The following is a 57,045-nucleotide window of genomic DNA, read 5'->3' as shown; positions in this document are numbered from 1 at the left end:
GCCCGAGCGCGACGGCGAGGTGATGCCGACGTGGCCGAACCAGTGCGGCGCCAGCAGGTCTTTCCATTCGACCGGCGCAGGGATCTTGTGCGCCGCGATGTAGCGCGTGTTGTAGACGATGCCGTAGCCGGCCAGCGCCTGGCCCAGGTACATGCCGCCCGGGTCGTTGATGGGGTAGTTGCCGATCTTGTCCGGCACGTCCTTGTTGGCGACGTCCGCCGACTTGGCCAGCAGCTTGTCGCGGCCCAGCACCTCGAAGGCGTCCGGCGCGCTGGCCCAGAACACTTCCGGACGCTGCCCGGCCGGCGTCTCGCGCACGTAGGCGATGCCGGACACGGTGTTCTTGTTGAGGATTTCCAGCGTGATGCCGGGGTTGGCCTTCTCGAACGCGGTCTTGTAGGCCTGGGTCAAATCTTTCGGGAACGACGTGATCACCGTGACGGTGCCCGCCAGGGCGGGGGCGGCGCAGGCGGCCAGCAGCGCCCCTGCAAGGGCTGTGCGCATTGCATGCATGGTTTGTCTCCGTGGTTTTTTGATTTGTCCGGAGACCTTAGCGGCTGCATGCGCCGCCAGTCCAATCACAAATTTTGATGCGCGCCATCAGTGTGGCGGGCATTCGGGAGAACCCGCGGGAAGAAAGCTAGGCCGTGGCCGAGACGCCGCCGGTGGCCTTGGCCATCGCCTTGATCTTCTCGGTCATCACCTTCTGGATCTGGCCCATGATCTGCTGCGCCTGTCCGTTCAACGCCTGCATCTGGGTGGCTTTCTGTTCCGCCGACGCATTGCTGTCGCGCACGCGTGCGATCTGCTCCATGACGCGCTTGAGCTGGCGTTGCAGTTCCTTGATCACCTGGGTGTAATAGTCGTCGTTTTCGGACGATTCGGTTTCCTGGGTCTGGCCCACCTTCGCGGCGCCGGCGCTGTTGACGCGGATCTTGCCGTCGGGCGTGACGCTGACGCCCGGATCGCCGGCCTTGGCGTCCTTGGCTTCCTTGTTGGCCTGGATCTTCTGGGCCCACAGGTCCGCCATGCTGCCGATGCGCGAGGTGCCGCTGATGGAATCGATGGCCATGGAAGTCTCCGGGGCAGAAGGATTGACTGGGGTTTCCACTAATACGGCATCTGGCCGGGGAACTTAAGTTGCCGCCCGTTCCCGGCCCCCTTTACACTGGCGCCCGCTCACACCAATCACTCCCGGGGAATCCATGTCCAAGACCTATTTTCCGCGCTGGCGCCTGGCGGACGACGCCCAGCCCGGCGTCATCATCGCCCCCGATGAACGGCTGTCCTGGCCCAAGAACGTGGCCATGGGCGCCCAGCACGTGGTGGCGATGTTCGGCTCCACCGTGCTGGCGCCGCTGCTGATGGGCTTCGATCCCAACGTCGCCATCCTGATGTCGGGCATCGGCACCCTGATCTTCTTCCTGTTCGTCGGCGGCCGCGTGCCCAGCTACCTGGGGTCCAGCTTCGCCTTCATCGGCGGCGTCATCGCCGTCACCGGCTATGCCGGCGGCGGCGCCAACGCCAATATCGGCGTGGCGCTGGGCGCCATCATCGCCTGCGGCCTGGCCTACACGCTGATCGGCGTCCTGGTCTGGATCGCCAACGGCCGCGCCGGCGGCGGCGCCAACTGGATCGACACCCTGATGCCGCCGGTCGTGACCGGCGCGGTGGTCGCGGTGATCGGCCTGAACCTGGCCCCGATCGCCGCCAAGGGCGCCATGGGCGCCTCGGGCTTCGACAGCGCCATGGCGATCGTCACCATCCTGTGCGTGGGCGGCATCGCCGTCTACACCAAGGGCATGGTGCAGCGCCTCCTGATCCTGGTCGGCCTGATCCTGGCCTGCGTGGTCTACGCGATCTTCGCCAACGGCCTGAACCTGGGCAAGCCGATCGATTTCTCGGCCGTGTCGGCCGCCGCCTGGTTCGGCCTGCCGCACTTCGCCGCGCCGGTCTTCAAGGCCGAGGCCATGGGCCTGATCGTGCCGGTGGCCATCATCCTGGTCGCCGAGAACCTGGGCCACGTCAAGGCGGTCAGCGCCATGACCGGCCAGGACCTGGACCGCTATCTGGGCCGCGCCTTCGTCGGCGACGGCGTGGCGACCATGGTCTCGGGCGCCGTCGGCGGCACCGGCGTCACCACCTACGCCGAGAACATCGGCGTGATGGCGGTGACCCGCATCTATTCGACGCTGGTGTTCGTGATCGCCGCGCTGATCGCCATCGTGCTGGGCTTCTCGCCCAAGTTCGGCGCCCTGATCCAGACCATTCCCGGGCCCGTGCTCGGCGGCATGTCGGTGGTGGTGTTCGGCCTGATCGCCATTGCCGGGGCCCGCATCTGGGTGGTGAACCAGGTCGATTTCAGCGACAACCGCAACCTGATCGTGGCCGCGGTCACGCTGGTGCTGGGCGCGGGCGACTTCACCGTCAAGCTGGGCAATTTCACGCTGGGCGGCATCGGTACCGCGACCTTCGGCGCGATCATCCTGTACGCGTTGCTGCGCCGCAAGAAGTAGGGCGGGGCGGAGCCGCGACCGGCTGTGATCGGCCGCGGCCGCGCCACCTCGCTCAGGAGCGCGACAGGCGCGACGCTTGCGTCCTGCCGCCGACCTGCACCGGCGCCACCTCGATCACCTGGCCCGACTGGGTCTTGAAAACCGCGGTCGCTTCCGCCAGGCGCCGCGCCTGGTCTTCCATCGCCGAGGCGGCGGCCGAGGCCTCTTCCACCAGCGCGGCGTTCTGCTGCGTCACCTCATCCATCTGCGAGACCGCCAGGCTGACCTGGTCAATGCCGCCGGCCTGCTGGGCCGAGGCCGCCGAGATCTCGCCCATGATGTCGGCCACCCGCTGCACCGAGACCACGATTTCCTCCATGGTCTGGCCGGCCGCCGACACCTGGGACGAGCCGGCCGCCACGGTTTCGACCGAGGTCTCGATCAGCGCCTTGATCTCCTTGGCCGCCTGCGCCGCGCGTTGCGCCAGGGTGCGCACCTCGCCCGCCACCACGGCGAAGCCCTTGCCCTGTTCGCCGGCGCGGGCCGCCTCCACGGCGGCGTTCAGCGCCAGGATATTGGTCTGGAAGGCGATGCCGTCGATCACCGAGACGATGTCGGCGATGCGCCGCGAACTGTCGGAGATGCCTTGCATGGTGGCCACTACCTGGCCGACGGTATGGCCGCCGCGCTGCGCCACCTCCATGCTCACCGCCGCCAGCTGGTTGGCCTGGGCGGCATTCTCGGCGTTCTGCTTGACCGTGGCGGCCAGTTCTTCCATGGTCGAGGCGGTCTCTTCGAGCGCGGCCGCCTGCTCCTCGGTGCGGGTCGACAGGTTGGCGTTGCCGGCGGCGATCTCGGCCGCGCCGACGTTGATCTCCTCGACCCCCTGGCGCACCGTCGTCACCGTGCGGGTCAGGCCGTCCTGCATGCGCCGCACCGCGGAAAACAGCGTGCCGATCTCGTTGCTGGAGCGGGCGTCGACCCGCTGGGTCAGGTCGCCGGCGGCGATGCGGTCGAAATGCCGGCCCGCGTCCTGCAGCGGCAGCAGCACGCCGCGGCGGATGAAGGCCCAGCACAGCACCGCCAGCAGCAACGCCACCGACAGCAGCACGATGGCCGAGATGCGGGCGGTCGAATAGGTGGTCTGAGAGCGGTCCAGCACGCTGTCGCTGCGCTCCTGGACCCGCGCCAGGAACACCTGCATGTCCTTGGCGAAATCGGCGTCGGCCTGGCGCACGCGCGCTTCGTTTTGCTGGTAGCGCGCGACCGAGCGCTCCTTGAGCGCGGCGTCCAGTTCGTCCAGCCCGGCGGCGTAGGCGTTGAAGCGGCCCTGCAGGACCAGCGCCAGCTCCTGGCCGCGCTCGCTCTTGGGCACCGCCATATAGCGGTCGAAGCGCTCGCGCGCCAGTTTCAGCTGCTCGGCGGCGGCGGCTTCCGCGCTGGCCGCCTGGTCGTTGGCGCCGGCCTGCAGATCGGCGATGCTCGCGGCCAGCGACAGCCGGGTGCGCAGCAACGCGGCGTTCGATTCATAAAGCGGATCGACCTGGTGCACGGCCACATTATTCAGGTCCTCGATTTCCCGCACGCTGTTTTCGGCATTCATCCAGCTCAAGCCGCAAGCCAGCGCCAGGGTAATCACAAAGCAGGCCAGCACCAGCATCATGCCCGTACGGACTTTCAGTTTTTCCAGCATGGGAGCTCCCGTTCTTGAACGCGCTCCACCGCAGGCGCGGATCCTTTGCACGCCAGCGCTGCGATAGAGGGACGAACGTCGCGCCCGGATGACTGCGATGCGTCCGCCCAACCTGCAACACGCACAATCAATCGCTTTACGCGTGGCCGAAACGGCAGACCCGCGTATCCCTTCGCTTAAAACAGGAAAATGCCGGCGAATACCGGCATGTATTTAATTGTTATTAATGGGCCAGTTTGTCGGTTATACCTTTTTTATTGAATACAACATGGCGTTTTTACATAAACCCCGCGGCGGCCGGGTTTGTCCCTACTGTTGAGTATCTTTTACGCAACGCCGGCGCCGATCCGGGAAACGACGGGTTTTAGCGGGTTACAGCGCCGAAATACGCCGAAAACGCCGTTTTCTCCGGTGGCTTGCAATTCCCGTGGACTTTGACCACAATATGACCTTGATTGCCCCGGTTCCGACCCGAGCCGGGGTTTTGTTTTGGTCGCAGCTTGCCGCATTCGTCCGGCGGGCCGGCCCGAGCGGGCAGCGGGGGATCCATCGGGTTCAGCCTTGCCCGCCCCTGGCCGTTCCGCTCAAGACGTTGCCCGTCCGATTCCGCTTCCGACGGCGCCCATGCGTCAGGTCCAGGACCTTCACACCGAGAACGCTCCGTCGGGGGCGTTTTCTACTTTTGTTTGGGAAACGACATGTCTGCCATTCCTTTGACCGTGCGCGGGGCCGAGCGCTTGCAAGAAGAGCTCCAGCGGCTGAAAACCGTGGAACGTCCCGCCGTCATCAACGCTATCGCCGAAGCGCGCGCGCAGGGCGATCTGTCGGAGAACGCCGAGTATGACGCGGCTCGCGAGCGCCAGGGTTTCATCGAGGGCCGGATCGCCGAGCTCGAGGGCACGCTTTCCAATGCCCACCTGATCGATCCGAGCTCGCTCGAGGCCGAAGGTCGTGCCGTGTTCGGCGCCACCGTCGACATCGAGGACCTGGATTCGGGTGATCGCGTGACGTACCAGATCGTCGGCGACGTCGAAGCCGATATCAAGGCAAACCTGATCTCCGTGTCGAGCCCGGTGGCCCGCGCGCTGATCGGCAAGAGCGAAGGCGACGTGGTCGAGGTCAAGGCCCCGGCTGGCGTTCGCGAGTATGAAGTCCTGGGCGTGCGTTACATCTAACGCTTGCCCTAAGCGGTAAAATCAGCAAAACACCATAGACCGAACCGGGCATCCGGAAGGATTCCCGCGGCAAGATTGCGGAACACTATGGTGGACCGGGCGCGTAAAGCGCCCGTTTTTGTGCCTGGCGGTACTATCGCTTGGGCGACGACTTGCGGCTGGTGCCGCTGCGTGCCCCGGCCCGCAGGCTCAGTGCGCTGCCGGCGCGGCGCGGGATGCCGTGGCTGCCGGAAGTGGTTTTCTTGGTGCCGGGACGCATCGGCTTGCCGTTCTTGTTGAGCTGGTCCTGCGGCACGAAGCGCGTCTTCGGCTTGGGCTCTTCCGTCTCGGAACGGCGCGGACGCTTGGCCAGGGTCTTGCCTTCGGCGGCCAGCTTCTTGGGCGTATGCGGCTCGGAGGCGCGGCGCTTGGCGGGGCGTTCCGGCTCAAGGGCGGCCAGCACCGGCGGCTTGATGTTGCCGGCCAGCGGGCGGAACAGGATCAGGGTCTTGCCCAGGTGGTGCACCGGGGCGCAGGACAGGGTGTCGCAGATCGTCGACAGCATGGCCTCGCGGGCCTCGCGATCGTCGCCGCCGGCCCGGACCTTGATCAGGCCGTGGGAAGTGAGTGCCAGGTCGATTTCCTTGAGCACGGCTTCGGTCAGGCCATTGTCGCCGATCAGGACGACGGGGCGCAGAGGGTGAGCGGCGGACCGAAGGTCGCTGCGCTCACGAGAGGTAAGTTCTAATATAGGCATGCGTGGAATTGTACGGTAATGGCCAAGAATAAATTCTCCAAAGACTGGATTCACCAGCACATCAACGATCCCTATGTGAAGATGGCGCAACAGAAGGGCTACCGGGCCCGCGCCGCCTTCAAGCTGATCGAGATTCTCGACACCGAGAAACTGCTGCGCCGCGGCGACCTGGTCGTCGACCTCGGCTCGGCCCCCGGCAGCTGGTCGCAGGTGGCGCGTGAGCGCCTGGCGGGGCCGGGCGGGGTGGTGGACGGGCGCATCATCGCCCTGGACATGCTGCCCATGGAGCCCGTGGCGGGCGTCGAATTCATCCAGGGCGACTTCCGCGAAGATGACATTTTGAAACAGTTGGAAGACATGGTCGGATCGCGCGCGGTGGACCTTGTAATTTCCGACATGGCCCCCAACCTATCTGGCGTGGGTATCGCCGACGCCGCGCGCATCCAGCACGTGTGCGAGCTGGCGATGGAGTTTTCCCTCGCTCACCTCAAGCCCAACGGGGCGCTGATCGTCAAGGCATTCCACGGAACCGGCTTTTCGCAGATCGTGGAAACCTTCAAGCAGCACTTCAAGCGGGTGGTCGAGCGTAAGCCGAAGGCGTCGCGGGACAAGTCCTCCGAAACCTTTCTGGTTGCCCGCGATCTGAAATAGCCCGCGCCGGGGCCCGTGCCCCGGTCACAAGAACCTACCGGCCCGATGGCGGCCGGCCTGCCGAGACAACGACCAGCAAAATCACGAATCAGACGTAACTTAGCGGCCCCGCCCCTTCCCAGGACGCAACCCGGTCCGACAGGGTAGAATGGGCTATTGACATACTTGTGACTGTGCCATATGCGGGTGCGCGGTCGCCGGTCGGAATCGAAAGCAGGAGATCGACCTTGAATAATTCATTTTCGAAAGTCGCCGTCTGGATGGTGATAGCCCTCGTGCTATTCACGGTCTTCAAGCAGTTCGACGGACGCGCGCAGACCCAGGACGGCGTGACCTACACGCAGTTCATGGATGACGCCAAAGCGGGCCGTATCCGCAAGGTGGACGTGCAAGGTGGCCCTGGCGGCGACGTGCTCTACGTCACGCCGGACGCGGGCCGCGCCTACACGCTGACCTCGCCGGGCGACCTCTGGATGGTCTCCGACCTGCTCAAGTACGGCGTGCAGGTGTCGGGCAAGCCGCGCGAAGAGCAGTCGCTGCTGATGAGCATCTTCGTGTCCTGGTTCCCCATGCTGCTGTTGATCGGCGTGTGGGTGTTCTTCATGCGCCAGATGCAGGGCGGCGGCAGGGGCGGCGCGTTCAGCTTCGGCAAGTCGCGCGCCCGCATGCTCGACGAGAACACCAACCAGATCACCTTCGCCGACGTGGCCGGCTGCGATGAAGCCAAGGAAGACGTCCAGGAACTGGTCGACTTCCTGCGCGACCCCAGCAAGTTCCAGAAGCTGGGCGGCCGCATTCCGCGCGGTGTGCTGATGGTCGGCTCGCCCGGTACCGGCAAGACGCTGCTGGCCAAGGCCATCGCCGGCGAAGCCAAGGTGCCGTTCTTCAGCATCTCCGGTTCGGACTTCGTTGAAATGTTCGTCGGCGTGGGCGCGGCCCGCGTGCGCGACATGTTCGAGAACGCCAAGAAGCACGCGCCCTGCATCATCTTCATCGACGAAATCGACGCCGTCGGTCGCCAGCGTGGCGCCGGCCTGGGCGGCGGCAACGACGAACGCGAGCAGACGCTGAACCAGATGCTGGTGGAAATGGACGGCTTCGAGTCGGGCCAGGGCGTCATCGTGATCGCCGCCACCAACCGTCCCGACGTGCTGGATCCGGCGCTGCTGCGTCCGGGCCGCTTCGACCGCCAGGTCGTGGTGCCGCTGCCCGACATCCGCGGCCGCGAGCAGATCCTGAAGGTCCACATGCGCAAGGTGCCGCTGTCGCCCAACGTCGACGCGACCATCCTGGCGCGCGGCTGCCCGGGCTTCTCGGGCGCCGACCTGGCCAACCTGGTCAACGAAGCCGCCCTGTTCGCCGCGCGCCGCAATGGCCGCACGGTGGATATGTCCGACTTTGAAAAGGCCAAGGACAAGATCATCATGGGCGCCGAGCGCCGCTCGATCGTCATGCCCGAAGAGGAACGCAAGAACACCGCGTACCACGAATCCGGCCATGCCATCGTTGCCCGCCTGCTGCCCAAGACCGACCCGGTCCACAAGGTCACCATCATCCCGCGCGGCCGCGCGCTGGGCGTGACGATGCAGCTGCCCGAGACCGATCGCTACAGCATGGACAAGAGCCGCCTGCTGTCGACCATCGCGGTGCTGTTCGGCGGCCGTATCGCCGAAGAGATCTTCATGGACCAGATGACCACCGGCGCCTCGAACGACTTCGAACGCGCCACGGCCATCGCCCGCGACATCGTCACGCGCTACGGCATGACCGACGAGCTGGGCCCGATGGTCTACGCCGAGAACGAAGGCGAGGTCTTCCTGGGCCGCAGCGTGACCAAGACCACGCACATGTCCGAAGCCACCATGCAGAAGGTGGATTCCGAGATCCGCCGCATCATCGACGAGCAGTACGGCGTCGCGCGCAAGATCCTGGAAGACAACCGCGACAAGGTCGAAGTCATGACCGCCGCGCTGCTCGAATGGGAAACCATCGACGCCGACCAGATCAACGACATCATCGAGGGCCGCCCCCCGCGTCCCCCGAAGACGCCGCAAGGCCCGTCGGATACGTCTGATACGCCTCCGACCGGCCTGGCCGCCGGCGGTAACACGGCAGCCGCGGTCTGAGGTCTTTCGTCCTGAGTTATGGCGAATAACTTCCTTTGCGGGCGCTTCGAGTTTGATCTCGAGCGCCCGCTTGTCATGGGTATCGTCAATGTCACGCCGGATTCGTTTTCCGACGGCGGCCAGCACGACGATACCGACGCCGCGGTGGCGCATGCGCGCCGCCTGATCGACGAAGGCGCGCAGATCCTCGATCTGGGCGGCGAGTCGACGCGGCCCGGCGCTGATCCGGTGTCGGTCGCCGACGAACTGGACCGGCTGCTGCCGGTGATCGAGGCGCTGCGCGACTGCGGCGTGCCGCTGTCGATCGACACCTTCAAGCCCGAGGTCATGCGCGCCACGCTGGATGCCGGCGCCGACATGATCAACGACATCTACGGCTTCCGGCAGCCCGGCGCCATCGAGGCGGTGGCGCAGTCGCGCTGCGGGCTGTGCGTCATGCACATGAAAGGCGAGCCGCGCACGATGCAGGCGACGCCGCCCGAATATTCCGACCTGATCGGCGAAATCGGACTCTTCCTGGGGGCGCGCGCACAGAAGCTGCGCGCCGCCTGGATCGACCCCCGACGCATCGTGCTGGACCCCGGTTTCGGGTTCGGCAAGACCGCCGACCAGAACTTCCAATTGCTGCGTCGGCTGTCCAGCCTGCGCAGCGGCGGTTATCCATTGCTGATCGGCCTGTCGCGCAAGAACATGATCGGCCAGGCCACCGGCCGGCCGGTCGGCGACCGGCTGGCTGGCAGCATTGCCGCCGCCCTGGCCTGTGTGGCCCGTGGCGCCTCGATCGTGCGGGTGCACGACGTGGCGGCCACGGTCGACGCGCTCAAGGTCTGGCAGGCGGCCGAACAAGGAGCAATCACTTCATGACTCAACGCAAGTATTTTGGTACCGACGGGGTGCGCGGCGAAGTCGGCGGCCCGGTGATCAACGCGGAATTCGCCCTGCGCCTGGGCTACGCCGCCGGCCGCGTGCTGGCCCGTGAACACGCGGTGCGCGGCGGCAGCCGCCCGCAGGTCGTGATCGGCAAGGACACCCGCATCTCCGGCTACATGCTGGAGTCGGCGCTGGAAGCCGGCCTGTCGGCCGCAGGCATCGACGTGCTGCTGGCCGGCCCGATCCCCACCCCCGCCGTGGCCTACCTGACCCGCGCGCTGCGCCTGGTCGCCGGCATCGTGATCAGCGCTTCGCACAATCCCTACCAGGACAACGGCATCAAGTTCTTCTCGGCCCAGGGCATGAAGCTGCCCGACGAGATCGAGGCCGCCATCGAGGCCGCCCTGGACGAGCCGCTGGGCTGTGTCAGTTCCGAAGGACTGGGCCGCGCGCGCCGCATGTCGGACTCCCAGGGCCGCTACATCGAATTTTGCAAGAGCACCTTCCCCAACGATCTGGACCTGAACGGCATGACGATCGTGGTGGACGCCGCCCATGGCGCCGCCTACAACATCGCGCCGCACGTGTTCCGCGAGCTGGGCGCCGAAGTGCATGCCATCGGCGTGCACCCGGACGGCTTCAACATCAACAAGGGCGTGGGCGCGCTGCACCCGGAGCAACTGGCCAAGGAAGTGAAGGCGCGCGGCGCCCAGCTCGGCATCGCGCTGGACGGCGATGCCGACCGCCTGCAGATGGTGGACGGCGACGGCCGCATCTACAACGGCGACGAGCTGCTGTACGCCATCCTGCGCGAGCGCATGCAGCGCGGCAAGGTGGACGGCGTGGTCGGCACGCTGATGACCAACTTCGGCTTCGAGCGCGCGCTGCAACGCCTGAACGTGGGCTTCGAGCGCGCCAACGTGGGCGACCGCTACGTGCTGGAACAGATGCAGGCGCGCGGCTGGCTCTACGGCGGCGAAAGCTCCGGCCACCTGCTGTGCCTGGACTGCCACTCCACCGGCGACGGCATCGTTGCGGCGCTGCAGGTGCTGACCGCGCTGCGCCGCAATCATGTCTCGATGGCCGAGTGGATCAAGGACCTGCGCATGTACCCGCAGAAGATGATCAACGTGCCGCTGACGCCGGGCCAGGACTGGAAGACCCATCCGGGCCTGACCGCCGCGCGCCAGGCGGTCGAGGCCGAACTGGGTGACCGCGGCCGCGTCCTGATCCGCGCCTCGGGCACCGAGCCCAAGCTGCGTCTCATGGTCGAGGCCGAGGATGAAACCCTGGCCGTGACCTCCGCCGAGAAGCTGGCGGCCAGCCTGGGATAACGCCAAATCCACCGGGACCAGACATGGCCATTCATTGCTTTGCGATGAATGGCCATTGTTTGTGAGAAATAAGTATTGTTTTGTAAAGTTTTGTCGAACTTTGCGGGATTAAGGCCGCACCGCTCCGAACTAAACTTCATAGTCACGTAACATATTGGTCAAGTCTTTGACATACAGGGCGTCCAAACTGACCGGACTCTCTAGGAGCTTCGCGCAATGCTGGAACTAGCACGCATCAACCCAAGCCGTAATGCTACAGAACCGTGGACGGGCCCCGCCGCACGGGTGCTGGTGGTCGGCCTGGCGCGCACGGCCGAGGAAATTGAACAGATCCAGCGCCTGCGCTATGACGTCTTCACCGAAGACATGGGCGCGGTCTTTCCCGATGCCCAGGACGGAATCGAGCACGACCGCTTCGATCCCTTCTGCGAGCATCTGATGGTGCGCGAGCTCGACACCGGCCGTGTCGTGGGCACCTACCGCATCCTCACGCCCGAAAAGGCGCGCGAGGCCGGCGGCTACTACTCGCAATCCGAATTCGACCTGGCGGGCCTCGGCCCGATCCGCGACGAACTGGTGGAAGTGGGGCGCTCGTGCACCCACGCCGACTACCGCAACGGCGCGGTCATCATGCTGCTGTGGTCCGGCCTGGCGGAATACCTGCGCCGCGGCGGCTACCAGTACGTGCTGGGCTGCGCCAGCGTCAGCCTGCGCGACGACGGCGTCACCGCCGCCGAAGTGTGGCGCACCATTTCCAAGCAGCTGCCGAAAGAAGGCCAGCCGCACGTGACGCCGCTGCACCGCTACCCGGTGGAAAAGCTCAACAGCACGCTGCCGGCCCGTGTGCCGCCGCTGATCAAGGGTTACCTGAAGCTGGGCGCAACGGTCTGCGGCGAACCTGCCTGGGACCCGGATTTCAATGCCGCCGACTTCCCGGTGCTGCTGAAGATGGACGGCATGGACGAGCGTTACCGCCGCCATTTCGGCCTGGATCAACCCACGGCCAACGGTCAGCGCTGATCATGCGCCGCTTGTTCCGCCGTATGAAGATCAAACTGATTCGGCGGGCAACGCGGCCATTCCGCCTGGAGCTCAAACAGCTCGAACGCGAGACGGATCTCTCGCCGTTCTAGCGCCTGAAGCCTGCTTCGCCGCACGGCCCCGGACTTGTCCGGGGCCGTGCTGTTTTCAGGACGCGATTCAGAACTCGAGCAGTTCGAACGAGAATCCCACCTTCGACCATTCGGCTTCTTCCGCGCGCAGCGTGAAGTCGCTGAGCGGGTGTTGCGCGAGCCAGTCGCGGTTCACGCGCACCACGATGGAGTCGTTGCGCATGGACGCGGTCAGGGGCAGGGGGTCGATCTCGCCGCGGCGGCGGAACAGCAGCACGGCCAGCCGCAGGCTGAGAATGGCGATCCACTGGGCGCGGTTGCGCACCAGCGGCTCGAGCTTGCTCAGCTTGCCCTGGTGGCCCAGCGCCAGCAGCGCCAGCAGTTGCTGGTCGGCGCGCGAAAAGCCCGGCATGTCGGCGTTCTCGAGCACGTAGGCGGTGTGCTTGTGGTACGCGTTGTGGGCGATCGACAGGCCCACTTCGTGCAGGTCGGCGGCCCAGCCCAGGGCGGCGCGCAGTTCGGCGCGTTCGGCGCCTTCGGGCATCATCGTGTCGAACAGGCTGAGCGCGGCGCGGTGCACACGGCGCGCCTGATTGACGTCGACGTGATAGCGCTTCATGAACTGTCGCACCGACTCGTCGCGCTTGTCGTGCTCGTCGTCGCGGCCCAGCAGGTCATACAGCACGCCCAGGCGCAGCGCGCCGTCGCCGGTGTGCATGACGTCGATGCCCAGTTCGTCGAACAGCGCGCTCATGATGGCCAGCCCGCCGGGCAGCACGTCGGCGCGCTCGACCTTGATGCCGGGCAGCTCGGACGGGATGACGCGGCCGGCGCGCACGATGCGGTCTTTCAGCTTGCTCAGGCCGGCGCGGGTGATGCCGCGCTCGGACATGCCGCCTTCGGTGAGGATGGCGTACAGCGCCTTGGCGGTGCCGGAGGAGCCGTAGGCTTCCTTCCAGCCGGTCTTGCGGTACTGCTTGGCGATGACTTCGATCTCGCGCCGCGCGGCCAGTTCGGCCTGTTTCATCTGGTGGGCGTCGACGATGCCGTCCGAGAAGAACTGGCGGCTGTAGCTGACGCAGCCCATGTAGAGCGACGACATCAGGCCGGGTTCGTGGCCCTTGCCGATGATGACTTCGGTGGAACCGCCGCCGATGTCGATCACCAGGCGCTTGTTGGGCGAGGGCGGCAGGGTGTGGACCACGCCCGAGAAGATCAGGCGGGCCTCTTCGCGGCCGGCGATGACTTCGATCGGGAAGCCCAGGGCGGCTTCGGCCCGGGGCAGGAAATCGCGGGTATTGCGCGCCACCCGGAAGGTGTTGGTGGCGACCGCGCGCACGCGGTTGGGATGGAAACTGCGCAGGCGTTCGCCGAAACGTTCCAGGACGGCGATGGCGCGCTCGATGGCGTCGTCGCCGAGGCGTTTTTCGGCGTCCAGCCCGGCGGCGAGCCGGACGGTTTCCTTGAGGCGATCGATCTGGTAGATCTGGGGCGTACCGTCCTGCTGAACGATGCGTCCGATGGAGAGGCGGAAGCTGTTGGACCCGAGGTCCACGGCGGCCAGAAGTTGATCCATGCGGCTCGTAATATTGGCTGTGAGGTGGCCTGATTATAGAGACCCCATATGACAGCGCCTTCCGCTGCGGGTTTTCGCTTATGGAACAGGCAGTTGGCGGCGGGAGACCATGCTCCATGCGTCCCGGTTTTGTCGTACGCTACGCATTTGGCGTTGTGTCATAGAACCGTCACTATTTTGCAGTAAAACTCCACGCTCTCCCTACGTATGGAATCCGGTATGACCACACGCCCGCCCGCCGAGCCCTTGCTCCTGAATCGCGAGTTGTCGCTGCTCAAATTCAACGAACGCGTGCTGGCGATGGCTGAGAATCCCAGTACGCCCCTGCTCGAACGGCTGCGCTATGTCTGTATCGTCAGTTCCAACCTGGACGAATTCTTCGAGATCCGGATCTCGAGCCTGAAAGAGCAGCAACGCCAGTCGCCCAACTCGGTCGGCCCGGACGGCATGACGCCGGACCAGGCGTTCGAGAACGTGCAGCAGGCGGTGCACGAACTGGTGGGGCGGCAGTACGCGCTGCTCAACGACGCCATCCTGCCGGCGCTGCAGGCCGAGGGTATCGCGCTGCACCATGCGTCGGAATGGAACGCAGAGCAGCAGGAATGGGCGCGCGAGGTCTTCAACCGCGACGTGATGCCGCTGCTGACCCCGATCGGGCTGGACCCGGCGCACCCGTTCCCGCGGGTCTACAACAAGAGCCTGAACTTCATCGTCTCGCTGTCCGGCGCCGACGCCTTCGGCCGCCAGGCCTCGATCGCCGTGGTGCAGGCGCCGCGCGCGCTGCCGCGCCTGATCAAGATGCCGCCGGAGCTGTCCGGCCATCCGGAAGGCTACATCCTGCTGACCTCGCTGCTGCGCGCCTTCGTTGGCGAGCTGTTCCCGGGGCTGGAGATGCTGGGCTGCTACCAGTGGCGGGTGACGCGCAACAGCGACCTGTTCGTGGACGAGGAAGAAGTCACCAACCTGCGCCACGCCCTGCAGGGCGAGCTGTCGCAGCGCAACTTCGGCGCCGCCGTGCGCCTGGAGATCGACAAGCTGACGCCGGTCGAGCTGGAGACCTTCCTGCAGCGCGAGTTCTCGCTCAAGGCCGAGGACACCTACCGCGTGCCGGGTCCGGTGAACCTGTCGCGCCTGATGCAGCTGTGCAACTCGCCCAACCGGCCCGACCTGCTGTTCCCCGACTACCGCGCGCCGGTGCCGGCGCCGTTTGACCGCGTCGGCGACAAGCCGGCCGAGCTGTTCGAGGCCGTGGCCGAGCAGGACCGCCTGCTGCATCATCCCTATCAGTCGTTCCAGCCCGTCATCGACTTCCTGACCGCCGCCGCGCTGGATCCGGACGTGATGGCCATCAAGCAGACCATCTACCGCACCGGCGAGGATTCCGAGCTGATGAAGATCCTGCTGGCCGCGGCGCGCGCCGGCAAGGAAGTGACGGTGGTGGTGGAGCTGATGGCGCGCTTTGACGAGCAGACCAACATCAACTGGGCCTCCAAGCTGGAAGAGGTGGGGGCGCACGTGGTCTACGGCGTGGTGGCGCACAAGACCCATGCCAAGATGGCGGTGGTGCTGCGGCGCGAAAAGGGCCGCCTGCGCCGCTACGCCCACCTGGGCACCGGCAACTACCACCCGCGCACCGCGCGCCTGTACACCGACTTCGGCCTGCTGACCGCCGATCCCAAGCTGTGCGAGGACATGGACAAGGTGTTCGCGCAGCTGACCGGCCTGGGCGCGCGCCGCTCGCTCAAGTCGCTGATGCAGTCGCCGTTCACCATGCACGACGGCATGGTGGCGCTGATCCGCGCCGAGGCCCGCGCCGCCAAGGCGGGCAAGCGTTCGCGCATCATGGCCAAGATGAACTCGCTGCTGGAAGAGCAGATCATCGAGGAGCTCTACAAGGCCAGCCAGGCGGGCGTGAAGATCGACCTGATCGTGCGCGGCGTCTGCGCGCTGCGCGCCGGCGTGCCGGGGCTGTCCGAGAACATCCGGGTGCGTTCCATCGTCGGGCGCTTCCTGGAGCACTCGCGCGTGTTCTATTTCTACGCCGAGGGCGCCGAGACGGTGTACCTGTCGTCGGCCGACTGGATGGACCGCAATTTCTTCCGCCGCGTGGAAATCGCCTTCCCGATCTACGACAAGACGCTCAAGAAGCGCGTCATCGACGAAGCCTTCACCTTCGCGCTGCGCGACAACCAGCTGGCCTGGCAGCAACAGGCCGACGGCGACTACGTCCGCGTGCGCAGCCGCCGCGAACCCTTCAACCTGCACCAGTACCTGATGCAGAAGCTGGGCGTATAGCCCCGCCCGTCCTTACCCCTTCCGCGCAGGCCATGCGGAAACGGAACCAGGCCCCGCCCAGCGGGGCCTTTTCTATCCGTCCCCCAGATCCGCCAGACAAAGCCAAGCCGCTCGACGCAGGCTCCCCCCCGAGCCAAACCATCCGTCCCCAACCCTCATCACCGTCAGACCCCCCCCCTCAGGCCACCACCCTCCCAAGCCAGGCCGCGCGGATCCGGCTCCGCCGGTCCGCCACCGGCGCCCCCCTGGGGGGGAAGCGCGCAGCGCTCCGGGGGGGGGTTTATGACTGTCACTATCTTGTCACGTTGGGCTTCTAAGATGCGAGGGTCGCTGAAAGACAGGCAGTAGAAAGCCTGCCAAAGACTCCTCTAACGAGCACAGAAGGAACCAAGATGTTCAAACGTGTCTTCAAACAAGTTTCCCTGGGTGTCGCGCTGAGCGCCGCCGTTTTCGCCGTCCAGGCCGCCGATGTGACCGGCGCCGGCGCTTCGTTCCCGTACCCGATCTACGCCAAGTGGGCGTCGGACTACAAGGCCGCGACCAACAACGCCGTGAACTACCAGTCGATCGGTTCGGGCGGCGGCCAGCAACAGATCATCGCCAAGACCGTCGATTTCGGCGCTTCGGACGATCCCATGAAGGCGGCTGACCTGGAAAAGAACGGCCTGCTGCAATTCCCGGCCGTCATCGGCGGCACGGTTGCCGTGGTGAACATCGACGGCGTCGAGCCGGGCAAGCTGAAGCTGTCGGGCAAGGTCCTGGGCGACATCTTCCTGGGCAAGATCAAGAAGTGGGACGACGCCGCCATCAAGGCGCTGAACCCCGACGTGAAGCTGCCCTCGGCCGACATCATCGTCGTGCACCGTTCGGACGGCTCGGGCACCACCTTCGGCTGGACCAACTACCTGTCCAAGGTGTCGCCGGAGTGGAAGGAACAAGTCGGCGAAGGCAAGGCCGTCAAGTGGCCCGTGGGTCAGGGTGGCAAGGGTAACGAAGGCGTCGCCGCCTACGTCGGCCAGCTGAAGAACTCGATCGGCTACGTCGAATACGCCTACGCCAAGCAGAACAAGCTGGCCTGGACGCAACTGCAGAACAAGGCCGGCAAGTTCGTCCAGCCGGAACAGAAGGCCTTCGCCGCCGCTGCCGCGAACGCCGACTGGAAGAGCGCGCCTGGCATGGGCGTGGTCCTGACCGACGAGCCGGGCGCCGATTCGTGGCCCGTCACCGCCGCCACCTTCATCCTGATCCACAAGTCGCAAGACAAGCCGGTTCAGGGCAAGGCTGTCCTGGAATTCTTCGACTGGGCCTTCAAGAACGGCGCCAAGTCGGCTGAAGCCATGGACTACGTGCCGCTGCCCGACGCCGTGACCAAGGAAATCCGCGCCGCCTGGGGCGAGGTCAAGGCTGCCGACGGCAAGGCCGTCTGGAAGTAAGGCAGGTGCCTGGCGCGGCGGCTCCGCCCCGCGCCGGCATCGGCCAACTGCCCTGGTATCCGGTCCGCCGGCTACCAGGGCGGGTCTCCCGGACCCACCTGTAGTTTCCCCCAAGGTTTCCTAAGGAAAGTCCATCCATGAGCGCGGTAATGGATAATAGTGTGCCGCTCCCGCCCAGCGTGGCGGATTCCGTGACTACCGGCACGCCTTCGCCTATGAAGCAAAATAAAAACGCGCTGATGGATGCGCTGTTCAAGAACCTGACCCGCCTGTTCGCCTTCCTGGTGTTCATTCTGCTGGCGGCGATCCTGGTATCCCTGATCTACGGCAGCCGCGAATCGCTGGCCAAGTACGGCCTGTCGTTCCTGTGGTTGAACGACTGGGATCCGGTCAAACAGAATTACGGCGCGGTGGTGCCCATCATCGGCACGCTGCTGACCTCGGCCATCGCCCTGATCATCGCGGTGCCGGTGTCGTTCGGCATCGCCATCTTCCTGACCGAACTGTCGCCGACCTGGCTGCGCCGCCCGCTGGGCACCGCGGTCGAGATGCTGGCGGCGATTCCGTCGATCATCTACGGCATGTGGGGCCTGTTCGTCTTCGTGCCGGTGTTCCAGCAGTACGTGCAGCCGTTCCTGATCGCCACGCTGGGCAGCGTGCCCATCATTGGCGGCATGTTCGCCGGGCCGCCGTTCGGCATCGGTATCTTCACCGCCGGCCTGATCCTGTCGATCATGATCATCCCGTTCATCGCCGCGGTGATGCGCGACGTGTTCGAACTGGTGCCGGCGATGCTGAAGGAATCGGCCTACGGCCTGGGCAGCACGACCTGGGAAGTGATGTGGCGCGTGGTGCTGCCCTTCACCAAGTCGGGCGTCATCGGCGGCATCATGCTGGGCCTGGGACGCGCGCTGGGCGAGACCATGGCGGTGACCTTCGTGATCGGCAACGCCTTCAAGTGGTCCGGTTCGCTGTTCTCGCCGGGCAACTCGATCGCCTCGGCGCTGGCCAACGAATTCAACGAAGCGGGTGGCATCCAGAAGTCGGCGCTGCTGGAACTGGGCCTGATCCTGTTCCTGATCACCACGATCGTGCTGGCCCTGGCGAAGATGCTGCTGGTCCGCCTGTCGGCCGGTGAAGGCAAGAAATCCTGATCCCGCCGCACAAGGAAAAGATCATGGCTGTATCCGTACTCAATATGCAGAACGGCGTGTATCGCCGGCGCCGGGTGGTCAACCGCATCATGCTGACCATCTCGCTGGCCACGCTGGTGTTCGGGCTGTTCTGGCTGTTCTGGATCATCCAGACCCTGCTGTTCAAGGGCGCGCCGGCGCTGTCGTACACGCTCTTCACCGAAATCACGCCGCCGCCGGGGCAGTCCGGCGGCCTGGTCAACGCCATTTTCGGCAGCGTGATGATGGCGGGCGTGGGCACGCTGATCGGCACGCCGGTCGGCATCCTGGCCGGCACCTACCTGGCCGAATACGGCCAGCGTGGCTGGCTGGCGCCGGCCACGCGCTTCCTGAACGACGTGCTGCTGTCGGCGCCGTCCATCATCATCGGTCTGTTCATCTACGCCGTGTACGTGGCGCAGGTCGGGCACTACTCGGGCTGGGCCGGCGCCATCGCGCTGTCGATCCTGGTGATCCCGGTGGTGGTGCGCACCACCGACAACATGCTGCTGCTGGTGCCCAACAGCCTGCGCGAAGCCGCGGCCGCGCTGGGCTGCCCCAAGTGGCGCATGATCACCCTGGTGTGCTATCGCGCCGCCAAGACCGGCATCATCACCGGCGTGCTGCTGGCCATCGCCCGCATCTCGGGCGAAACCGCGCCGCTGCTGTTCACGGCGTTGTCGAACCAGTTCATGTCGACCAACATGAACGGCCCGATGGCCAACCTGCCGGTCGTGATCTACCAATACGCCGCCAGCCCCTTCAAGGACTGGAACGACCTGGCGTGGGCCGGCGCCACCCTGATTACGCTGCTGGTGCTGGGCATCAACATCATTGCCCGCAACATGTTCCGCAAGTAAAGATCGCTTTGCCGGCGCGCCCGCCGCGCCGGACCTAGGGAAACCAAATGGAAAACACCGCTACCGCCGTCAAGAACAAGATCGAGGTCAAGAACCTGAACTTCTACTACGGCAAGTTCCATGCGATCCGCAATGTGAACATGTCGATCCAGGAGAAGAAGGTCACCGCCTTCATCGGCCCGTCGGGCTGCGGCAAGTCGACGCTGCTGCGCACCTTCAACCGCATGTTCGAGCTGTACCCGGGCCAGCGCGCCGAGGGCGAAATCATCCTGGACGGCGAAAACCTGCTGACGGCCAAGACCGATATCTCGCTGATCCGCGCCAAGGTCGGCATGGTGTTCCAGAAGCCGACGCCGTTCCCCATGAGCATCTACGACAACATCGCCTTCGGCGTGCGCCTGTTCGAGCGCCTGTCCAAGGGCGAGATGGACGAGCGCGTGGAATGGGCGCTGAGCAAGGCCGCGCTGTGGAATGAAGTGAAGGACAAGCTGCACCAGAGCGGCAACAGCCTGTCGGGCGGCCAGCAACAGCGTCTGTGCATCGCGCGCGGCGTGGCCATCAAGCCGGAAGTGCTGCTGCTGGACGAGCCGTGTTCGGCGCTGGATCCGATCTCGACCGCCAAGATCGAGGAACTGATCGCCGAACTGAAGAACGACTACACCGTCGTCATCGTGACCCACAACATGCAGCAGGCCGCCCGTTGCTCGGACTTCACGGCCTACATGTACCTGGGCGAGCTGATGGAATTCGGCCAGACCGACCAGATCTTCGTGAAGCCGTCGCGCAAGGAAACCGAAGACTACATCACCGGCCGTTTCGGCTGATCGTCCGCCGGAACGGACGCCTGGCGGGCAACCGGCAGGCGGCGCGGTCCGGTACGGATCCCATGCGAAACAACGGCGCACCCTTTGGTGCGCCGTTGTCGTTTCCGTCAGTCCGATTCCGCGGCGAGCGCCGCGGCGCCGGACAATCGGCGTGTCAGGACTGTTGTTGCTCCACGGGCCGCGTGCCGGCCGTCGGCCGCGCCGGCGCGCCGCCCGCGTAGCGGCCCGGGATCAGGATCACGAACACCGCCGCCAGCACCGCCGCGCACGAGAAGGCGATGAAGTTCCAGGCCAGCGGCAATTTCAATCCCGCCAGATAGCCGCCGACGATGGGGCCGCTCATGGCGCCGATGCGGGCGAACGACAGCGCCCAGCCGGTGGCCGCGCCGCGCGCGTGCGCCGGGTAGTAGCTGGCCAGGTAGCCGGTCAGGATCAGCGACGACGAAATGCTGCCGATGCCGGCCAGCGCCACCCACAGGTAATTGACCGCCAGCGGATTGTTGTAGGTCAGGCAGTAGATGCCGATCGCGCCCACCAGGTAGAACAGCGCCACGATCTTGCGCGGCTCGCTCTTGTCGGCGAACTGGCCCAGCACCAGGCCGCCGATGGCCGACGCCAGGCTGAAGACCAGCAGGAACGAGATGCTCGAGCCCAGGTCGTAGCCGTTCTTGCGCATGATCTGCGGCAGCCAGGTGTTCAGGCCATACACCAGCATCATGCCCAGGAACAGGGCGCCCCAGAAGCACAGCGTGGCCCGCAGGTGGCGCGGCGCGAACACCGCGGCCATCACATCGCGCCAGGTGGTCTTTTCACCCGTCACTTCGCGCGGACGGAACGGTTCCAGCGAGGTGATGCCCAGGCGCTGCGCCACGGCGCGGGCGCCGGCCTCGTCGCCCTTGGCCAGCAGGTATTCCAGCGATTCGGGCAGCAGGCGCGCCAGCACCGGCACCAGCAGCAGCGGCGCCGCGCCCACCAGGATCACCGCGCGCCAGCCCCAGTGCTGCAGCACGGCCATGGCCACCGCGGCGGAGCACAGGATGCCGAGCGAATAGCCGGAATACATCACGCCGTAGTTGAAGCCCCGTTTGGCGGGCGGGGAATACTCGATCGTCAGCGCCGCCGCCACCGGGATCACGCCGCCCAGCCCCAGGCCGCCGATGAAGCGGAAGGTGGCGAACCACGTCGGCGTCGGCGCCCAGGCCGCGCCGATCATGGTCAGCGAGAACAGCGTCACGCAGGCCAGCAGCATGCGCCGGCGGCCCAGCAGGTCGGACAGCGTGCCGACGGCGAACGAGCCGACGAACATGCCCGCCAGTGCGTAGCTGCCGAGCATGCCGAGTTCGATCGGCGTCAGGTTCCAGCTCTTGTCGTCGGCCAGGGCGGGCAGCACCGCGCCCATGACGCCGACGTCGTAGCCCTCGAACAGGATCGCCAGCCAGCAGACGAACAATACGGTGTCGGTGGTCCGCGTGGGCGTGGCCCAGGCGGATGGAGAGGAGGCGTTGGCCATGTGGTTCCCGATGGATGTCGTTATTAGGTATGTCGAATTAATTTATGCTTCAACTATATAGGTGTCAATCAGGGGATCGCCGGGCTGGGCGTTGCGCGGGCGTGGCCTGCCGGGATTTGCCGGGGGCGCGCCGGTATCTGGTATAGTTGCGACCCTCGGGGCGTAGCGCAGCCTGGTAGCGCATCTGCTTTGGGAGCAGAGGGTCGCGAGTTCGAATCCCGCCGCCCCGACCAATAAAATCAAAGGGTTAGCTCAATGTCGGTGAGCTAACCCTTTTTCTTTGCTGGGCATATGGGACAACATATGGGACAACGAACTTGCAGTTGGCGGTGAGCAAGTTCACGCGGCATCAAGGCAAGGATGTGCATTCGGTGGCAATAGCGCATTTCGGCACTTGCCGGGTCTCTGCTTGATTGTGGGGGGCGGGCAGCTCGCTGCACTTTGGGCTCATCAGGCCAATTGGGTGGGCTCTGGGGACTGTTGCGCTTGGTGCAGGCCAAACCCCTTCATCTGAGGCTGTGTGTGCTGGGGCAGCAAAGCGAGAGTTCCGAGCCCTGGTCGCAGAGCATCGGCGGCATCACGCGACAGTTGAATCGTTACGACCCTTCGGCCCTTCCATCCTCGCGGCGTTATTCGTTAGCGGAGCAAATGCCGAGCTGTGCTGTGGACCGGTCTTCCGCGGTTGCACTTTTAAAGCGTCGCGGCCTGTACTCTGCATGTGCTGTGTGCATTGCACTGAGACCATACTGCACACCTCAGTGTCAAATGCGCTCTGAGTTGCGCTGAGGGAAATCAAAGTCGACGGTCTATCCGACCCGAACTGCGGAGACTTGGCCTAGTACGGGAATGAGGGGATAGGGCATCCTTTAACCTAGTACTGATACGAGGGGTGTCCTTTCGACAATGGAAGTAGGAGTTGCCAGCGCAATGTCTGAATGGCTGCGACAGGGACACGGAGTCTTTCAGGCGGCTAACAGATTATTTCGCTGAGTCGACCCCGGGCTGGTCGCGATCCCGCGTATGAGGCGCTGAAACTTGTCCGCAGGTCCGTAGATTTCACCCCGCCGCAACCGTCCGCACTTGTGAATCGTGGGGGGAGGGGCGGCCTTGGTGGATCATGCTGCACCGAAGGAGCGTGGGGCGCGATTAATGCTCAGAAACACGGAACGTGGGTCGCAGCAAAAAGGTCGGCAATGGCTGGACCAAGCGCGGTTCATGTCGCGGAGAAGTTAGTGGCTTGAATTGCCGACAGGGTATTTGAGTATCTCGGCCTGGCAAACAGTTCCCAGTCAAAAAAGTCCGGCTCGTGGCGTTGCAAAAATAACTCCCACCTTGAGACGCCGGCGCCGGACAGTTGCCACCCTAGTCACGCACGTCTGGAACATCATCGACCGTTGATCGTTCCAGCTTCACTGACGGTGGGCGAGGGGCGGGGCGGCTGTCCGGTTGTGGACCATCGAACAGATCCGGAGTGCTTGGCTGGCGTAGAGATCAAGTGTTGACGCCATCAGTCAAAGCCCTTTTCAAACACCCTATCAAAATCCCCTATCAAATATTCCGAATGTGCGGGGAAGCTTGGCGCCCCGGTGGGCGTCGATTCTTGCCATGGACAAAAGGGAAGGCTGGCTCGGCGGTCTCACGTTCTAGCGAGCGAAGTCGTTGGATTGTGCAATACAGGACTCTGGCCACACCCTCCGACTTGCCCACTTTCTTTTGCACGGCGCCAACCGTCTTCTAGACCCTGCAAGGCAAAAACTCGGAGATTCGACTCGCGTTTCAGAAACAGAGCGCGAGATCGCGCAGAACGCGCTCTGGGCTGCAATGACTCTAAAGTGGCTGCTACCCCGTAACCCTAGGTGTTTCGACCGCTCATGCGGGCTGTGGACGCGTCTAAGGACCATCACTGCATCTACGAGGGCGTCCCATCTGGAATTGATCCGGCCTGTTGTGGCTTATCAGGTCAGACAGCGGCGCGGACGCTGTTGACACTGGCGTAGCCAGTAAAAGATTTGGGATTGGGAATGGGATTGGGATTGGTAGCTTTGCATCCGGTTTGCACTGGGTTCGAAAGTAAAACCTGGCCATAACCTGCTGGGTTTCCGCTACAGGCCGCCAGGTTCCCTCGCTCCGTGGGTATTTCTCCTATGAGGATGGCCATGGATCCTGTGTCAGCGGCGCTCATGGACCCCAAGATCTGAGCAACTGTGCTGGGGCACAGCGCGCTCCTTTACGCCGTGTTTCAGAACCAAATTGGTCGAGTGCCGCTCTAGGTTTTGATGTGGGAACCGGCGGTTAACCAAGTAGGAACCCAGCAGGATCCCAGCGGGTTTCCTGTTACGAACGATGTTGCGTTGCGCTGCGGATTCTCAGTTCATATCCGGCGGTGATTGCTATCATCAGGCGTACCGACAGAGCTGTGTTTGTGGAGAAAAGCGTATGGACCTGGGTACTACAGTGATGCTCGGAGTACTTGTAGCTGTTATCGCATTCGGCCTTTGGGTCGCGAATAACATCGCTCGTTCCGAAGGACGCAACAAAGAAGACCATCAGACCTGAAGCGGCAATAATTCGGAGTAGGTCTCAAAAATTAGGCTGGCTTGTTATGTTCTTTGAAGTAACAATTGGTCATCCAGTTCATTCCGGGAGGGGGACGTGGCCGATTTCTTCATTGAACATAGCCACATGCTGGCTTTGAAACCCATTAGCAGTCCGAACTCGGGTTTTAGGCCAGGCCAGTTGGGCGCTCTTCATTCTGTGGCGGCCCACTTTTCGGTCTACGACGAGCCGGCCATAGTGTCTTTGCCGACTGGATATGGGAAGACTGCCGTGATCATGGCGCTTCCTTTTTTGTTGTGCTCAAACCGTGTGCTGGTGGTGGAACCCACGGATGTGCTGAGACGACAGACCTCGGCCCACTTCGGTGAACTGTCGACGCTACGCAAGCTCAAGGTCTTACCGGCGGAGGCAGGAAATCCTCATGTACATCCACAGAAGGGCAGGCCATTGAGCGCCGATGAATGGCTTGCCTTTAAAACTTTCGATGTGGTCGTGTCCACGCCAGCGAGCACCTCGCCGGTCCTGGAGCCCGTAAGTCCCGCAGATCTATTCGATTTGATTATCTTTGACGAGGCGCACCATGCTCCAGCAGACACTTTCGGCTTTATGGTCGGCAGGACTTTTCACGGGGGCGCTCGCATGAGATATAGGGGCGCGACGAGGTTAGCGCGCAGTAGAGGGGAGGAGCAATCTCGGCTTTGGCAGGGACTACCTTATCTCTTGCCAGGCGGAATTCACCAGCCCGAACTTTCACCTGATGTCGGTGGCCTCGGCTCCGAGCGAGGTACGGTCGTACCTGGGAAAGTTGCGTACCGTACATTCCTTCATGTAGGTACGGTACGGAGGGATCACAGCTTGCGATGGCAACAGTCCGCGTATGTAGGTGATTTTCTGGGAGAATTTCGGAACCTCAGGCGGGTGAGCGCACGTAAAACCGGCCTCGATCCGCTGTCTGGTGACTTGCGTCATTCCCCGCGTGGCCTATCGCAGGCGTTCTGCCTGTGGAGGATTGATTTTGTGTCTCAACTTCAAACGGGGCCGCTAGTTGTTCGGCATGGAGCCCTTGCTCGTGGCGACCTGAGCTTGTCCGGCACACTGCGGGCGTGGTCTGGTATCGGCCATGCGGCCACGCCCAATACGCTGGGCTGCATGGCCTCCGCGGGCTTGGACTGGGTTGGTGACAGGCCGATTTCGACCCATTACGGCCACTCAAGCGCGGCTTGCCAAGATCGGCAGGTTTGATGGAAAATTGATAGTAATTCTCATTACTAAATTTTCAATCCGGAGCGCCTGGTGTCCACCATTCCTCCCGCTGCCGTATCAGCGATGCATACGCTTTACAGCGACAACCATGGGTGGCTGCTGGGGTGGTTGCGCCGTCGTGTGGGCGATCCTTTCGACGCGGCTGATTTAATGCAGGACACCTTCGTCAGGGTGTTGAAGACGCATACAGGGCGATGCGGCGCGGCCAACGCCGACCCGGCCGCTGAGATTCGGGAACCGCGCGCCTATCTGGCGACCATTGCCAAAAGCCTGATGATCGATTTCTTCCGGCGCCAAACGCTGGAGCGGACCTATCTCGAGGTTTTGGCCGCACTCCCACCGCAGGAGGTGCCTTCGCTCGAAACGCAGGCCGTGTTGCGTAGCGCCTTGATCGAGATTGACGCCATGCTCGACGGACTCGGCTTAAAGGTCAAGCAGGCCTTCTTGATGGCGCAGTGCGAAGACCTTCCCTATGCTGAGATTGCCCGCCGTCTGGGGATATCGCGTCGCAGCGTGGACAATTATCTGGCGCGCGCCATGGCGCATTGCTGCCTGCTCTTGCCGTGAGCGGCACGCCGATGTCTACGGAGACACCGCTCAGCGCGCGGGATCTGCGCGCCATCAAGGAGGCCGCCACCTGGTACGCGCGCCTTAGTTCGGAAGCCACTACCGCCAACGATCGCCACGCCTGGAGCCTCTGGCTCGCCAGCGACGCCGCCCACCGCGCCGCGTGGGGCAAGGTCGAGCAGGTCTGCCGCCAGATGGGCCGCCTGCCAGGCAGCATCGCCCGCCCCACGCTGGCGCCGGCCAAGGCGTCGCGCCGCGCAGTGTTGCGTACCATCGGCCTCGTGGCAGGCGCCGGCGCCGCCTCCTGGCTGGGATGGCGCACCCTGCCGTGGGAAGGCTGGGCTGCCGACTACCACAGCGCCGTCGGCGAACGGCGCAACATCAAGCTTGCGGACGGCTCGTCCATGCTGATGGACACCGATACCGCCGTCGACGTCACGTTCGACGCCCAGGCGCGCATCCTGGACCTGCGATCGGGCGCCATTCTGGTATCCACGCATCCCGACCCCGCCGCCACGCCGCGCCCCTTCCTCGTACGAACGCGCCAGGGCACGGCCACCGCGCTAGGCACGCGTTACACGGTCAAGACCGAAGATGGCTGGACGCGCGTGGCCGTCCTGGAAAAGTCGGTCCGCATTGAGCCCGTACAAGGGCAGGGGGCCGTCGTCCTGCATGCTGGCCAGCAGGCGCGGTTCAGCCGAGACACCGTCGCCCCCCCCAAGCCAAACGACATCACTACCGCGGCATGGACTAGTGGCAACCTCGTCGCGTTGGACATGCCGCTGGGCCAACTGGCGGCCGAGCTGGGCAGATATCGGCGCGGCGGTCTGGCGTGCGACGCCGATGTTGCCCACCTGCTGGTGTCGGGCTCTTTTCCGCTGGACAACACCGATCAGGCCCTGGCCGCGTTGACGCAGGGCTTTCCGGTCAAGACCGCGCGGGTGCTGGGCTATTGGACCCGGCTTGTCGCGCGTTGAAGCGTGCGGACGCCGAGCTCAGGAACCGTCCGAATTTATTTTTGAAGAATTTGCGTCTTTGGGCCGTTTCGTTCGTCCTCTCAGGCAGAACCTTTATTTCACGTCTTCCTGAGAGACTTCATGTCGTACAACCCCTCTGTTCACTCTATTTCCGTCCGCGGCATGCGCCTGCGCGCCTTGCCGTCCCATTTGGCGCTATTGTTCATGGCGTCGGCCCTGCTTGCCTCGCCGATGCTGCATGCGCAAGGCGCCGTCATGGCCTCCGAGTCCACCGCCCGCCGCTTCGACATCCCTGGCGGGCCGCTGGCCCAAGTGATCAGCCAGTATGCAAGCGCAGCCGGCGTGGCCATCTCGTTCGATGCCGCGCAAACGCGCGGCTTGACCTCTGCCGGCGTGCATGGCGCGTATGGGGTGGATGCGGGCTTCGCGGTCGCACTGGCGGGTAGTGGACTGGAGGCCGTCCGCGGCGCGCAGGGCGCTTACACGCTGCAGGCTCTGCCCGTAGCGGGATCCGTGGTCACCCTCCCCAGCATCGCCGTGACCGGCTCCACCGAACGGCTGGCCGACGACGGCTTTGTGGCGGTGCGTTCGTCGGGCGGCACCAAGACCAATACGCCCCTGATCGAGATTCCCCAAGCTATCAGCGTCGTCAGTCGCGAAGAAATGGATCAGCGGGGCGTGCAGAACTTCAATTCCGCAGTGGCGTACACACCCGGCATTCGCGCCATCGACTATCCGGGCGGGCAGGGCGCGCCCGACATCTACCTTCGAGGTTTCCGCGCCTTCAACCTGTTCTCGACGTTCCGGGACGGCCTGCGCGCGGGGTTTAACCAGTACGACATCGATATCGAGACCTACGGGCTGGAACGGATCGACGTCATCAAGGGGCCGTCGTCCGTGCTGTACGGGCAAATCGCCCCGGGCGGGCTGGTCGACATGACGACGAAGCGCCCGACCGAAACGCCGCTGCATGAAATCGAATTGCAGGGCGGGAATTTCGACCGCCGCCAGGCCGCGTTCGACTTTGCAGGTCCGATGGATCAGGAGGGCAAGTGGCTTTACCGCATCACCGGCGTGGCGCGCAACAGTGGCACCCAGGTCGACCATTCGCCCGACGACCGGCTCTATCTGGCGCCGTCGCTGACATGGCGTCCCACCGACCGGACCAACGTCACCGTCTACGCCAGCTACCAGAAATCCAAGCGCGGCGGTTCGGAACAAAGCCTCCCGCTGACCGGCACCGTCTATGACAACCCGGCTGGCCGCTTCCCGTCGGACGTCTTCCTGGGGCAACCCGACCTGACGCACTACACGGTCGAAAACACCTCGGTCGGCTATGAAATCGAACATGCCGCCACGGAAAACTGGACCGTGCGTCAGAAGGCGCGCTACACGCACGCCGACGTGGATTACGTGTCCAGCGGCGCACGCAACAGCGCGCAACTGACCGCCGGACGCTACTACACGTTCGGCATGCAGGACCGCCCGAAAAGCACCGACACCTTCCTGGTCGACACCAATGTCGAAGGCCGCATTTCGACGGGCGCCGTGCAGCACACCGTTCTGGCGGGCCTGGACTATGGGTACTATTCCGGCCGCGAATCCCGCACCGGGGGCACCAATGGCACGGTGGACATCTTCAATCCCGTCTACACCAATACCACCACGTGGAACAGCTTCAAATCGGTGGACGGCAAGAGCCAGGTCTATCAGACCGGGTTGTATGCGCAGGACCAACTGCGCTATGAGCGCTGGATCCTGACGCTGGGCGGCCGCTATGACTGGGCCACCAACAAGGAATCCGACTATCTGTCCGATGCGTCCAGCACAGTCAACTCGGAAGCCTTCACCGGCCGTAGCGGACTGACCTATCTTTTCGACAACGGCATCGCACCGTACGTCAGCTACTCCACGTCGTTCCAGCCCGCCTCGGGCACCATGGCACCGGCACGGGGAGGCGGCAATTTTGATCCGACCAAGGGCAAGCAGTACGAAGTCGGCATCAAGTACCAGCCCCCGGGTTCCGACAGCATGATCACCGCGTCTCTGTTCCAGTTGACGCAGCAAAACGTCACGACCGCGGACCCTGTGTACTCCGGCTATTCGGTGCAGGACGGCGAGGTGCGCTCGCGCGGGCTGGAGTTGGAAGCGAAGACCTCGCAGGCCGCGGGCCTGAACGTGGCGGCGTCGTACACCTATCTGGATGCCGAGATCACCAAGGACAATGCCAATCTCGTCACCGGCGTTAGCAAGAAGGGCCTACGCCCAGCGTCGGTGCCGCGTCACATGGCGGGCCTGTTCGTCGACTACACCGTACGCACCGGGCCGCTCGCCGGGCTGGGCCTGGGCAGCGGCATCCGGTATGTTGGGTCGTCCTACAACGCGGCCAATACGATCAAGATCGGCGGGTACACCCTGGTTGATGCGGTGGTCCGATATGACCTGGGTCAGTTGAGTCAAGATCTCAAGGGCTTGCGCGCTTCGATTAGTGCGACCAACCTCTTTGATAAGCGCTATTTCACCCCGGGTTTCTACGATCAGTCCGTGTTTTACGGCAACCGGCGCGCTGTGGTGGGGACATTGAGCTATAGCTGGTGACGTCATCGAACTGCGTGCAGCAGACAAGGAATTGGCCCTTTGAAGTCTAGCAGGTTCGTATCGTCGAATGGCTGTTTCTGGGAGGGAGTGACAGTTGCCACGGGCGGGTTCCGCCCCTATGCCTATGCAGACAGTCAAAATCTCGGAATGCGGACGTTCAACGCTTTGCGAGAGAGGGCTGGAGCGTCAGTGTTGGACTAGATTTCCATTGAGGCCGTAGTATTTGAGTAGCGCTTAAACCAAGACTCGGTAACGGCGGTCTGCAAGGCCTGCGCGGATAGCGGGATCGATACCGGGCTGCGTGTCTGATAGTCATCGGCTAGGCAGGCGCACATCGCCCGCGCCAGGCGATGCGCCGGAGGGATGAGGATTTCGTCCTTAATCACGGGAGTCCGTTGCGGCTGCGGATCCATGCGGCTCAGCGGTAGGCGGCGGGCCTGTCGCCATCGGTATGAGGTTGGCTGATGCCTAGGTCTGCCTTGATGTGGCGCCCTGGTTGCTTGACGAGATCAGCCACGAAGCGACCGATGCTGGCGCGCGAGGTCTCCGTTCCCTTGAATATCTCACCTTTCCGGGTCAGTTCGACCTGCTCGATGGACTTGTCCGTGAGCCAGACAGGGCGCAGAACGGTGTAGTCCAGCGAGGACTGCTCAATCACCTGCGCTGTCTTCAGATGGGTCGGCCGGGTGTAGCCCACCATGCCCTTGTCCCAGGTGTTGAACGGCTCGGGCAACTCGTCGTAGATGCCCCCTGCGCTGATGGCGATGATGCGGCGAACGCCTACTTCCTCCATCACCCGAACGACGCCTTCCGTGAGGTCGCCCAGATCCATGCCCCCCATCGCGCTGATCACGACGTCCTGTCCTTTGATCGCCGCTCTGAGGGAATCGAGGTTCCGGGCATCGCCCTCCACGATGTGGACGCGCTGACTTTCGAAATCACGTAGGTGCTTGGCACTACGCGCAAAGAGCGTCAACTCTATGTCGCTCTGCTCCAAAAGCCGCACCGCGATTGCTCTGGCGGATTGGCCATTGGCACCCAACAAGACCACTTTCTTCATCGAGATTGTCCTCCACTGATTTGCGGCAAAGTCATCTCCATCAGTCGCGCTTTCGTCACAGCTCCGTGTTCAGCAAGAATGCCGCACCTATCTGAGTGGATGGGTGCGGCCATGGCTCAGACGCTGAAGGGTTCAGACCGTCGGATGTGACACCCGTTCAGGCCAGGTGTTTCTGGAAGAACATCGTCAGCTTGTCGAACGGGATGACGTCCAGGCGGTCGTACAGATCGGTGTGGTTGGCGCCGGGGATGATCACGAGTTCCTTGGGCTCCGCAGCCGCTGCGTAAGCGGTCTCGCTGAAGTAGCGCGAGTGCGCTTTTTCACCGTGGATGAGCAGTGCCGGGCGCGGCGAGATTTCCGCGATGTAGGTCAAGATCGGCAGGTTCATGAACGACAGCGGCGTGGTGAGGGTCCACGCTGCATTCGAGTTGATGGCGCGGGGGTGGAAGCCGCGCTTCTTGTCCTTGTAATACGCCGCGTACTCGACCACGAACTGCGGCTCACCGCCCTTGAGTTCGAGCGACACCGGGCCGTAGGCGGGCGTGCCCTTTTCCGCATCGGCCCAGCGCTGCTGGCTCAGTTGCTCCAAGGTTTGCAGGCGCTGCTCGGGCGTCGTGCTGTCGTTGTAGCCCTTGGACATGACGCGGGTCATGTCATACATGGTGCTGGTGGCGACGGCCTTGATGCGCTTGTCCACAGCGGCAGCGCCCAGCGCCATGCCGCCCCAGCCGCAGATGCCAATAATGCCGATGCGCTGGCGATCAATGTTCGATTGCAGCCCCAGATAATCGACGGCCGCGCTGAAGTCCTCGATGTTGATGTCCGGCGAGGCAACGTTCCGCGGCTCTCCGCCGCTCTCGCCTGTGTATGACGGATCGAAGGCCAGCGTAGCGAAGCCGCGCTCGGCCATCGTCTGGGCGTACAGGCCGGACGACTGTTCCTTCACGGCGCCGAACGGGCCGCTTATGGCAATGGCCGGCAGCTTGCCGATGGCATTCTTCGGCAGATACAGGTCTCCTGCCAAAGTGATGCCGTAGCGGTTCTGGAAAGTCACCTTCTTGTGACCGATCTTGTCGCTCTTGGGAAAGGTCTTGTCCCATTCTTGGGTCAGTTGCATGCGATTTACCTTTTTGGCAGTGGTGGAAGATGCAGTTGCAAAGCGGGGAGTGCCGGCAAGCAAGGCTGCAGCTCCGGCAAGAACTGCGGCGTGGATGAACTCTCGGCGAGCGGTGGAATGCCCTACGCTCGCGGTGTCGGTAATGGGTCTGCTCATGGCTGCTGGTTCACTCGAAATTGGGATGTGTCTAGAGGGGAGTCGTGTCGTAAATGCAGGCGCGGTTCGCAAAGGCTGGCCGCCACCGGCAGGCGCTGGCCGTGAGATAGCAGACAGCCTCAGGCATCCATCGGCGTCATTGCAGTCAACCATTTGCCTTCCGATCGATCGCATAGCGTAGCCACACGATCCCAGCGGCAAGCGTTTCGACGGACAGCAAGCGCAGCGACCGGCCTGCGGCGGGATGCGCGTCGTGTCTGCTTCCTTGGTACTCGAAGACACTGGGGATGCCCGCAAGACCGTCGATGCCCGGATACACCAGCAGACTGATCTCGTCGATCAGGTCGGCCTTGAGGAAAGCGCCGTTGATGGTGCCACCGCCTTCCAGCAGGATCGTGTCGATGCCGAACGTGGTGCCCAGCGTTTCCATCGCGGCAGCCAGATCTTGCCCCTGGGCACCTGCGAACAGATAAGACACGCCATCTGCGCGCAGTTGGCCCAGGTACTCGTCGGTCACGTGTTCGCCTAAGATCGCCACCAGATGATCCGTCCCGATATGGTCCACTCCATAGTGGAGCTTGCCGCTGGGATCGACCGCGACAGCAAGAGTGCGCTCCTGCCGGTTTCCGACATGGGGGCTGCGCGTCAGTGTGGTGGCGGGCGCTTCATGGAGTTGGGGCGAGGGCGCACCGACCATCTCGGACATCGTCTTGCGGCCAACGATCCAGCCTTGCCCTCCCAATCGGTTGGCGGCGTCTTCATAGATTTTGAGAATCGTATTCGGCTGCGCGCCTTCAGGCAGCGGAGTCCATCGGCCTGACAAAAGCCGGCCATCAATGGAGCCGATCATGTGGCAAATGACTTTCGGACGCATAAATCTTCCTTGGTAAGAAGTGCCGGTTATCTTCAATCCCCTTCCGTGACGTGAGCGCGGTTTCCCAGTTCGAAGGTGCGATGACGATGGTGGGGTTGGGGCTAGGTCTGACAGCAGAAAATCCTGCACGCAAGCTGGCTGTTGACATTGTTGCAAAAAGGCGGAAACCCGATAAGCTGGTAAAATTGGCATGCACCCATGAAGGAGTTTCATGAATGTCCCGTGACAACTACAGCGGACTTCTCGCATTCGTGACCGTTGCCCGCGAGGGCAGTTTCACGCGGGCGGCAGCGCAGTTGGGCGTTTCGCAGTCAGCGCTGAGCCACACCATCCGAACACTGGAAAGCAGCTTGGGGATTCGGCTTCTGACGCGCACGACCCGCAACGTGTCACCGACCGAGGCAGGTGAACGCCTGTACCAGAACATCTCGCCCCAGATGGCCGAGATCGACGCACAGGTCCAGGCATTGAGCGAATTCCGAGACCAACCGACCGGGACCGTGCGCATCACCGCGACCGACTATGCGATCAGGACCATCCTCTGGCCCAAGCTGTCCAAATTTCTTGTGGACTACCCGGATATCAAGATCGAACTGATCTGCGACTACGGCCTCACCGACATCGCGGCCGATCGCTACGACGCGGGCGTGCGCTTCGGCGAACAACTTGCGCAGGACATGATCGCGGTACGGATCGGTCCCGACGAGCGTTTTGCGCTGGTCGGCACAAAGGGGTATTTCGCCAGGAATCCGCCGCCTGCGACGCCGCACGATCTGGTCAATCATCGGTGCGTGAACCTGCGTCTGCCCACGCACGGTGGCCTCTATGCCTGGGAATTCCAGAAAAAAGGCGGCCGGGAGTTCAACGTCCGTGTCGAGGGGCAACTGGTCTTCAACGGCATCTATGAAGTGCTTGACGGGGCGCTGGCCGGGCTGGGGCTGGCTTATGTGCCGGAGATCCTGGCTCAGCCGCACATCGCCAAGGGGCGCCTGGTGCGCATTCTGGAGGAGTGGTGTCCCTTGTGGTCGGGCTACCATCTGTACTACCCGAGCCGACGGCAGCCATCGCAGGCGATGAAACTGGTGACCGAAGCGCTGCGATACCAGCCCTAACCGGACATTCCCTGTCCAGGCGTTTCTCGCGGGGACGGGGCGCTTACTCCGTCGCCGCCGCAGGTGTATCGTTGCCGGATGCGGCCAGCATGCCGATCACCTCATGATCCAGCATCGGCCCGTGCCCACGGGTCGGACTGGGGGCCAGCGCCTGGTGCAGCGCGTTCTCCAATTGGCGGACCGCCGCGCTCTTGATGCGGTCGAGCGTGAACACATAGTCCCGGCTGGCCTGCCCCTTGTGGCAGCCCATGCAGCGTGACACGTTTTCGGAACGATTCACCGTACGGTCGGGATGAAACGCTTGGAACTCCCAATCGCCATTGCGCGTGGCCTCGGGGTAACGCTCACCCCAACCAATGCGCTTTTCCATGACGATGTAGCGAAACAGCTTGCCTTCGCGGTAGTCCTCCATGGTGATGACCGTGCCGCTGGGCAGGGGCTTGCCGCTCTTGGCGGCGCTGATGGCATTCCGGCTGGTGAAGATTTCCTCGCGAATGCCGCCGCGCTCGACGGTGGCGTAGTGAACGCCTTGCCGGTAGTTTGCAGGGAAATCGACGCGATCATTGCCTTGTGCCAGTGCGCCCTGACCAACCAAGACGCTAGTCAGTAGACCAGCGAGCAAATACTTGCGTTCCATAGTGCTCCATTCGTCTTATGGCGGGAAACCCGCCGCGGGGCATTTACGCCCCGTGCGGCGAACCCATCGTGGATGCAAGCCGCGGTCGGGCTTACTTTTTCTCGCTGTAGTCCTTGTCGCTGACCAGTTCTTGCCAGGTGACGTTGGAGCCATCCTTCATATAGGAAACAGCAATGTGGGACATGCCGGTCTTGTCGGTCGCGCCGTGCCAGTGCTTGACGCCGGCCGGAATCCATACCACATCGCCAGAGTTGATCACGCGGCGCGCCTGGCCTTCCTGCTGGACCCAGCCTTGGCCGCCGGTGACGATGAGCATCTGACCGGCAGGATGGGTGTGCCAGGCCGTGCGTGCCCCCGGTGCGAAGATCACCTCGCCGAACGTGGCGTGCGACTCCGCGGTAGCGGGAAAGAGCGGGTCGACGACGGCGTGGCCGGAGAAGTACTTCTTGTCTCCGATGCTCGACGGATTGGTGCCGTTGGGCGTGATCTGGATGTTCTGTGCATGCACAGTGCCAGCGCCCAGGAGTGCGAATAGGGAAATTGCTGCAAGCGTCTTTTTCATAGGTTGCCCCGCGAGGTGGTTGAGGTTGGAGGGTCAGGGGACTGCCCGCCGTGTACCCGTTTTTCGGCGGCGGAACCCACTGCAAGAGCGGCGGCTTTGGTTACTCGCCTACGCGTAATCGCAAGGTGAGGCTGGATGACAGACGTATCCCGTCATCAAAAAGGCGGCCCGATCCATGTTTGTATCAGAGGCCTGCCGTGGGATTAAGCGGGTGAGTCCGCAAGCGGCCATGAAGGAATTTCATCAATCCAGTGTGGCGAAGGATCGAAGAATAGCGGTGTAACACTGCTGTCAATTTAGCTGCCAATATGCAGTTTTATGAAAACGGCTCATGGCTACATTCGTCAAAGGCCTATTTATCAATGTGCGCAGTCGTATTCAAATTGACCCATCGGAAGCAGGCCTGCGAAGCTGTTGAAAGCTAGGCGCTTGCGCTTGGATATTGGAAGCATCGCCCGGCTGGAGAGCGCACTGCCATCGGTCATCTCCAGTGGAATGTCTATAGGCATGGGTTTGGTGCTGCGCGCGCAGTGCTGCAAAACGTATTTCAGAAAGGAAAAAATCACATGACACAGAACATCGAAGGCAGGGTAGTCGTCATCACCGGCGCAAGCAGCGGCCTGGGCGAGGCCACCGCCCGGTTGCTGGCCCGGCAAGGGGCCAAGCTGGTCTTGGGCGCGCGGCGAATCGACAGGTTGCAGGCATTGGCGCGCGAACTCAAGCTGGACGATCAGGCCGTCGTGCAGACCGACGTGACTGACCGCGCGCAGGTGCAGCGCCTCGTCGATCGCGCAGTGCAGCTCCACGGCCGCGTGGACGTGATGCTCAACAACGCGGGCCTGATGCCCAGCGCGATGCTGGAAAAACTCCACGTGGACGAGTGGGACCGCATGATCGACGTGAACATCAAGGGCGTGCTGTACGGCGTGGCCGCCGCGCTGCCGGTGATGCAGGCCCAGAAGAGCGGGCACTTCATCAACGTGGCCTCGGTGGCCGGCCACAAGGTCGGCCCCGGCGGCACGGTCTATGCGGCCACCAAGCACGCGGTGCGGGTGATCTCCGAAGGCCTGCGCCAAGAGGTCAAACCCTACAACATCCGCACCACCATCGTTTCGCCCGGCGCAGTGGCTACGGAGCTGATCGACAGCATCACCGACTCGGACGTGGCCGCCGGCATGCGCAAGACCTACGAGCAGGCCATCCCGGCCGAATCGTTCGCGCGCGTCGTCGCGTTCGCGATGAGCCAGCCCGAGGACGTGGACATCAACGAAGTGCTGTTCCGTCCGACCAGCCAAGCCTATTGATCACGAGAGAGCCAATCGAACCATGGATTACCGTTACCTGGGCCAAAGCGCCCTGAAGGTCTCACCCTTGTGCCTGGGCGCAATGATGTTCGGCGGCGAAACCGATGAGGCCACGTCGCAGCGCATCATCGCCAAGGCGGGCGACCAGGGCGTCAACTTCATCGATACCGCGGACGTCTATCACGCCGGCCGCTCCGAGGAGATCATCGGACGCGCCATCGCCGACGACCGCGACCGCTGGGTGGTCGCCACCAAGTTCGGCTTCCCGGCGTCGGGTACGGCCGGCCCGAACGAGCAAGGCCAGTCGCGCCGCTGGATCTACCAATCGGTGGAGGCCAGCCTCAAGCGCTTGGGCTCCGACTACATCGACCTGCTGTATTTCCATCGCGCAATCCCGGGCCTGCCGCTCGAAGAAAGCGTACGCGCCGTGGGCGACCTGATCCGCCAGGGCAAGGTGCGGTACTTCGGCCTGTCCAATTTCCGCGGCTGGCGCATTGCCGAAGTGGCGCGCATCGCCGACCAGCTCGGCATCGACCGTCCGGTCGCCAGCGAGCCGCTCTACAACATCGTCGATCGCACGGCCGAAGTCGAGCAATTGCCCGCCGCGGGCCACTACGGCCTGGGTGTCGTTTCTTACAGCCCGCTGGCGCGCGGCGTGCTCTCGGGCAAGTACGCCGTGGACGCGCCGCCGCCATCCGACAGCCGTGCCGGCCGTGGCGACAAGCGCATGCAGCAGACCGAGTGGCGGCCTGAATCGCTGAAGGTCGCCCAGGCCATCGCGGCACGCGCTGTCGAGCACGACACGACCTCGATCGCCTTCGCCCTGGCCTGGGTGCTGAACAACCGTCTGGTCAGCTCCACCATCGCCGGCCCCCGTACCGAGGCGCAGTGGGACAGCTACCTCGAAGCCCTGACGGTGCAGCTCACCGCGGACGACGAGCGTTTCGTCGATGCGCTGGTGCCGCCCGGCCATGCCTCGACGCCGGGCTACACCGATCCTGGCTATCCAGTGGAGGGGCGTCGGGTCGGATGAACACCGATGACTTTGGCATACCCGATCGAGGCACCGAGGCGATCTGATCCGGTTTCCGCAATGGCCCTGTCGGCGGCTCTGGTTGGCAGAGCCATTGCAGGGAAGACAACAAAGAATGTGAGTTGATGATGAAGACCGTAGGCTACGCCGCGCATAGCGCGGACACCCCGCTGGCGCTGTTCGAGTTCGAGCGGCGCGAACTGCGGAACAACGACGTTGCGATGGAGGTTCTCTATTGCGGCGTGTGCCACTCTGACCTGCATACCGCCCGCAACGATTGGGGCGGCACGCTGTATCCGATCGTGCCCGGCCACGAGATCGTGGGCCGCGTCACCCAGGTTGGCGCCGGCGTCAGCAAGTTCCGCGTTGGCGATCACGTCGCCGTGGGCTGCATGGTGGATTCTTGTCAGCATTGTGACCAATGCGACGAGGGACATGAACAGTTTTGCCGTGAGGGCTTGGTCGGCACTTACTCGGGCCTGGATCGCATCACAGGCGATGCTACCCAAGGTGGCTACGCCAAGCACCTCATCGTGCGTGAGGAGTTTGTGCTGTCCATCCCCGAAGGGCTGGATCTGTCGCGGGTGGCGCCGCTGCTGTGCGCGGGCATCACCACGTACTCGCCGCTGCGGACCTGGAATATCCAGCATGGCAGCCGGGTAGCGGTGATCGGATTGGGCGGCCTGGGTCACATGGCGGTCAAGCTCGCAGCCGGCATGGGGGCGCACGTCACGGTACTGGGCCGAACCGACGCCAAGGCCGTGGATGCCAAGGCGCTGGGTGCCCACGAATTCATCGTCTCGGCCGATCCGGCGGCAATGAGCGCGGCGCAGTCGCGTTTCGACCTCATCATCGACACGGTGCCAGTGGAGCACGACCTCACGCCCTACCTGCCGTTGCTGGATGTGGATGGCACGCTGACACTGGTCGGCCAGATCGGGGGCATTCCGCAGACGACTTCTGTGCCGCTCATCATGGGACGTCGCCGCGTGGCGGGCTCTCTGATTGGCGGCATCCGCGAAACGCAGGAGATGCTCGAATTCTGCGCCAAGCGGAACATCCTGCCCGAATGCGAAATGATCCGCATGGACGAGATCAACGAAGCCTTCGAGCGCATGGAACGCTCCGACGTCCACTATCGCTTCGTCATCGACATGTCGTCGCTGTCGGCGGATGCGCGCAAGGCGGCGTGATGCGAAGGACAACTCTGCACCCTGTGGCCCGCGTTGCACGTGGGGAGCTTGGCACCCTTTCGGGCGATCGGGTGGTACGCAGGAACGCCAGATGGCTTGGATTGGGCGTGCTGTGCGCCGCCGCGTTGTCGGTGGCCACCGGCGCCATAGCGGGCGATGCCTCCAGCCCTTCTTCAAGGAGGTCCTCGACACAGGAACAACATCGCGCCATGCAGATCAGCATCGACATCGAAGGAACCACCCTCACTGCCACCTTGGACGATAACGACAGCTCCCGGGACTTCGCCTCCCTGCTGCCGTTGTCGCTGACGCTGGACGATTACGCCGCAACGGAGAAGGTTAGCGACCTGCCTCGGAGGTTGTCCACCAAGGACGCGCCTGCGGGGACAGCCGCCAAGGCAGGCGACCTGACCTACTACTCGCCCTGGGGCAACCTGGCGATTTTTTACAAGGACTTCCGACACGCCAGCGGACTGGTGAAGCTCGGCTCGCTGGACTCGGGCGTCGAGATCATGCGCCGGCCGGGGCCTCTCAAGGTCACCATCCGAAAGGCAACGCAGTAAATAGGCAGAGCTGTCGGCCAGCTTCGTACCAGGCATCGGCTGCGCCGCTCCGGCGCCGGCATCTATATTCCGGAGAACGAGCATGTGGAATCAAGAACAACTCGACCGCATCGTGGATGCGGACGACCTGAAAATCTCGCCGTTGCGCAACGATGGCAAAACCTACGGCACACCAACCTGGATCTGGTGCGTGCAGGTGGACGGCGAACTGTACGTGCGTGGCTATAGCGGCACGGCCTCTCGCTGGTACCAGGCCGCAATCAAGCAGCGGGCAGGCCGCATTTCGGCGGCAGGATCGGTGATCGACGTCACGTTCGAGCCGGTCGCCGGCCCCACCAACGACGCGATCGACTCCGCATACCGGGCCAAGTATTCCACCAGCCAGTACCTGCGGCCGATGATCAGCGACCGTGCGCGGGCGGCGACGGTGAGGGTGCTTCCGCGCGATCCCGCCTGATCCCATCCGCTGGGAATCAGCAGAGAGCAGCGGGAGGCCGCAGCGGCCTGCTGAAGACAAGGCCGTGTTGGACATGCTAAAGGAGCACGTATATGCAATATGCACATCTCGGGCGTTCTGGCCTCAAAGTCAGCCGCCTGTGTCTCGGCACCATGAACTTCGGCGATGTGACGGACGAAGCGGCAGCCCACCACATCATGGACGTCGCGGTCGAATCAGGCATCAACTTCTTCGACACCGCCGACGTCTATGGCGGCCCGCAGACGCCGGACATGGATAAGGGCTTCGGCATCTCAGAGGAAATCATCGGGCGCTGGCTGGCGCAGGACAGCACGCGGCGCGACGGCATCGTGCTGGCCACCAAGGTCTACCAGCCCATGGGGCTGGGGCCCAATGACCGCCGGCTGTCCGCATACCACATCAGGAAAGCGTGCGAGGATAGCCTGCGCCGCCTGCAAACCGACCACATCGACCTGTACCAGATGCATCACATCGACCGGCACACGCCCTGGGACGAGGTCTGGCAGGCGATGGAACTGCTGGTCCAGCAAGGCAAGGTGCTGTACGTCGGCAGCAGCAACTTCGCTGGCTGGGACATTGCCACGGCCCAGGCGGCGGCTCAGTCGCGGCATTTCATGGGGTTGGTGTCCGAGCAGAGCCTATACAACCTGAGCACGCGCACCGTCGAGCTGGAGGTGATTCCGGCCTGCCGGCATCTGGGGGTGGGCCTTCTGCCTTGGAGCCCCTTGGGTCGCGGGCTGCTGGCCGGCATGCAGGAGAAGCAAGCCGTGGAGGGCCGCCGTGCAAGGCTTGTCCGAACCACGTTGGCACGGCACGAGACGCAGCTTCAGGCCTACGAAGCGCTGTGCGGCGATCTCGGGGAAGCCCCCGCCGTGATTGCATTGGCGTGGCTGCTCAACAATCCGGACGTGACCGCCCCAATCGTCGGTCCCCGGACCGTCGAGCAACTCCGGCAGGCACTTCAGGCGCTGGAGATCTCGTTCTCCGACGATACGCTGCGCTGCCTGGATGACATCTGGCCTGGGCCGGGCGGTGAGTCGCCCCAAGCCTATGCGTGGTAAAGCCGCGCTGGTGGATCCTGCACTACAGGCCGAACTCGTGCAGTGCCTCGAAGCCTGGACGGGCCGCCAAGCGCGTCATGGCTGTCCTGCAAATTCCTCCGTACCCTCCAGGCGTGGGAGCCACGGATACCGTCTCCCGGTCCAGATTTGTCGTATGGGTTGCCCTAAATCGTAGCGCTGTTTGAGCGCGCCGACTCGTAAAGAGTAGGTTGCAGGATTCTCGGCCGCTAATGAGTACACCGGCCCGCCACAATCACCGCAAAAGCCGTGGATGCGCTTGGCGCCGCTGTCTCCGACCTTGAGGTATTTCTTCGGACTTCCACTGGTGAGGCGAAATGTCTCCGCAGGCGCTGGGATGTTCATTCGGAACGCCGAGCCCGACTGCATTTGGCAATCCGCACAGTTGCAGATCATGACGGTTCCGGGCTCCACCTCCGCTTCGTAGGTGATGGCACCGCAATGACATTGGCCTTCGACTTTCATGGCAGCTCCATAGGACGTGACAAGGGCTCAGTGGCTCGCCTGATGTGCTGGCGAAACACCGTGGACGCGAGGTCGATGCTCGCTCAAAGGACTACGAAGTAATTCTGGCCACTAGCGAAAGCCGCGATGGGATCTCAAACTTGCCTGGTACCTTGCCAAGTTATGGGCGTACATCGTTTTCGGCATTCGACGTTCAGCCAAGGCGCCGTTGTCGACCTAGACCCGTCGTGCGCCTGGCCCGCTTCGCCTGTGAGCAAGGGCGCTGTATGCGCCTGATTTCGCGGCACCGTCATCGGGCATGGACCTGTGACTTTTCGTATACCCCAAGTATCGGTCATCACGGATTTTTTGTGCAACCTTGCTGTCAGAGCCTTGCAGTCAGGGCTTGCTGATACTCACGCAGCGCCGAGGTATTGCCGGAGGCGGCGAAAAAGCACAGCGGCTTGGCGAACGTCATGCCCGTGTATTTCGCACTGGCACGAAGCGGAGTCAGTACCTCGTCGATAGTGAAGCCCAGGCGTCCCTTAGGAGAGTAGGCATCTTCCGGGCCGGCTGTCGTGGTCACGACGAACAGCTCCTTGCCCCTGAGTTCAGGCGGTGGGCCCGATCCCCAAACCTCGTTCATGTAGGCCTTGAGCATGGGCGTGAGGTTGAACCAATGGATCGGGAAAATGAACACCAGCCGCTCCATCTGCTCGTAGAGTTTGCGCTCCGCCGCGCGGTCAAAGCCGCGCATGTTATCGCCGTAGACGGACTCCAGGTTCCTGAACATCGCGCCGTTTGCTTTCTGAGCCACCTCCCACAACGCCTTGTTGACGACAGAACGGTCGGGATAAGGATGGGAGGCAATGATCAGCGTCTTTGCCCCGACGTGCGAGGGCTGGGCCTGGGCGTTCGCGGTGGCCATCAGCGCGGGCATGGCCGCGCCGATGGCCACCGTCGCCCCAGCTTTCAGAATGTCGCGGCGACCCGCATCGGCGACGCCCTCGCCATCCATGATTCCAGGCATGGAGCCTTTGGGTTCGGACATGAGTACTCCTGTATTGCCTAGCGCGCGGTGTAGCCGCCATCGACGGCCAGCGCATGGCCGATCACGAAGGTCGAACCCGGACCGCACAGCCAGAGTACGGCAGAGGCAATTTCCTCGGGCTTGCCCAGGCGGCCGATCGGCTGCTCCTTGAGCATTTCCTTGATCAGATCATCCTCGCCGCCAGAAATCATGCTGTCGAGCATCGGCGTGCTGATGATTCCGGGGCACACGGCATTGATGCGGATGCCACGCGCGGCGTAGTCAAGCGCCGCGCTTTTGGTCAGGCCGAGTACGCCGTGCTTGGTTGCGTGATACGCCGACCGCCCCGCGACACCCACCAGCCCTCCCAGGGAGGAGCAGTTGACGATTGCACCACTGCCTTGTTTACGCATCTGGATCAGCTCGTACTTCATGCAGTTCCACACGCCGCGCAGGTTGATACTGTTGACGCGATCAAACTCTTCCCCATCCATGTCGGCGACCTCCACGGGCGGGCTTTGCACGCCAGCGTTGTTGAAGGCCGCATCCAGGCGTCCGAACTTGGTCACGGCTTGCTCAACCATGGACTTGACCTGCGCCTCGTCGGCCACGTCGCAGCGCACGGCAAGCGTCTGAGCGCCACCCGCTGCCAGCTCATCGGCAGCCGCGCGAACTGCCGCCTCGTTCACGTCGGCCAGCACGACCGCTGCGCCCGCCGATGCGAACGCCTTGGCGGTCGCCAGGCCCATGCCCGAAGCGGCGCCCGTAACTAGGGCTACCTTGCCTGCAAATGAATCACTCATATCAGTACTCCAATCTCGATTCGACATGGTGAGATTTAAGTACGACTTCGCTTATTGATAAATACCCATAACCGGGATGCAGCTATGAAATCGCTTCATGAAAAGGATGTCGAGCAATCTTCCCCCGACTCGCAAAGCATGAAATTGTGCTGTCGCGGCTTTGCCCATCTCGGCCAAACAAGGAAGGTTTCCAAGTGGTTATGGCCGCACGACAGGTAAGCACCGCGGCGATTGAGAGGTAGGTTAGTCAAAAAATTGCTGGTTATCCATTGAACTCAGGTGTTCCTGAAGAGTGAAGCCCAAATGCCATCACCGCAGTGACCAGCGCAATACCGGCTGCCACTAACAGACTGATGCGCATGCCCGCCGTGAAACTGGATGCCTGCGACAGAAGTGCTCCGAACACCGCCACGGCAAGCGCACCTCCCACTTGCCGGCATGTGTTGAACACGCCGCTGGCCGTCCCCGCCAACGCACCTGGCACGCTAGACAACAGCACGGCCGTCACCGGCGGGGCGACGAATGGACCTGCCAAGCCGACCAGCACCATCAGCGCGGCGATCCACACCACGGGCGCGGTGGGCGGAAGCAGCGCCACCGCCGCCAACCCGGCTGCCATGCTCACTAGACCACTCACGATCATCGTCCGCGCGCTGAAGCGCCGTACCAGGCGCGCACTGAACGGCGTCAGCACAAGCCCAATCAACATCATCGGCAGGAAGGCCACGCCGGTTTCCGGCGCCGAGAGGCCCCGCTGCTGCTGCAGATACAGGCTTATCACGAATGGCAGGCCGAAGTAGCCGACCATGAACGTAAAGCCGACGACCATCGAAATCCGAGCATTGCGCGGCGCCAGCAGCCCCGGCGGCACCATGGGATTCGCCCGGCGGAGTTGCGACCATGCGAAAGCTGCCAGCGCAACCAGCGCCATTGCAAAGGCCGCCAGCACCGGCATTGCGCCCGGCCCTTGTACGCCCGCCTCGATCGCCCCGTAGATCAGCGCTCCCATGGCGACTATGGCCATCACCTGCCCCACCGCGTCGAAAGGCGCGGGACGGCGTGGTGAAGCAGGCGTACGCGCAAGAAACGCCAGGGTCAACAGGCCGACAGGTAGGTTGACGAAGAAGATCCAGCGCCAATCCAGCGAAACCAGCCATCCGCCGATGACCGGGCCGGACGTGGCCGCCACGGAGCCGCCCATGGCCCACAGCGCCACCGCGTGCCCGCGCCGGATCGGGTCGGGATACGCCTGGCGGATCAGCGCCATGGAGGCCGGCATCATGGCCGCGGCGCCGACACCTTGCGCCAGGCGCGCTGCCACCAGCACCGCCAACGACGGGGCCCATCCACAAGCCATCGATGCCAGGACGAACACCACCAGTCCCATGCCGAACGCCCGCCGCGCGCCAATGCGGTCAACCAGCGCCCCGGCCGACAGCAGCAGCGCGCCGAACATCAGGGTGTAGCCATCCACCACCCACTGCAGGCCGTCCACACTGGCACCCAGATCGTGGGCGAGCGTCGGCAGCGCGACGTTGACCACCACCGCGTCCAGCGTGATCACGAAGAACCCCAGAAGCGCCGCAATCAGGGTCGCCTGCGCGCGGCGTCGCGTGTCTTTTGCTGAACCGCCCTGCATGTGTGTGGAGGCAACGGCGGCGTCAGATGGCATATGACAAGGCCGTCTTGATGGCGCATCGTTCGCTTGTGGCAGTGCGGCCAGGCGTGACCTTGGTCGCGACGGAGGTTGAACCGAGCCGCGGAGTCAACTTGGCGTCATGTGTGGCGGCAATGCTCACTTTGCCGCCTTGGTAGCCAATTGTCGCTCCAGCGCCTCGTTCGCACGGCGAGCCATATCGGCATCCGCGCGCTCGCCGAGCACGTGGGTAAGCTGACGCAACTGCGTCGCAGTGAGGCCCGTATTCAGGCTGATCTTCATGTGCGCCTGCAACTGCGGCTCGGCGCCGGGCAGCGCCGACAGCATACTCACGGTGGCCAGTTCTCGGCTTTGCCAGTCGAGGTTGTCGCGCTCGAAGATGTCACCGAAAAGATGGGTGCGCAGATATTCGTTCGCCACGGGGGCGAAGTCGAACAATGGACCTTCCACAGGCCCGCCCGATAGCTTGGTCTGGTTGGCCTTTCCCGTAGCCAGGAGCGCGTCGCCCTTCGGGATGGGACGGCTGGGTTCACGACCGGGTGCATCCTGGATGCCGCGCTGCTTGCGTATTTCCAGCACCTTCATCAGTTCGCCCAGCGCGTTGAGGCTGCGCGGAAAGCCGGCGTAGGCGTAGAGCTGCACCAGGATTTCCTTGGTGTCGCTGATCGTCATGCCAGCGTCCAGCCCCTGATTCAGGGCGGCGTTCAGCTTGGCCATGTCACCTGCAGCCGCAAACGCTCCGATGGGTACGATGGCTTGTTGACGGACCGTAAGGGATTCGGCGGCGCTGGGCGCGCCAGCGGAAACTTGATTCATTTGCTTGGCCTCCTGTGCATGGGTTGCTTGGCTCAGTGCCGCGACCAGACCGAGGGTCACCGCCAACACGGCAGGGCGAAGAGGCGCTTTCCTGTGCCTATCGGATTGGGTTGCACGGGATTCGCGCATAGTGCGGTGGAACGAGTACATGGGTGTCCTTTCCTTAAAGTGAGGCGGCTCAGCCTTTGGGCGGGCCAGCAAGGTATTGCGCGTCGGTGACGTGTTCCATCCATTCGACGTTCTTGCCATCGAGTGCTTCCTGAATGGCGATATGGGTCATGGCTGTGGTCGGCGACGCACCGTGCCAATGCCGATGACCCGGCGGGCACCAGATGACATCGCCGGCGCGGATCTCGACGATAGATTCGCCTTCGCACTGCGTCCAACCGCAGCCAGCGGTGACGATCAGTGTTTGTCCCAACGGATGGGTGTGCCACGCCGTGCGCGCACCGGGCTCAAAAGTCACGGCTGCGCAAGAAACACGAGCAGGCGCCGGAGCGCTGTTCAGGGGGTCAATGCGAACCGTCCCCGTGAACCACTCGGCAGGCCCTCTTGTGGAAGGTTGAGAACCAGCGCGTTTGAGTTCCATGGCTATTCCTTTCATTGCATGAGAGTGAACATGGCTCGCTACAGCCCCTGTGCGGTGATCTGCGCGGCGTCAAGAAATGAGTCGCGTCAGCCAAGCTGGTCGGCGCCGACCGCCTAGAATTGGTTTTGCATCTGGCTGCCTGTCGGCGGAGCACTGCAAAATCTCGGGCTTCATGACAGTCAATTTGACCCGCATAAAACTATAGAGCGCGTGCGGCGTAGTGATAAGGTGGGGAAGTTGGCATGCAGCTATGAAGTCCATTCATGAATTCAAGAGCAGATCTCTATGGTCGTCTGGCCGCCGTGGTTCTCGCATGCCGTTGTGGAGTCCCTTGATTGCCGACCGAGGTGTGGTGGCAACATGCTGAAGGATGGCGCATTGGTAGTTGTCCGCTATTCGTGATGTCTCTGGCGAGCCTGGTGAATGGATCATCTGCTTACTCTTCCAGCAGTGTTCTCAAAAAAGGTCCCTGGTTTGAGTGCGCTGATGGCGGGCGTCGAAATTTCAGACGGTCAGTGCAACACCTTATTTGATTTTTTCTGTACCACGGAGGCATCGCGCCTCGTCCCCGAACACGCCGTGCCGAATGCCTGTCCGCACAAGAGTGCGAGTCGATCTCTCGACGGCTCGCCAGTGGTGCCAGTTATCGAGCCATTGGTCGTGCGCTGGGTCGCTCAGCCTCAACGATCTCGAGAGAGGTTGGCCGCCATGGTGGCCCAGGGAAGTATCGGGCATACGATGCTGAAAAGCAGTTCCTGAAACGCGCTCGGCGACCGAAGCCGTACTTGCTCACTCGGGAGCCGGAGCTGCGCAATGTCGTGATACGCTTGTTGGAGGCGGACTGGTCCCCCGAACAGATATCGGGATGGCTGAAACCTCGATCCCCTGGCGGAAAGACCGTGTTTGTTTCGCACGAGACGATCTATCGATCACTGTTGGTTCAGACCCGCGGGGTACTGCGATAGGAGCAAAAAAAGCACCTGCCCACGCAGCGGATGTTCTGCCATGCCAGGCTTCTGAAAAAAGCCATGCGGGGCAGTCTGCGCATCACACCCTCTGCAAGCGGCACGCGACGGGCCGATTCCGGCCCATTGCGGTCGTTCGGTTGATTGGGTTCGGGAACTCGATATCTTGTAAGCGGGTTCTAGGCGGCGGCCTTTCGCACACCTCAGATCGTGATGAGGTCCTTTGAAGCGAACATCGAAGGACAGCGCCCACGCGTGGCGCAAAGCCTACCGCAGCGCTTGCTGTGCCGGTGGCGCCGCGGGACCGCTTCAGAAGAAGAACAAAAACGCCGCTGCGATCACTGTGGGTATCAGCGCGCCTGACAAAAGACCAAGCATGCTCACTGCGCCGTTCGCGAAACTCCCACGAAGCAAAGCGACGCCCGCAGGGTTGGGCGCATTGGCAATAACGGTCAGGCCGCCGCCAGCCACGGCGCCAGCCACCAGCATGTACTGTGCCTGAGTCGAAATCCCGTCGATGAGCGATCCCAGGTACGTCAGCGCGGCATTGTCGGTGATAGCGGTGAGCGCCAGAGCGCCGACGAACAGCACGTTAGGCTCGAGGCTGCCGACGATAGGCTGTAACCACCATTGCTGCATGCCACCCAGGACAACCAAGCCAGCGAGGAAGAAGCCGACCAACAAGGCTTCTTTGATGATGAGCGGGCTTTGATGTACTTTGTACGCTTGCGTATAGCCAATGAAAAAGAGGAACAGCCCCAGAAAAATTATGGGGTGATGTGCGCTGAGAACCACCGCCGCCAAAAAAAATAGATGCACCGCAATGACGAGGGGAGACATCGGCACAGCGGACTTCTTCAGAGAAAGTACATCTCCCGAACGCAGGTGGGGCCGAAGGAACAATGTCACCAGCGTGGCGTTGACCAGCACGGCTAGCGCGGCTTTCCAGCCGAATGTCTTAAACATGAAAGCGCTGTCCCAGCCCCACGTTGACGCGACCATCAAAACTGGCGGTGCGGCATACGATGTCAGCGTGCCCCCAATGGATATGTTGACAAACAAGACACCCAGCGCCAAATACTTCAAGCGTTCCGGCATTTCGCGGTGGAAAACTTGCGGCGCCAGCATCATTGCGGCAATCGTCATTGCGGCCGGCTCCGTAACAAGGGAGCCGGCGAGTGGAACCATAGCTAGGCAAAGCCAGGCCTTGGCTGTCTGGTCATTTACGGGGAGCTCTCGCGCCACGCGTTCGACTAGGCGCATGACGAAAGTTAGCACCGGCAATGATGCTGCGATGACCATTACGACGAACACAAATGCCGGCTCGGTGTAGTTCCGGGATTCGGCATATGCGAGGGCCGTGCCGCCTGACGCCGCCAACGCCATCAAGACAAGCAATATCGCGGCCCAGAATCCAAAAACGACTTCGACTTCTCCCAACAAATGAAGTAAACCGCCATGACGTTTGCTTCGATGCGCCAGACGCAAAAACAGCGGCGCCGAAAAAGTATGTATAAGGGCAATTGCAAAAACTACGGCGGCGAGGATTTCGAGACTGGACTCTGGCACTTGTCGGTTCCTGTAGTTAGAGGGCAGTACGGCCCAAGTTAGATTCGCGGGGATGAGACGCGCGCGACCTCCACCCACACGCGCGTCATGACGACGTGCTTAACCAGATCGAAAAGGTGTTCGGGAGCGCTGGCAGGCACAAGCACGCGTCGAATCAGTGCTTGCAAGTCTACACGCACGCATGGACGCGATGCGAGCGGCCCGCGACGCTGGGACAGTGCCCGCAGCCGCACGCGGCTATCCGACGGCATGTCGATTTTCAGCTGGGCGTTCTCGGGCGCCAGCACCGCCTGACGCAGCGCATCGACCGTGGTGCAGACATAAACAGATCCCGGCTGGGCCACATCATCCTCAATTTGACGGAGCCATTCCTGCGAGCCGACCAATGTTGATGTGGACCCCTTCTTCGGCATCTCAAAGCGTAGATGACTGAATTCAAGCAATTCGATGAATTCCACAAAGGGAAGCTGGCGCACTACCGATACCGTCCCGCGTGGCCGATTCCCTCCGTTGTGTCGCGCCAATATACTCATGACACTCTCCATTGATCTAAAAGGGGACCGACGGCTGCCGGCCCCCTTTCAGCGCTACATAGCTACGGGATCACCCCCCGGCTTGGATACGCTCCAACTCGCGAACCTTCTTTCTGTTACGCACGGTGGAAAAAACCAGCCAGATCGCAAGAGCGAGAATGGCGTAGATAAAGCCAGCGCTGATCGGGCGTTCAATGAACACGCTCATGCTGCCGCGCGACAGTAGCAGTGCGCGGCGGAAGTTTTCTTCGACCATGGGGCCCAAGACAAAGCCCAGCAACAGCGGAGCGGGCGAGAAGCGCAGCTTCAGGAACAGATAGCCCACCAGACCAAGCACCAGGACCATGCCTACGTCGAACAGATTGTTGTTCGTGCTGTAGACGCCGACACATACAAAAAACAGCGCGGATGGGAAGAGATACTTGTAAGGCACCTTAAGCAGTCTTGCCCACATGCCGATCAATGGCAGGTTCATGACGACCAGCATGATGTTGCCGATCCAGAAGCTTGCGATAAGTCCCCAGAAAAGATCCGCGTGTTCAGTGACCATCTGGGGACCTGGCTGGATCCCGTGGATGATCAACGCGCCCAGCATCAAGGCCATAACGGAATCGCCAGGTATGCCCAGGCTCATGGTGGGAATGAAACTTGTCTGTGCCGCGGAGTTGTTCGCTGCTTCAGGACCCGCCACCCCTTCAATCGCGCCGTTGCCAAAGCGGTTGGGCGTTTTGGAAACGCGTTTTTCAACCGCGTAAGACATGAATGACGCGATGGTCGCTCCAGTGCCGGGCAAGATGCCAAGCACCGAACCGATAGCGCTGCCGCGAGCGATAGGCATGACCGACTTCTTGATATCCCCTGGCTCGGGCCGTACGGACATTTTTGGGCCTGCCCCAACGGTAGTGGCCTTACCGATGCGGTTCACGTTGGCAAAGAAGTCCGCTAGTCCAAACAGGCCCATCGCCAAGGCAACGAGCTGCACACCATCGCTCAGCTCGATGACGCCGAACGCGTAGCGGATGGTGCCGGTATTGACGTCCGTACCAACCACGCCCAGAAGCAAGCCGAGGAATACCATCGCAATGCCTTTGATGGCAGAGCCTTTGGCCAACGTCGCGCCGGCGAACAGACCCAGCATCATCATTGCGAAATACTCGGCTGGGCCGAACTGAAATGCGACTTCGACCAGCAGTGGCGAGAACAGGATCATGATGATGATGCCCACGCTGGCGCCTACAAAAGACGACATGACCAGCATGAACAGCGCAGACCCGGATCTGCCTTGCCGCGCCAGCGGATTGCCATCGAGGCACGTCACAGCATGCGACGGTGTCCCTGGCAGGTTGAGCAAGATGCACGTGATGCCGCCACCATACTGCGCGCCGTAGTAAATGCCTGCCAGCATCATCAACGCGGCGACCGGCGTCATCGCATAGGTCAAAGGCAGGAGGATCGAAATCGCCGCCAGCACGCCCATTCCGGGCAAGACGCCGATCATGTTGCCCATGAAGACGCCAAATAGCGACCAAAGGAGGTTCTCCCACTGCAACGCGACGGAGAAGCCATGCAATACGTTGTCGAAGAGATCCATTTCTTACCCCCAGCGCAGCATGGGGAACTGCAATTGCAGCGCCCACGAAAAAACCACCGCGCCAAAAGCGGTCATTGCAAGCGCGAGAATGGTGGCGGACTTGACGGAGTTCGATGTGTCTCCTAGCGCCGAGACAAAGACGAGCGCGAAGGTGGCAGGCAGAAATCCTACGGAGCTGCCCAGAATGATGAAGAGTGCAATCCCTCCGGCGATGCAAGCCATGCCGCGAACGCGATCGCGCTGCGCGGGCTGGGGCAGTTTCTCCTCAATGAGCTCGTCCTGCACTTCGTCAGGATCTGGACTGAGCGGAATCAAAATACCCAGCGCGACGAGAAAGCAGCCCACCATCAACGGGAAATAGCCGGGCCCCATCCGGGCAAGCTCTCCGATGTCATACGACGTTGCTTCAAGAATGGTCAGCGCACCGCACAGGGCGATGAATGCACCGCCCCACAGATCGCGCTTCCTGGAAAATATGGTGCTGCCCACGGCTTGCTCCCCTATTTGTTGTCTAAATGATCCGGCCCGCGTTCGATTGCATGCCGGAGGAGCGGGACTTTAAGGACACCGCCTTGCACTCTGCTTTCATGCGCCGAGGGGCATCCTCAGGGAAAACCAGAGGGTCGATCGGGATCGGTTCGTCCAGTTGAACAATAATGAACACAAGGTCCAGCTGTGTGTTTACAAAACTGAACGTCATGGTCTTGATGATGGCCTGAAAGGCGGCGGGCACGATTTTTGCCAGAGTGCGTTCTGCTTTCCATTGTTTGCAAATACGCGGGCCAATACGTCCGAGGCATAATCGCCATTCTGTGGTTCAAAATGCGCTGCCATGTTTCGCTTTTCCCTCATCGCCCGGATTCCACTCGCGGTCTCCTTCCTATTCCTCGTAATTTCCACCGCGCTGATTTCTTTGGCGCTTCACGGCGTGTCCCGACAATTCGACAGGCAGGTCGCGAATCTGGGGCAGGTGTATTTGGACGGCCTTTCAGCAGCTATCCTGCCAGCAGTCCGAGGCGGAGACGCGGAGCAGATGGTCGAAGTGCTTAACCGAGCGCTGGATACGCACCTTGGTGTGGTGGATCGAACGCTCGCCGTCGTCACGGATGGTCATCGTCTGCTGGCGCATGTGGCGCGCTATCCCGAGGTTGAACCTATCCCGCTGGCGTCTTTCGAAGGTTTGTCGGGGACGCTCATCACCCGAGCCGCGGACGGTGTCTGGACGTGGCGCATGTTGGACGACGAGCGGCCTGCTCTGGGAATGTTGGTGGCCAATCTTGATGTCGGTGATTTCCTTCGCCAACGTGAAGAGCTAGCGTGGGAACTGGGCATGGTGGGATTGGCAATCGGCCTGCTAGGCGCGGCGGTCTGTTTTGGCATGGCCAGGCGGCTTCAGCGTCCGATCATTCAACTAACCGAAGCGCTGCGCGCCAGGCCCGAAGATCGCTTGCGCAGCTTGCAGGTTGATACCACCGACCCCGAGATCACCGAGTTGTTATCGGCATACAACTGGATGGTCGAGAATGTTCAGCAACGCGAGGCGCTTGCAGAACGCAACGCGCGGATCGAGCGTGAAGCGGTGTTGGGACGAATGTCTGCGGCGCTTGCTCATGAAGTCCGCAACCCGCTCGGAGGGCTGCGTACCGCCGTCCAGACGCTCAGGCAGTTCGGCGAACGTCGCGACGTTCGCGCCGAGTCGCTGGCCTTCATCGAACGCGGTGTTGAGGCGCTTCAGGCCGTTGTCGACGCTAGTCTGCGCACTTTCCGCCCGGGCACCGCGTCTCTCGGGGAAGAAGATATTGCTGATATCCGTCTGATGGTGGGGGCGCAAGCTGACAGGGCTGGGGTCCGAGTCGAAATGTTTTGCGACGGCATGCAGAACCAGCAACTGCTGTTACCCGCCGGGGCCGTCAGGCAAGTGTTGCTCAACCTAGTGCTAAATGCTGTCCAGGCGTCCCCCCCCGGCGGACTTGTCGCCGTTTTTTCCCGTGCGCGGAATGATGCTCTGGCGTTGCACGTGGTCGACGCTGGACAGGGTTTGCCACCAGCAGCGGTACACACGTTGGCAGGGGGGCATCCCGACGGAGACGGAATGGGATTGAGTATAGTGGCCGATCTTATTAAAGCGATGCAAGGCCGCCTGCGCGTCACGCGCATGTCAGACGGCACATGCATCTCTGTGCGTTTGCCCTGTGGTCGAAAGGAGGGAAAGCTATGAGCGACACGCAGGTTTTGCTAATTGAAGACGACGAGCTTCAAGGCGGTGCATTATTGCAACGATTGCGGCTCGAAGGTATTTCCGCTCAGTGGGTGCAAAGCTGCTCGCAGGCGGTGGAACTGTTTCGCAGGACGCGTATGCGGCCTGCGTTCGTGCTGGCCGACATTCGACTCCCGGACGGGTCCGGAGAAGATCTGTATCGGCGGCTGATTCCACATTTGGCGAGCACCACAGTGGTGTTTGCCACGGCATTTGGCGACATCGCTCAGGCCGTGCGGCTGGTATCAGCGGGCGCGAACGATTACCTTACCAAGCCCTACGACACCGACGCACTGGTGCGGCGAATTCGATCGGTCATCGCCACTCAGCCGGCAGGCCAATTCGACGAAGTTTCGCAGAATCCCTTCGCACTAAGCGACGAAACCTATCCGTTGGCGCAGGAGCTTGAGCGGCTTGCGGCCAGTTCGTTGCCCGTGTTGCTTGAAGGTGAAACCGGCTCAGGTAAAGATCGCGCGGCTCGCTACATTCACGCACGCTCGTCGTACTCCAATGGTCCGTTCATTGCCGTCAACTGCGCATCGCTGATGGCTGATCTTGTCGAGAGTTTATTGTTCGGTCATGTCAAAGGCGCATTCAGCGGCGCTGGATCGTCGCACGAGGGCCTTTTTTCACAGGCAGCCGGTGGCACGCTTTACCTTGATGAGGTGGCGGAACTGCCTTCACGTGCGCAGGCCTCATTATTGGGGGTATTGGAGGACGCCCAGTATCGTCCCCTGGGCGACAGTTCCGTCCGCCAGATGCGCTGCCGAATTCTGAGCAGCACTTGCGCTGACCTGAAGGCTGCGGTGGTGCAAGGCAAGGTTCGAGCGGATCTGTATTTTCGACTAGCGGTCGCGGTAATTGCCGTACCACCCCTGCGGCATAGACCTGGCGCGTTGCCTAGTCTGGCAAGTGCCATGTTGAATAAGCATTTGCCCGAGTGCGAATCGCTATCTCCCGACGCCCTTCAAGCTTTGCTCCACCACGCTTGGCCGGGTAACGTGCGTGAACTGAAAAATCGCATTGCTCGCGCAGTCGTGATGACGGACAGTGGCCCAATTCATGCTAACGACCTCTTTCCCGAACGCAAGCTGGCCGACAAGCCGGACTTGGCCTCCAGCCGCCTAAACGCCGAACACCGCGTCATTCAGCGGGCCATCTCTGAATCGGGTGGTCACATGGGAAATGCCGCCAGACTGCTCGGGATTTCGCGAACAACGTTATGGAAGAAACTGCGCGAAGGGCGGCGTGAGGCAGGTGAGGACTGAGCCACGTCGACTGCGCAGGCTAACCATGGGCTCACGAAACCGGGGTTCGACCGCATCGGATGTCAGGAGCGGCCGTCTACCGATGACCGCTCCTGGCCGAATTTTGCCAGCAGGGCGCTCGACTGGCTTTAGCCGATAGCTGTCTTGCAACGGCGGTGTGGGGCGCCCCGCCCGCTTCTCGTGTCACCCCGCTCCAAGAGTGCACGGCTGTTTCGCTTGGCACTAAGGCTGTGTGAGCCACGAGGAAGGCAGCCCTTTTCGTAGCTTAGCGACCTTATTTATCGAACCCGAACCTCCTGCGACCGACTTTGATCCAAGTTTTCCAATTTTCGAGGTCTTTCAAAATCAAGGGGTTGCAAGGCGCGTCTGCGACCGACTTTATTTCCCTCTTTCACGAGCGGCCTTTTCTTTGCATGATCCTTGCAGGTCGGAAGCGAGCTTTCGACCCAGCGTCGACCGTCGCCTTGCGCGACAGCAGTCTTTCAAGACGCGCGATGGCACGGTTCCTCAGGCGTCAAACGACGTGATTGCCGCATCGGTAACGAGGCGCACTACGAACTCTTCGCATTCGAGTTCGTCCGGAGGCGCCCAAAGCTTGCTTGTCGGCGGGATTAGGGCACGACATTGAAAGCGCGCAACGCGCCACAGAGAGGCTCTTGCAGTTGCCTGTCTCCGGCGCGAAGTGGACCTATGTTGGAGTCGACAATTCTTGTTGCAACCATGCCAGGTAGTCTTGGATCACTGCTTCATTCCTTTTGCAGTATGACCATTTCTGATGCTTGCGAACGATGATGAATCCCGCCTGCTTCAGGATATCTAGATGCCTGCTTACAGTCGGCTGCGATATGCCCATCGCTTCGGCGATCAATGTCATGCAGACCCCGAATTCCTCGGGGTCTGCTGACCACTGATGTCCGAAGTGTTTCTTCGCGTCGGCTAAATGGCGCAACACCGACATACGGACTTCGCTGGCCATTGCCTTAACTTGCATTGAGCGGTTCATCTCTCTAGTATATCGTCAATTAGCTAACTGACTATATGAGAGGTGCCTATGCTGGATCTATCCAATACGTCGATGATCGAAGGCAGCGCTGTCAGATGGGGGAAATGTGGCAAGGGGCCACCTCTTGTCGCCATCCATGGAACGCCATTTTCGTCACAGGTATGGCGCAGGATCGTGCCGCAGCTTGTCGATCGCCGAACCGTCTACTTCTTCGACCTGGTGGGCTATGGGCAATCCGAAATGCGAGTAGACCAGGATGTCTCACTCGGCGTGCAGAACAAGGTGCTTTCAGCATTGTTCAATGAATGGGGCCTTGAGCGTCCTGATGTGTTGGCGCACGATTTTGGCGGTGCTACCGCGTTGCGTGCGTATTACCTGGACGGGCTGCGCTACGCCTCGCTGACGATATTTGACGCCGTTGCACTGGCTCCTTGGGGATCGCCCTTGATCCAACACGTCCGCAGGCATGAGAACGCTTTTTCGGGGATGCCCGACTACATGCATCGCGCGATCCTGAACGCCTATTTGCAGACGGCAGCGCATAACCCTCTCTCTGATGAAGCGCTTGATGTCTATAGCAGGCCCTGGTTGGGCCCGATCGGCCAGCCCGCCTTTTATCGGCAAATTGCGCAGATGGATCAGAAGTACACGGATGTGCTTCAAGATAAATATCGCGCTATGGACTGCCCGGTGAAGGTCTTGTGGGGGGAGAACGACAACTGGATTCCGTACGAGACCGGTGAAACTTTGGCTTCTCTGATTTCGGACAGACCCTGTGTTCCAATCAGAAATGCGGGCCATCTCGTGCAGGAAGATAGACCGGAAGCCATTGTGGCGGCCGTCCTGAAACAGCTCGCCGACGCCTGATGGCAGCGATTGGCCGAGAACGGACCCCATCGCCGGCGGCTTCCGACCCTGGCTTACAGCCGGATATGACGTCCGGAAGACCGATTTCGAGTGTCAAGTTCTGGATGACGCGCCGCTCAGCCTCGCATGCAGCCGGTGGCTGCTGCTATTGATACGATGCGGCCGACTTAGAGCACGGGTGTAGCCACCAGCTTGTCGCTTGGAATGGGCGCCAGGAAATCCCCGCTTTCGTCGACAGGCGCGGTCAACCATTCGCGTTAAGCGCCCTCAGGCAGGGTGACAACCATGCGCTTTTCCTTGCCGGGCTGGTGGTATTCACGGAAAAGCGGGTCCTTGTCCGCTTTGATGGTCAGCATGGTGTAGCTTTCCTGCCATTGCCCGGCGGGATCGCGGTACCGGTCCCACAAACCTGCAATGCCGATGGGTGTGCCGTCCGGGTGTGTGAAGCGGGTCCGTAGGATGCCGAAGGACACCTCGCCCAGTAGACGGGATACGCCTGGCGGCCGGGTTTTTCCGGCCAGCAAGGCCGCATTATTCGACTCCAAACGCGACTGACGCTCGCGGCTAGCGTACTCCGCAAACTTTGAAATCGTCTTGGCGGGCCGCGTTCAGGCACTGCGCTGGCGGTTTTGGTTCAGGCCCGCGGCCTTGAACGCCTCGAA

At 62.6% G+C, this 57,045-nt stretch carries 50 protein-coding genes, 1 tRNA gene and 1 pseudogene (1 of these 52 only partly in view); 28 read left to right on the top strand and 24 right to left on the bottom strand.

The features are described from left to right. Positions 1-513: the beginning of an ABC transporter substrate-binding protein gene (locus AOZ53_RS24470; RefSeq protein WP_054428422.1), read on the bottom strand. Its footprint begins 813 nt before the window's first position; 513 of the gene's 1,326 nt are visible here — the first part of the coding sequence; its start codon is at positions 511-513; its stop codon lies off the left edge, out of view. Between the two features lie 127 nt (positions 514-640). Then, entirely contained in the window at positions 641-1,072 is a 432-nt protein-coding gene (locus tag AOZ53_RS24465; RefSeq protein WP_054489664.1) for a FlxA-like family protein, read from the bottom strand. Between the two features lie 133 nt (positions 1,073-1,205). Here AOZ53_RS24465 and AOZ53_RS24460 point away from each other — a divergent pair, with 133 nt between their 5' ends. Further along, the gene (locus AOZ53_RS24460) at positions 1,206-2,516 is read left to right on the top strand and encodes a solute carrier family 23 protein (RefSeq protein ID WP_054428420.1); all 1,311 of its coding nucleotides are present in this window, start codon (positions 1,206-1,208) and stop codon (positions 2,514-2,516) included. A gap of 52 nt (positions 2,517-2,568) precedes the next feature. Here the strand turns inward: AOZ53_RS24460 and AOZ53_RS24455 are convergent, their stop codons facing one another. After that, positions 2,569-4,188, bottom strand: a complete 1,620-nt coding sequence (locus AOZ53_RS24455) for a methyl-accepting chemotaxis protein (protein ID WP_054489662.1) — start codon at positions 4,186-4,188, stop codon at positions 2,569-2,571. A 698-nt stretch (positions 4,189-4,886) separates the two neighbouring features. Here AOZ53_RS24455 and greA point away from each other — a divergent pair. After that, the gene (gene greA / locus AOZ53_RS24450; protein WP_006390687.1) at positions 4,887-5,363 is read left to right on the top strand and encodes a transcription elongation factor GreA; all 477 of its coding nucleotides are present in this window, start codon (positions 4,887-4,889) and stop codon (positions 5,361-5,363) included. Between the two features lie 133 nt (positions 5,364-5,496). Here the strand turns inward: greA and AOZ53_RS24445 are convergent, their stop codons facing one another. Next, positions 5,497-6,099, bottom strand: a complete 603-nt coding sequence (locus AOZ53_RS24445) for a YhbY family RNA-binding protein (RefSeq protein ID WP_020926788.1) — start codon at positions 6,097-6,099, stop codon at positions 5,497-5,499. Positions 6,100-6,117: 18 nt separating this feature from the next. On the opposite strand from AOZ53_RS24445, the gene AOZ53_RS24440 reads away from it, so the two are divergent. The 5 genes from AOZ53_RS24440 to AOZ53_RS24420 all read left to right on the top strand — a co-directional run bounded on the left by AOZ53_RS24440 (position 6,118) and on the right by AOZ53_RS24420 (position 12,100). Beyond that, complete coding sequence (locus tag AOZ53_RS24440) at positions 6,118-6,750, top strand: RlmE family RNA methyltransferase (RefSeq protein ID WP_054428418.1); 633 nt, start codon at positions 6,118-6,120, stop codon at positions 6,748-6,750. Positions 6,751-6,977: 227 nt separating this feature from the next. Further along, the gene (gene ftsH, locus AOZ53_RS24435) at positions 6,978-8,876 is read left to right on the top strand and encodes an ATP-dependent zinc metalloprotease FtsH (protein ID WP_006390684.1); all 1,899 of its coding nucleotides are present in this window, start codon (positions 6,978-6,980) and stop codon (positions 8,874-8,876) included. A gap of 18 nt (positions 8,877-8,894) precedes the next feature. Further along, a complete protein-coding gene (gene folP, locus AOZ53_RS24430; protein ID WP_054428417.1) occupies positions 8,895-9,740 on the top strand; it encodes a dihydropteroate synthase in 846 nt (281 codons plus the stop codon). Beyond that, positions 9,737-11,080 (top strand): phosphoglucosamine mutase, encoded by a 1,344-nt coding sequence (gene glmM, locus AOZ53_RS24425; protein WP_054428416.1) that lies wholly within the window; start codon positions 9,737-9,739, stop codon positions 11,078-11,080. The genes folP and glmM overlap by 4 nt, the downstream gene beginning before the upstream one ends. A 216-nt stretch (positions 11,081-11,296) precedes the next feature. Beyond that, positions 11,297-12,100, top strand: coding sequence for a GNAT family N-acetyltransferase (locus AOZ53_RS24420; protein WP_054428415.1), 804 nt, complete (start codon positions 11,297-11,299; stop codon positions 12,098-12,100). 180 nt (positions 12,101-12,280) lie between these two features. Here the strand turns inward: AOZ53_RS24420 and ppx are convergent, their stop codons facing one another. After that, entirely contained in the window at positions 12,281-13,768 is a 1,488-nt protein-coding gene (gene ppx, locus AOZ53_RS24415) for an exopolyphosphatase (protein ID WP_054428414.1), read from the bottom strand. A 219-nt stretch (positions 13,769-13,987) separates the two neighbouring features. On the opposite strand from ppx, the gene ppk1 reads away from it, so the two are divergent. The 5 genes from ppk1 to pstB all read left to right on the top strand — a co-directional run bounded on the left by ppk1 (position 13,988) and on the right by pstB (position 20,352). Beyond that, on the top strand, positions 13,988-16,063 hold the full coding sequence (ppk1, locus tag AOZ53_RS24410; protein ID WP_054428413.1) for a polyphosphate kinase 1: 2,076 nt from the start codon (positions 13,988-13,990) through the stop codon (positions 16,061-16,063). A gap of 392 nt (positions 16,064-16,455) precedes the next feature. Next, positions 16,456-17,496, top strand: a complete 1,041-nt coding sequence (gene pstS, locus AOZ53_RS24405) for a phosphate ABC transporter substrate-binding protein PstS (RefSeq protein ID WP_006390678.1) — start codon at positions 16,456-16,458, stop codon at positions 17,494-17,496. Between the two features lie 137 nt (positions 17,497-17,633). Continuing rightward, the gene (gene pstC, locus AOZ53_RS24400) at positions 17,634-18,650 is read left to right on the top strand and encodes a phosphate ABC transporter permease subunit PstC (protein ID WP_006390677.1); all 1,017 of its coding nucleotides are present in this window, start codon (positions 17,634-17,636) and stop codon (positions 18,648-18,650) included. A 23-nt stretch (positions 18,651-18,673) separates the two neighbouring features. Continuing rightward, a complete protein-coding gene (gene pstA, locus AOZ53_RS24395) occupies positions 18,674-19,528 on the top strand; it encodes a phosphate ABC transporter permease PstA (protein WP_080977466.1) in 855 nt (284 codons plus the stop codon). Positions 19,529-19,575: 47 nt separating this feature from the next. Further along, positions 19,576-20,352, top strand: a complete 777-nt coding sequence (pstB, locus tag AOZ53_RS24390; RefSeq protein WP_006385463.1) for a phosphate ABC transporter ATP-binding protein PstB — start codon at positions 19,576-19,578, stop codon at positions 20,350-20,352. Positions 20,353-20,506: 154 nt separating this feature from the next. On the opposite strand, the gene AOZ53_RS24385 is transcribed toward pstB, so the two are convergent. Next, the gene (locus AOZ53_RS24385) at positions 20,507-21,862 is read right to left on the bottom strand and encodes an MFS transporter (RefSeq protein WP_054489660.1); all 1,356 of its coding nucleotides are present in this window, start codon (positions 21,860-21,862) and stop codon (positions 20,507-20,509) included. Between the two features lie 156 nt (positions 21,863-22,018). On the opposite strand from AOZ53_RS24385, the gene AOZ53_RS24380 reads away from it, so the two are divergent. The 5 genes from AOZ53_RS24380 (at position 22,019) to AOZ53_RS24365 (ending at position 29,823) form a co-directional block, all read left to right on the top strand. Continuing rightward, positions 22,019-22,095: transfer RNA gene (locus tag AOZ53_RS24380), tRNA-Pro, on the top strand. Between the two features lie 2,449 nt (positions 22,096-24,544). Then, a complete protein-coding gene (locus AOZ53_RS35105) occupies positions 24,545-25,660 on the top strand; it encodes a DEAD/DEAH box helicase family protein (RefSeq protein ID WP_231689867.1) in 1,116 nt (371 codons plus the stop codon). Positions 25,661-25,744: 84 nt separating this feature from the next. Continuing rightward, entirely contained in the window at positions 25,745-26,248 is a 504-nt protein-coding gene (locus AOZ53_RS24375) for a sigma-70 family RNA polymerase sigma factor (protein WP_054428411.1), read from the top strand. Between the two features lie 11 nt (positions 26,249-26,259). Further along, a complete protein-coding gene (locus AOZ53_RS24370; RefSeq protein ID WP_054428410.1) occupies positions 26,260-27,225 on the top strand; it encodes a FecR domain-containing protein in 966 nt (321 codons plus the stop codon). Positions 27,226-27,345: 120 nt separating this feature from the next. Then, entirely contained in the window at positions 27,346-29,823 is a 2,478-nt protein-coding gene (locus AOZ53_RS24365; protein WP_231689856.1) for a TonB-dependent siderophore receptor, read from the top strand. A 418-nt stretch (positions 29,824-30,241) separates the two neighbouring features. On the opposite strand, the pseudogene AOZ53_RS24360 reads toward AOZ53_RS24365, so the two are convergent. From AOZ53_RS24360 to AOZ53_RS24350, 3 genes and pseudogenes are all read right to left on the bottom strand, one after another. Further along, positions 30,242-30,898: pseudogene (locus tag AOZ53_RS24360) on the bottom strand (SDR family oxidoreductase); the annotation flags it as partial. A 142-nt stretch (positions 30,899-31,040) separates the two neighbouring features. Beyond that, positions 31,041-32,000, bottom strand: coding sequence for an alpha/beta hydrolase (locus AOZ53_RS24355; protein WP_054428407.1), 960 nt, complete (start codon positions 31,998-32,000; stop codon positions 31,041-31,043). A 301-nt stretch (positions 32,001-32,301) separates the two neighbouring features. After that, on the bottom strand, positions 32,302-33,030 hold the full coding sequence (locus tag AOZ53_RS24350; protein WP_054428406.1) for a dihydrofolate reductase family protein: 729 nt from the start codon (positions 33,028-33,030) through the stop codon (positions 32,302-32,304). 215 nt (positions 33,031-33,245) lie between these two features. Between AOZ53_RS24350 and AOZ53_RS24345 the strand changes: the two genes are divergently transcribed. After that, the gene (locus tag AOZ53_RS24345) at positions 33,246-34,142 is read left to right on the top strand and encodes a LysR family transcriptional regulator (RefSeq protein ID WP_054428405.1); all 897 of its coding nucleotides are present in this window, start codon (positions 33,246-33,248) and stop codon (positions 34,140-34,142) included. Between the two features lie 43 nt (positions 34,143-34,185). On the opposite strand, the gene AOZ53_RS24340 is transcribed toward AOZ53_RS24345, so the two are convergent. Then, on the bottom strand, positions 34,186-34,779 hold the full coding sequence (locus AOZ53_RS24340) for a cytochrome P460 family protein (RefSeq protein ID WP_081397565.1): 594 nt from the start codon (positions 34,777-34,779) through the stop codon (positions 34,186-34,188). Between the two features lie 91 nt (positions 34,780-34,870). Continuing rightward, positions 34,871-35,341, bottom strand: a complete 471-nt coding sequence (locus AOZ53_RS24335; protein ID WP_054428404.1) for a (R)-mandelonitrile lyase — start codon at positions 35,339-35,341, stop codon at positions 34,871-34,873. A 566-nt stretch (positions 35,342-35,907) separates the two neighbouring features. Here AOZ53_RS24335 and AOZ53_RS24330 point away from each other — a divergent pair. The 6 genes from AOZ53_RS24330 to AOZ53_RS24305 all read left to right on the top strand — a co-directional run bounded on the left by AOZ53_RS24330 (position 35,908) and on the right by AOZ53_RS24305 (position 40,973). After that, positions 35,908-36,645 (top strand): SDR family oxidoreductase, encoded by a 738-nt coding sequence (locus tag AOZ53_RS24330; RefSeq protein WP_054428403.1) that lies wholly within the window; start codon positions 35,908-35,910, stop codon positions 36,643-36,645. Between the two features lie 22 nt (positions 36,646-36,667). Then, complete coding sequence (locus AOZ53_RS24325; RefSeq protein ID WP_054428402.1) at positions 36,668-37,678, top strand: aldo/keto reductase; 1,011 nt, start codon at positions 36,668-36,670, stop codon at positions 37,676-37,678. A gap of 125 nt (positions 37,679-37,803) precedes the next feature. After that, the gene (locus AOZ53_RS24320; RefSeq protein WP_217482961.1) at positions 37,804-38,871 is read left to right on the top strand and encodes an NAD(P)-dependent alcohol dehydrogenase; all 1,068 of its coding nucleotides are present in this window, start codon (positions 37,804-37,806) and stop codon (positions 38,869-38,871) included. 209 nt (positions 38,872-39,080) lie between these two features. Further along, positions 39,081-39,434, top strand: a complete 354-nt coding sequence (locus AOZ53_RS24315; RefSeq protein ID WP_054428401.1) for a cyclophilin-like fold protein — start codon at positions 39,081-39,083, stop codon at positions 39,432-39,434. Between the two features lie 82 nt (positions 39,435-39,516). Further along, complete coding sequence (locus tag AOZ53_RS24310) at positions 39,517-39,891, top strand: DUF2255 family protein (protein ID WP_054428400.1); 375 nt, start codon at positions 39,517-39,519, stop codon at positions 39,889-39,891. A 92-nt stretch (positions 39,892-39,983) separates the two neighbouring features. Next, entirely contained in the window at positions 39,984-40,973 is a 990-nt protein-coding gene (locus tag AOZ53_RS24305; RefSeq protein ID WP_054428399.1) for an aldo/keto reductase, read from the top strand. Between the two features lie 75 nt (positions 40,974-41,048). Here the strand turns inward: AOZ53_RS24305 and AOZ53_RS33760 are convergent, their stop codons facing one another. From AOZ53_RS33760 to AOZ53_RS24280, 6 genes are all read right to left on the bottom strand, one after another. Continuing rightward, the gene (locus tag AOZ53_RS33760; RefSeq protein ID WP_076409393.1) at positions 41,049-41,456 is read right to left on the bottom strand and encodes a GFA family protein; all 408 of its coding nucleotides are present in this window, start codon (positions 41,454-41,456) and stop codon (positions 41,049-41,051) included. A gap of 364 nt (positions 41,457-41,820) precedes the next feature. Beyond that, on the bottom strand, positions 41,821-42,486 hold the full coding sequence (locus AOZ53_RS24300) for an NAD(P)H-dependent oxidoreductase (protein WP_197286516.1): 666 nt from the start codon (positions 42,484-42,486) through the stop codon (positions 41,821-41,823). A gap of 17 nt (positions 42,487-42,503) precedes the next feature. Then, a complete protein-coding gene (locus tag AOZ53_RS24295) occupies positions 42,504-43,268 on the bottom strand; it encodes an SDR family oxidoreductase (protein WP_054428398.1) in 765 nt (254 codons plus the stop codon). A gap of 262 nt (positions 43,269-43,530) precedes the next feature. Continuing rightward, complete coding sequence (locus AOZ53_RS24290) at positions 43,531-44,940, bottom strand: MFS transporter (protein ID WP_081397566.1); 1,410 nt, start codon at positions 44,938-44,940, stop codon at positions 43,531-43,533. A gap of 123 nt (positions 44,941-45,063) precedes the next feature. Further along, a complete protein-coding gene (locus AOZ53_RS24285; RefSeq protein WP_054429200.1) occupies positions 45,064-45,741 on the bottom strand; it encodes a carboxymuconolactone decarboxylase family protein in 678 nt (225 codons plus the stop codon). A gap of 178 nt (positions 45,742-45,919) precedes the next feature. Next, positions 45,920-46,330 carry a (R)-mandelonitrile lyase gene (locus AOZ53_RS24280; RefSeq protein WP_054448032.1) on the bottom strand — a complete coding sequence of 137 codons (411 nt, stop codon included), beginning with the start codon at positions 46,328-46,330 and terminating at the stop codon, positions 45,920-45,922. Between the two features lie 539 nt (positions 46,331-46,869). Here AOZ53_RS24280 and AOZ53_RS35260 point away from each other — a divergent pair. Then, entirely contained in the window at positions 46,870-47,295 is a 426-nt protein-coding gene (locus tag AOZ53_RS35260) for a helix-turn-helix domain-containing protein (protein ID WP_081397567.1), read from the top strand. 309 nt (positions 47,296-47,604) lie between these two features. Here the strand turns inward: AOZ53_RS35260 and AOZ53_RS24275 are convergent, their stop codons facing one another. The 5 genes from AOZ53_RS24275 to AOZ53_RS24255 form a co-directional block, all read right to left on the bottom strand. Continuing rightward, the gene (locus tag AOZ53_RS24275) at positions 47,605-48,864 is read right to left on the bottom strand and encodes a putative Na+/H+ antiporter (protein ID WP_054428397.1); all 1,260 of its coding nucleotides are present in this window, start codon (positions 48,862-48,864) and stop codon (positions 47,605-47,607) included. A gap of 38 nt (positions 48,865-48,902) precedes the next feature. Beyond that, entirely contained in the window at positions 48,903-49,397 is a 495-nt protein-coding gene (locus tag AOZ53_RS24270) for a hypothetical protein (protein WP_054428396.1), read from the bottom strand. Positions 49,398-49,467: 70 nt separating this feature from the next. Then, positions 49,468-50,988 carry a tripartite tricarboxylate transporter permease gene (locus AOZ53_RS24265; RefSeq protein WP_054428395.1) on the bottom strand — a complete coding sequence of 507 codons (1,521 nt, stop codon included), beginning with the start codon at positions 50,986-50,988 and terminating at the stop codon, positions 49,468-49,470. A 3-nt stretch (positions 50,989-50,991) separates the two neighbouring features. Then, positions 50,992-51,477 (bottom strand): tripartite tricarboxylate transporter TctB family protein, encoded by a 486-nt coding sequence (locus tag AOZ53_RS24260; RefSeq protein ID WP_231689858.1) that lies wholly within the window; start codon positions 51,475-51,477, stop codon positions 50,992-50,994. Between the two features lie 22 nt (positions 51,478-51,499). Further along, a complete protein-coding gene (locus AOZ53_RS24255) occupies positions 51,500-51,721 on the bottom strand; it encodes a hypothetical protein (protein WP_054428394.1) in 222 nt (73 codons plus the stop codon). Between the two features lie 99 nt (positions 51,722-51,820). Here AOZ53_RS24255 and AOZ53_RS24250 point away from each other — a divergent pair, with 99 nt between their 5' ends. Then, positions 51,821-53,206: a sensor histidine kinase gene (locus tag AOZ53_RS24250; RefSeq protein WP_054428393.1), complete on the top strand. Its 1,386-nt coding sequence runs from the start codon at positions 51,821-51,823 to the stop codon at positions 53,204-53,206. Next, entirely contained in the window at positions 53,203-54,513 is a 1,311-nt protein-coding gene (locus AOZ53_RS33750; protein WP_054448033.1) for a sigma-54-dependent transcriptional regulator, read from the top strand. The genes AOZ53_RS24250 and AOZ53_RS33750 overlap by 4 nt, the downstream gene beginning before the upstream one ends. Positions 54,514-55,201: 688 nt before the next feature. Here AOZ53_RS33750 and AOZ53_RS24245 read toward each other — a convergent pair. Next, entirely contained in the window at positions 55,202-55,516 is a 315-nt protein-coding gene (locus AOZ53_RS24245; protein ID WP_054428392.1) for an ArsR/SmtB family transcription factor, read from the bottom strand. A gap of 48 nt (positions 55,517-55,564) precedes the next feature. Here AOZ53_RS24245 and AOZ53_RS24240 point away from each other — a divergent pair, with 48 nt between their 5' ends. After that, complete coding sequence (locus AOZ53_RS24240) at positions 55,565-56,383, top strand: alpha/beta fold hydrolase (protein WP_054428391.1); 819 nt, start codon at positions 55,565-55,567, stop codon at positions 56,381-56,383. 257 nt (positions 56,384-56,640) lie between these two features. Here the strand turns inward: AOZ53_RS24240 and AOZ53_RS24235 are convergent, their stop codons facing one another. Beyond that, positions 56,641-56,907 carry an SOS response-associated peptidase gene (locus AOZ53_RS24235; RefSeq protein ID WP_231689859.1) on the bottom strand — a complete coding sequence of 89 codons (267 nt, stop codon included), beginning with the start codon at positions 56,905-56,907 and terminating at the stop codon, positions 56,641-56,643. Positions 56,908-57,045 lie beyond the last annotated feature (138 nt).

Source organism: Achromobacter sp. 2789STDY5608621 (assembly GCF_001299375.1).
Classification (GTDB): domain Bacteria; phylum Pseudomonadota; class Gammaproteobacteria; order Burkholderiales; family Burkholderiaceae_B; genus Achromobacter; species Achromobacter insuavis.
Note: the sequence above shows the minus strand (reverse complement) of the source record. Positions and strands in the feature narration are given on the sequence as shown.

What these genes read in the sequence shown, in the direction of transcription:
- AOZ53_RS24440 (WP_054428418.1), top strand. Translation starts at nt 6,118, where the DNA reads ATGGCCAAGAATAAATTCTCCAAAGACTGGATTCACCAGCACATCAAC.
- AOZ53_RS24455 (WP_054489662.1), bottom strand. Translation starts at nt 4,188, where the DNA reads ATGCTGGAAAAACTGAAAGTCCGTACGGGCATGATGCTGGTGCTGGCC.
- greA (WP_006390687.1), top strand. Translation starts at nt 4,887, where the DNA reads ATGTCTGCCATTCCTTTGACCGTGCGCGGGGCCGAGCGCTTGCAAGAA.
- AOZ53_RS24375 (WP_054428411.1), top strand. Translation starts at nt 25,745, where the DNA reads ATGCATACGCTTTACAGCGACAACCATGGGTGGCTGCTGGGGTGGTTG.
- AOZ53_RS24420 (WP_054428415.1), top strand. Translation starts at nt 11,297, where the DNA reads ATGCTGGAACTAGCACGCATCAACCCAAGCCGTAATGCTACAGAACCG.
- ppk1 (WP_054428413.1), top strand. Translation starts at nt 13,988, where the DNA reads ATGACCACACGCCCGCCCGCCGAGCCCTTGCTCCTGAATCGCGAGTTG.
- pstA (WP_080977466.1), top strand. Translation starts at nt 18,674, where the DNA reads ATGGCTGTATCCGTACTCAATATGCAGAACGGCGTGTATCGCCGGCGC.
- AOZ53_RS24285 (WP_054429200.1), bottom strand. Translation starts at nt 45,741, where the DNA reads ATGAATCAAGTTTCCGCTGGCGCGCCCAGCGCCGCCGAATCCCTTACG.
- folP (WP_054428417.1), top strand. Translation starts at nt 8,895, where the DNA reads ATGGCGAATAACTTCCTTTGCGGGCGCTTCGAGTTTGATCTCGAGCGC.
- AOZ53_RS24315 (WP_054428401.1), top strand. Translation starts at nt 39,081, where the DNA reads ATGCAGATCAGCATCGACATCGAAGGAACCACCCTCACTGCCACCTTG.
- AOZ53_RS24325 (WP_054428402.1), top strand. Translation starts at nt 36,668, where the DNA reads ATGGATTACCGTTACCTGGGCCAAAGCGCCCTGAAGGTCTCACCCTTG.
- AOZ53_RS24245 (WP_054428392.1), bottom strand. Translation starts at nt 55,516, where the DNA reads ATGAACCGCTCAATGCAAGTTAAGGCAATGGCCAGCGAAGTCCGTATG.
- AOZ53_RS24250 (WP_054428393.1), top strand. Translation starts at nt 51,821, where the DNA reads ATGTTTCGCTTTTCCCTCATCGCCCGGATTCCACTCGCGGTCTCCTTC.
- glmM (WP_054428416.1), top strand. Translation starts at nt 9,737, where the DNA reads ATGACTCAACGCAAGTATTTTGGTACCGACGGGGTGCGCGGCGAAGTC.
- pstC (WP_006390677.1), top strand. Translation starts at nt 17,634, where the DNA reads ATGAGCGCGGTAATGGATAATAGTGTGCCGCTCCCGCCCAGCGTGGCG.
- AOZ53_RS24345 (WP_054428405.1), top strand. Translation starts at nt 33,246, where the DNA reads ATGTCCCGTGACAACTACAGCGGACTTCTCGCATTCGTGACCGTTGCC.
- AOZ53_RS33750 (WP_054448033.1), top strand. Translation starts at nt 53,203, where the DNA reads ATGAGCGACACGCAGGTTTTGCTAATTGAAGACGACGAGCTTCAAGGC.
- AOZ53_RS24445 (WP_020926788.1), bottom strand. Translation starts at nt 6,099, where the DNA reads ATGCCTATATTAGAACTTACCTCTCGTGAGCGCAGCGACCTTCGGTCC.
- AOZ53_RS24330 (WP_054428403.1), top strand. Translation starts at nt 35,908, where the DNA reads ATGACACAGAACATCGAAGGCAGGGTAGTCGTCATCACCGGCGCAAGC.
- AOZ53_RS24305 (WP_054428399.1), top strand. Translation starts at nt 39,984, where the DNA reads ATGCAATATGCACATCTCGGGCGTTCTGGCCTCAAAGTCAGCCGCCTG.
- AOZ53_RS24320 (WP_217482961.1), top strand. Translation starts at nt 37,804, where the DNA reads ATGATGAAGACCGTAGGCTACGCCGCGCATAGCGCGGACACCCCGCTG.
- AOZ53_RS24265 (WP_054428395.1), bottom strand. Translation starts at nt 50,988, where the DNA reads ATGGATCTCTTCGACAACGTATTGCATGGCTTCTCCGTCGCGTTGCAG.
- AOZ53_RS24350 (WP_054428406.1), bottom strand. Translation starts at nt 33,030, where the DNA reads ATGCGTCCGAAAGTCATTTGCCACATGATCGGCTCCATTGATGGCCGG.
- AOZ53_RS24370 (WP_054428410.1), top strand. Translation starts at nt 26,260, where the DNA reads ATGTCTACGGAGACACCGCTCAGCGCGCGGGATCTGCGCGCCATCAAG.
- ppx (WP_054428414.1), bottom strand. Translation starts at nt 13,768, where the DNA reads ATGGATCAACTTCTGGCCGCCGTGGACCTCGGGTCCAACAGCTTCCGC.
- AOZ53_RS24240 (WP_054428391.1), top strand. Translation starts at nt 55,565, where the DNA reads ATGCTGGATCTATCCAATACGTCGATGATCGAAGGCAGCGCTGTCAGA.
- AOZ53_RS24290 (WP_081397566.1), bottom strand. Translation starts at nt 44,940, where the DNA reads ATGCCATCTGACGCCGCCGTTGCCTCCACACACATGCAGGGCGGTTCA.
- AOZ53_RS35105 (WP_231689867.1), top strand. Translation starts at nt 24,545, where the DNA reads ATGCTGGCTTTGAAACCCATTAGCAGTCCGAACTCGGGTTTTAGGCCA.
- AOZ53_RS33760 (WP_076409393.1), bottom strand. Translation starts at nt 41,456, where the DNA reads ATGAAAGTCGAAGGCCAATGTCATTGCGGTGCCATCACCTACGAAGCG.
- AOZ53_RS24270 (WP_054428396.1), bottom strand. Translation starts at nt 49,397, where the DNA reads ATGAGTATATTGGCGCGACACAACGGAGGGAATCGGCCACGCGGGACG.
- pstB (WP_006385463.1), top strand. Translation starts at nt 19,576, where the DNA reads ATGGAAAACACCGCTACCGCCGTCAAGAACAAGATCGAGGTCAAGAAC.
- AOZ53_RS24280 (WP_054448032.1), bottom strand. Translation starts at nt 46,330, where the DNA reads ATGGAACTCAAACGCGCTGGTTCTCAACCTTCCACAAGAGGGCCTGCC.
- AOZ53_RS24310 (WP_054428400.1), top strand. Translation starts at nt 39,517, where the DNA reads ATGTGGAATCAAGAACAACTCGACCGCATCGTGGATGCGGACGACCTG.
- AOZ53_RS24460 (WP_054428420.1), top strand. Translation starts at nt 1,206, where the DNA reads ATGTCCAAGACCTATTTTCCGCGCTGGCGCCTGGCGGACGACGCCCAG.
- AOZ53_RS24365 (WP_231689856.1), top strand. Translation starts at nt 27,346, where the DNA reads ATGTCGTACAACCCCTCTGTTCACTCTATTTCCGTCCGCGGCATGCGC.
- AOZ53_RS24295 (WP_054428398.1), bottom strand. Translation starts at nt 43,268, where the DNA reads ATGAGTGATTCATTTGCAGGCAAGGTAGCCCTAGTTACGGGCGCCGCT.
- AOZ53_RS24385 (WP_054489660.1), bottom strand. Translation starts at nt 21,862, where the DNA reads ATGGCCAACGCCTCCTCTCCATCCGCCTGGGCCACGCCCACGCGGACC.
- AOZ53_RS24300 (WP_197286516.1), bottom strand. Translation starts at nt 42,486, where the DNA reads ATGTCCGAACCCAAAGGCTCCATGCCTGGAATCATGGATGGCGAGGGC.
- AOZ53_RS24335 (WP_054428404.1), bottom strand. Translation starts at nt 35,341, where the DNA reads ATGAAAAAGACGCTTGCAGCAATTTCCCTATTCGCACTCCTGGGCGCT.
- AOZ53_RS24355 (WP_054428407.1), bottom strand. Translation starts at nt 32,000, where the DNA reads ATGCAACTGACCCAAGAATGGGACAAGACCTTTCCCAAGAGCGACAAG.
- AOZ53_RS24465 (WP_054489664.1), bottom strand. Translation starts at nt 1,072, where the DNA reads ATGGCCATCGATTCCATCAGCGGCACCTCGCGCATCGGCAGCATGGCG.
- pstS (WP_006390678.1), top strand. Translation starts at nt 16,456, where the DNA reads ATGTTCAAACGTGTCTTCAAACAAGTTTCCCTGGGTGTCGCGCTGAGC.
- AOZ53_RS24340 (WP_081397565.1), bottom strand. Translation starts at nt 34,779, where the DNA reads ATGGAACGCAAGTATTTGCTCGCTGGTCTACTGACTAGCGTCTTGGTT.